Below are 57671 nucleotides of genomic sequence, written 5' to 3' on the forward strand. Positions count from 1 at the left end.
GCTCGCGGGCCGACGACGTGCCCGACGCACTCGACGTCGCGGTGGCCTCGGCCGACCTCGGGATGGAGCGCAAGCCGTTCTGGTGGCGGCTGGTCGGCGCGTTGCAGTGGCTCGGCGCCGTGGCCGCGCTCGCCGGCCTGGTCTGGCTCGCGGTCCGGGCGGTCTTCGCGTTCCTCGGCCTGCCGAACCTCGACGGCCCGCAGGTCGGCCGGCTGCCGCTGGCCACCGCGCTGCTGGGCGGCGGCCTGCTCTTCGGCCTGCTGCTCGCCGCCGTCGTCCGCCCGGCCGTCGGGATCGCCGCCCGGCGCGCACGGGCCCGCGCCGAGCGCCGGCTGCGCGCCGCGATCGCGGACGTCGCCACGACGCACATCGTCGCGCCGATCCGGGACGTGCTGCGCTCGTACGATGACGCGCGTGAAGCTCTCTCCGCCGCTCGCGATTAGCGCCGTCCGTCGGGCCGGATTCGGCGCGCTCGGCCTGGTCAACCTGGTATGGGGCTGCTGGGCGGTCGTCGCGCCGGAGTACTTCTTCGCCACGTTCCCGGGCCTCGGCCTGCACTGGACGTCGGCCTACCCGCCGTACAACCAACATCTCATCGTCGACCTGGGCGCCACGATGCTGACGCTGGCGGTGCTGTTCATCGGCGCGATGATCGTGGACCGGCCGCCGGTGAGCTGGCTCGCCGGGATCGCGGCCGCCGTGTTCGGCACCCTGCACTTCGGCTACCACGCGCTGCACGCCGGCCACATGGGCACCTCCGACCGGGTGCTGAGCCTGTTGAGCCTGGTCGGCGGGGCGCTCCTGCCGCCCGCCCTGGCCGCGACCCACCACCTGCGAACGGGACCCCGCTGATGGACCTCGACTATCTGAAGGCGCATCCGGAGCAGCTTCCGGTCTTCCTCAAGCACCAGCGGATCCGGGAGACCCCGGTGCCGGGCGGGTCCATCTGCACCGCGCAGCGGCTGACCCTCGACGACGGGGGATCGCTGTTCGCCAAATCCCTCGCCGACCCGCCGCCGTCGTTCTTCGCCAGCGAGGCCGCCGGGCTGCGCTGGCTGCGGGAGGCGGACGCGGTGCCCGTGCCGGAGGTGATCGCGGAGCTGCCGGACATGCTGGCACTGTCGTGGATCGACCACGGTGAGGCGTCGCCCGCCGGCGCGGAGCTGCTCGGACGGCGGCTCGCGGAGCTGCACCGGGCGGGCGCGCCCTCGTTCGGGGCACCCTGGCGCGGGTACATCGGGACGGCCCCGCTACCGAACGACGAGTCCGCCGGACCGTGGGGTGCGTGGTTCGGTACGCACCGGCTGCTGCCCTTCCTCCAGGCGTCGGTCGAAAACGGCGCACTGACGCCAGAGGACGCACATGGCATAGAGCGCATCATTTCCGGCATTTCCGAGTATGGCGGCGACGAGCCGCCGGCGCGCATCCACGGCGACCTCTGGCCGGGCAACGTCGTCTGGGACCGCGACGGCAACGGCTGGCTGGTCGACCCGGCGGCGCACGGCGGGCACCGGGAGACCGACCTGGCGCTGCTCGGCCTCTGGGGAGGTGTCCCCCACCACGACCGGCTGCTGGCGGCCTATCAGGAGGCGTGGCCGCTGCCGGACGGCTGGCGGGAACGGGTGCCGCTGCACAGGCTCCATCTGCTGCTGGTGCACACCGCGTTGTTCGGCGCGTCGTATCGGGAGTCGGTCCGGTCCGCCCGGCGGTCGCTCTGAGGATGTGTCGATACCCGGCCGCACCGTCCGACGCCTTCGGCGCCTGACCTCCGACGGTTCGGGTACCGTTCGAGCATGACCTATTCGGAGCCCCCGCACGCCGGTCTCGCCGACCGGCACGGGCGCGTGGCGACCGATCTGCGGGTCTCGCTGACCGATCGGTGCAACCTGCGCTGCACCTACTGCATGCCCGCCGAGGGCCTCGACTGGCTGCCCAGCCCGACGCTGCTCACCGACGCCGAGGTCGTGCGGCTCATCGGGGTCGCGGTCGGCCTGCTGGGCGTGACCGAGGTGCGGTTCACCGGCGGTGAGCCCCTGCTGCGCCGCGGCCTGGTCGACATCGTGCGGGCCGTCGCCGAGCTCGAGCCCCGGCCGCAGACGATGCTCACCACCAACGGCATCGGGTTGACCCGGCTGGCGGCGCCGCTCGCGGAGGCGGGCCTCGACCGGGTCAACGTCTCGCTCGACACCACCGACCCGGCGCAGTTCAAGGAGCTGACCCGGCGCGACCGGCACGCCGACGTGGTCGCCGGGCTCGCCGCGGCGGCCGACGCCGGGCTCACGCCCGTGAAGATGAATGCGGTGCTGCTGCGCGGGGTCAACGACGACGAGGCGGTGCCGTTGCTGCGGTTCGCCCTCGAGCGCGGCTATGAGCTGCGGTTCATCGAGCAGATGCCGCTCGATGCCGGCCACACGTGGCGGCGCTCGGAGATGGTCACCGGCGCGGAGATCCTGGCACAGTTGCGAAGCACGTTCACGCTGGAGCCCGATCCGGTCCGGCGGGGCGGCGCACCGGCGGAGACCTGGCTGGTCGGCGGCCACACCGGGATCGGCGGGCGGCCGGCACGTGTCGGGGTGATCGCGAGCGTGTCCAGCCCGTTCTGCGGTGCGTGCGACCGCACCCGGCTCACCGCCGACGGCGCCGTGCGGTCGTGCCTGTTCAGCCAGGAGGAGACCGACCTGCGTGGCGCGATGCGGTCCGGCGCGAGCGACGACGAGCTGGCCGATCTCTGGCGCAAGGCGATGTGGGCGAAGCCGGCCGGGCACGGCATCGACGATCCGCGGTTCCTGCAGCCGGCGCGCCCGATGTCGGCGATCGGAGGCTGAGCGCGTGCTGCTGGTGCGCTACTTCGCCGGGGCCCGCGCGGCCGCCGGCGTGCCCGAGGAGAAGGTCGAGGCGGCGACGCTCGGTGACCTCGTCGGCGCCATCACCACCGGCCGTCCCCGGCTGACGGCGGTGCTGACCGCCTGCTCGTTCCTCGTCGACGGGGTGGCGTGGCGCGACCGCGACGCCCCGCTGCCGGCGACAGCGACCGTCGACGTCCTGCCGCCGTTCGCGGGCGGCTGAGCCGGTGATCGCCGTCCTGCTGGCGGTGGTGCTCCTCGTCGTCGGATCCATCCACTGGTATCTCTGGAAGAGGCTCGTCAAGGACACCACGTCGACGAGGCGCGGCCGGCGCATCGGCACCGCGCTCGTGGTGGCGCTGGCCCTGCTCATCCCGGTGACGCTGGTCGCCTCGCGGGCGTTGCCGCACTCACGGCAGGCGATCCTCGCCTGGCCCGGGTTCCTGTGGCTGGCGCTGATGTTCTACCTGCTCGTGACGCTGGCGATCCTGGAGGTGCCGCGGCTGGCGCTGCGCTTCTGGACCCGGCGTGGCCCCGCCGCGGCCGAGCCCGCCAATTCGGAGCCCGCCGATTCGGAGCTCGCCGGGTTCGCGATGAGTCCGCCGGCCGGCACCCCGGCGGGAGTCGCCGCGACCACCGCCGAGCCCCCGCCGGCACCGCCACGGGGCTTCGATCCGGGGCGGCGGCTACTGCTCGGGCGGTCCATGGCCGTCGCGGCCGGCGCCCTGTCCGTCGCGGCCGTCGGCATCGGCACCGCGCAGGCGCTCGGCCCGCCCGACCTCAAGCGGGTGCCGATCCGGCTGCCCAAGCTGCCGTCCAGCATGACCGGGTTCCGGATCGCGCTGGTCTCCGACATCCACCTCGGGCCCCTGCTGGGCCGGTCGCACACCGAGCGCATCGTGCGGATGATCAACTCGGTGGAGGCCGACCTCGTCGCCGTGGTCGGCGACCTGGTCGACGGCAGCGTGGCCGAGCTGGGCCCGGCCGCCGAACCGTTGCAGGACCTGCGGGCCCGGCACGGCAGCTTCTTCGTGACCGGCAACCACGAGTATTTCTCCGGATACCAGGAGTGGATCAACGAGATCAACTCGCTCGGCGTGCGGGTGCTGCGCAACGAGCGGGTCGACATCCTGGGGCTGGACCTCGCCGGGGTCAACGACGTCAACGGGCAGGACGTCGGCGACGGGCCCGACTTCGCCAAGGCCCTCGGCGGGCGCGACACGGCGCGGCCCGTGGTGCTGCTGGCGCACCAGCCGGTGCAGGCGCGCGACGCGGCCGAGCACGGCGTCGACCTCCAGCTCTCCGGGCACACCCACGGCGGCCAGATGGCGCCGTTCAACCTGCTCGTGAGCCTGGAGTCACCCGTGGTCGCCGGGCTGGGCGACGTCGACGGCACACAGGTCTACGTCACGCGCGGTGCCGGCTTCTGGGGGCCACCGGTACGATTCGGAGCACCGCCCGACATCTCGGTCATCGAGTTGCACGGCGCGTAACAGGTATTGGCTCGAATAGCTGTGACAGGATGCAGCGTGCCTTCGAACGCCGCTACCGACTCGTTCGTCGTGGATCTCCACATCCACTCGAAATATTCCCGAGCGTGCAGCCGCGACCTCAGCATCGAGACGCTCACCTGGTGGGCTCGGCGCAAGGGCATCACCTTGCTCGGCACCGGCGACTTCACCCACCCGGCCTGGCACGACCACCTGCGCGAGGCGCTGGTGCCGGCCGAGCCGGGCCTGTTCAAGCTCGACCCGGAGCGTGACGCCGACATCCGCCGCCGGCTGCCGGCGCGGCTGGCCGAGTCGACCGTGCGCTTCATGCTGTCGGTCGAGATCTCCACGATCTACAAGCGCGCCGACCGCACCCGCAAGGTTCACCACCTGATCTACCAGCCCGATTTCGACGCGGTGGCCCGCTTCAACACCGCGCTCGGCCGGATCGGCAACCTCGGCTCTGACGGCCGCCCGATTCTCGGCCTGGACTCGCGCGACCTGCTGGAGATCACGCTCGAGGCCAGCCCCGACGGCTTCCTGGTGCCGGCCCACATCTGGACGCCGTGGTTCTCCGCGCTCGGCTCGAAGTCCGGCTTCGACGCGATCGCCGACTGCTACGCCGACCTGGCCGACCACATCTTCGCGGTGGAGACGGGGCTGTCCAGCGACCCGGAGATGAACTGGCGGGTCTCTTCCCTCGATCAATACCGGCTGGTCTCGAACTCCGACGCGCACTCGGCGCCCGCGCTGGCACGTGAGGCGACGGTGCTGTCCTCGGCGCTGGACTACTACGCGGTGCGCGACGCGCTGCGGACCGGCGACGGACTGGCCGGCACGCTCGAGTTCTTCCCCGAAGAGGGCAAGTACCACGCCGACGGGCACCGCGCCTGCGACGTCAACTGGCCGCCGGCCCGCACGCGGGAGGCGCAGGGTCGCTGCCCGGAATGCGGCAAACCGCTGACCGTCGGGGTCCTGCACCGGGTCGAGGAGCTCGCCGACCGGCCCGACGGCTACACGCCGCCCGGCGCGCCGGGCGTGACGCACCTGATCCAGCTCCACGAGATCCTCGGTGAGATCCACGGCGTCGGCCCGAAGTCGAAGACGGTCGACGAGAAGCTCACCGCGCTCGTCGCCGAGCTGGGGTCGGAGCTGTCGATCCTGCGCGAGGTGCCGATCGGCGAGATCACCCGGGTGGGCGGTGAGCTGCTCGGCGAGGGCATCGAGCGGCTGCGGCGCGGCCAGGTGCACCGCACCCCCGGCTACGACGGCGAATACGGCGTGATCCGGCTCTTCGAGCCCGCCGAGCTGGCGCCTGCCGTCCAGGCGGACGCGCTGTTCGACATTCCGGTCGTACCGAAGCAGCGGCAACCCGTCGTGAAGGCCGCACCCAAGCGGCGCGCGAAGGCGGCGCCGCCCATGGTCGAGGCGCCGCCGCCGATCGCACCGCCGCCCTCGCCGCACGAGCCGCTCGAGCCGATGCTGGCCGGGATGGAGGAGGTCGGCACCGGCCTGCTCGACCGGCTCGACGCGCTCCAGCGGGTCGCGGCCTCGGCGCCGGGCGGCCCGTTGCTCATCGTCGCCGGTCCGGGGACGGGCAAGACGCGGACGTTGACGCACCGGATCGCATACCTGTGCGCCGAGCTGGACGTCTTCCCCGAGGAGTGCCTGGCGATCACGTTCACCCGGCGGGCCGCGGAGGAGATGCGGGAGCGGCTGGAGGTCCTGCTCGGGCCGGTGACCGAGGCGGTCACGGTGTCGACGTTCCACGCCCTGGGCCTGTCGATCCTGCGGGAGCACGCGGCCGCGGTCGGGCTGACCCCGAGTTTCCGCATCGCCGAGGAGGCCGACCTGCTCGCGGCCCTCGAGCCGCTGCCGGAGCGGGAGGCGCGGCGCGCGCTGGCGGCGATGGAGCCCACGACCAGGGAGACGCTGGCCAAGGCGCTGCGCGCGCGTGACCTGGTGTCGCTGGACGAGCTGCTGTCGCTGACCGTGGAGCTGCTGTCCGAGTCGCCGGCGCTCGTCGACCGATACCGCGCGCGCTGGCAGTGGATCTTCGTCGACGAATACCAGGACGTCGACCCGGTGCAGTACGAGCTGCTGCGCCTGCTCTGCCCGCCCGGCGGCAACCTGTGCGCGATCGGCGACCCTGACCAGGCGATCTACTCGTTCCGGGGTGCCGAGGTGTCGTTCTTCCTGCGGTTCACCAACGACTTCTCCACGACCGAGGTCGACGCGCGGGTGGTCCGGCTGACCCGCAATTACCGCTCGTCGGCGCCGATCCTGGCCGCCGCGGTCCAGGCGATCGCACCGTCGACCCTGGTGCCCGGGCGGCGGCTCGACCCGGCCCGGCTCGATCTCGAGGCCCCGATGGTGGGGCTGTATCCGGCCGCGTCCGTCGCCGACGAGGCCGACTTCGTCGTGCGGACGATCGACGAGCTGGTCGGCGGGTTGTCCCACCGGTCGCACGACGGGCGGGTCGACTCCCGCGCGACCGTCGGCGCGATGTCGTTCTCCGACATCGCCGTGCTGTACCGCACCGACTCCCAGGCCGGCGCGATCGTCGACGCCCTGTCGCGAGCGGGCGTCCCGGTCCAGAAGCGCTCGCACGACCGGCTGCTCGACCGGCCCGGCATCGCGGCGATCGCCCGCGAGCTGCGGTTCGCCACCGGGCTGGGCGGCTCGATCGCGGCTCGGGTGCGACTGTCCGGGCAGGTCGTCGCGGGCCGGTGCGGCCAGCTCGACACCGACCTGATCGGATTGACCGAGGCCGACGTGTGGAACGCGGTCGACCTGATGACGCCGCTCGCACTGCGCTCGGGCAGCGACCTCGACGAGTTCCTGGGCGCGCTGGCGACCGGTGCGGAGGTCGACGGCTGGGATCCGCGCGCCGACCGGGTGACGCTGATGACACTGCACGCCTCGAAGGGCCTGGAGTTCCCCGTCGTGTTCCTGGTCGGGTGCGAGGACGGGCTGCTGCCGCTGCGCGCCTTCGCCGGGGGCCGCCAGTCGGAGGACGACATCGCCGAGGAGCGGCGGCTGTTCTTCGTCGGGCTGACCCGTGCGCAGGACCGGCTCTTCGTGTCGCACAGCCGCAGCCGCTTCCGGCACGGGTCGGAGCGGGAGATGTCACCGACGCCGTTCCTGTCGGCGATCGACCCCGGTCTCCTTGAGCGGCGCGGTCCGGCAGCGCCCCGGAAGCCGAAGGATCGGCAGCTCCGGCTGATCTGAGCAGGTATTGACACGGATCCGTCAGGTCATTCTGTCCGGGGGTGGCGCTACCGTAGCTGCGTCGGCGCCATTAGGCTCTCACCACTGAGGCGCGGGGGCCGCAGGACCAGGAGGGATCAACATGTCGGGTTACGGACCGCCGGGCGGACCGTACCAGGGTCAACCGCAGGATCCATGGCAGGGCGGACAGCAGGACCCTTATGGACAGCCGGATCCCTACGGTCCACCCCCCCAGCAACACGGCCAGGGCGGCGGCTACGACCAGGGCGGATATGGCCAGGGTGGCGGTGGGTACAGCCAGGGTGGTGGCTACGGCCAGGGTGGATACGGCCAGGGCGGCGGCTATGACCAGGGCGGATACGGCCAGCCCACCGGCACCTTCCAGCAGCCGGCCTACGGTGGTGGCGGCTACCCGCCGCCCGCACCCGGCTACGGTGAGCCGCAGTGGGGCCCGCCGTCCGGACCCCCGCCGAAGAAGAGCTCCGGCGGCCTGATCGCGGTTGTGGCGGTGCTCGTGCTCCTGATCTGCGGCGGTGGCGCGGCCGGCATCTACTACGTCATGAAGGACGACAAGACCGACCCGCCGGTCGCCAGCCCGTCGGCCAAGTCCAGCAGCGCGGGGCCTTCGGCCCGCCCGTCGGGCAGCGCCAGCAAATCGGGCTCCAGCGCCTCACCTACGGCCGGCGGTGTCCAGGCCGGCGACGCACGGACCGTCAAGGTCGGTGAGTGCCTGGTCAACAACGGCACGGACCAAGCGCCGAAGCTGGAGAAGGTCACCTGCGCAGCCGGCACCTACGAGGTGCTCAAGCGCATCCCCGGCACGACCGACAAGAACCAGTGCAAGAACGTCACCGGGTATACGCACGACTACTACTACGACAGCACGGTCAACTCGCAGGACTTCGTGCTCTGCCTGAAGCTGCGCACCTGACCGCCCTGATCGTCGGCGGCCCGGGCGTTCTCACGTCCGGGCCGCCCCATTTCGCTCGGCAACGCCCGCCTGGCCGGCTGCGATTCCTCGGACACGACCCCCCTTGTTTTGTGGCAGAGTAGGGTTGTAGTACATTCGTTCGATCGGAGGTGCGGTGTTCGCTGCCGCATTATTGGGCCTTCTTGCGCCTGCGCTAGAAAACGCTAGAAAGACCACGACACGCCGTAGAGGTTCTTCTACGCGGTTCTAGCTCCTGGGCTAGAAACGCCGATACTGTGCGATCGTGGATCCGGTTCGCAATCCGTATGCGCCCGGCGCCGGGCAGCGTCCGCCTGAGCTCGCCGGCCGTGACCGCGAGCTGCACGCCTTCGAAGTGGTCCTGGAGCGGATCGCCCGTGGGCGGCCGGAGCGGTCTCTCATGCTCACCGGCCTGCGTGGCGTCGGCAAGACAGTGCTGCTCAACACGCTGCGATCGCAGGCGATCTCCCGGCTCTGGGGCACCGGCAAGATCGAGGCCCGGCCCGACGAGTCCCTGCGCCGCCCCGTGTCGGCGGCCCTGCACATGGCGATCCGTGAGCTCGCGCCGCATCACCGGGCGCCGGACCGGATCGACGAGTTCCTCGGGGTGCTGAAAGCGTTCGCGATGCGCGAGGATCCGCGCAAGCCGCCGTCCAAGCTGCGGGACCGGTGGCAGCCGGGCATCGACGTGCCGCCGGCGACCGGGCGAGCCGACTCTGGCGACATCGAGATCGACCTGGTCGAGCTGTTCACGGACGCGGCGAGCGTGGCCATGGACGTCGGCACCGGCGTGGCGCTGTTCATCGACGAGATGCAGGATCTGACGGCCGACGACGTGTCGGCGCTGTGCGCCGCGTGCCACGAGTTGTCGCAGACGGGCGCGCCGCTGATCGTGGTCGGCGCCGGCCTGCCACACCTGCCGGCACTGTTGTCGGCCTCGAAGTCGTACTCGGAACGCCTCTTCCGGTACCAGCGGATCGACCGGCTGGACCGGCTCGCGGCGGACCTGGCGTTGACCGCGCCGGCGCAGCGGGAGGAGGTGGAATACGAGGAGAAGGCCCTCGACGCCTTGTACGACGCTTCGGGCGGCTACCCGTATTTCGTCCAGGCCTACGGCAAGGCGACCTGGGACCACGCGCCGCGCTCCCCGATCACCGCGGCCGACGTGCGGGTCGCGGCTCCCGAGGCGGAGGCCGAGCTGGCGGTCGGGTTCTTCGGCTCCCGTTACGAACGGGCGACCCCGGCCGAGCGCGAATACATGCGTACGATGGCGACCCTGCTCCCCGCCGTCGACGTCTCGGAAGCGGTGCCGACGGCTGAGATCGCCAAGACCCTGGGCCGCCGCCCGGCGAGCCTCTCCCCCGCGCGGGACGCGCTGATCAAGAAGGGCCTGATCTACTCGGGTGAACGCGGGACGGTGGCCTTCACGGTTCCCCACTTCGCCCGCTACCTGCGCACCCAGCCCTCGGAGTGACCCGCCGCACCGCACGGATCACGCGGCCGCATCACTCAAGACCTGGTGCGTTCGATGATCGAGCGCAGGTCGCGGCGTTCGATCGCCGCCGCCATCAGCTCGGGGAACACGTCCGGCGTGCAGGCGAACGCCGGGACGCCCAGGGCCGCCAGGGCCGCGGCGTTGTCGTGGTCGTAGTCCGGAGCGCCTTCGTCCGAGAGGGACAGCAGGGTGATGACCTGGACACCCGAGGCGGTCATGGCGGCCACGCGGCGCAGCATCTCGTCCCGTACACCTCCCTCGTAAAGATCACTGATCAGCACGAAGACGGTGTCCCGCGGTCGGGTGATGAGCTGCTGACCGTAGGCGATCGCGCGGTTGATGTCGGTGCCGCCACCGAGCTGCGTGCCGAACAGCACGTCGACCGGATCGGCGAGGCGGTCGGTCAGGTCGACGACCGCGGTGTCGAAGACGACGAGGGAGGTCTTCAGGGAGCGCATCGATGCCAGTACCGCCGCGAAGACTCCCGAATAGACGACCGATGCCGCCATCGAACCGGACTGGTCGACGCACAGCACGATGTCACGCTGCACCGACTGCGCTCTGCGGCCGTAGCCGATGAGCCGCTCCGGCACCACCGTGCGGTGCTCGACCTGGTAGTGCTTGAGGTTGGCGCGGATCGTCTTGTCCCAGTCGATGTCGTGGTGGCGCGGCCGGCTGGTCCGCGCGGCGCGGTTGAGCGCGCCGCTCAGCGCGGTGCGGGTCGGCTGCGCGACGCGCCGCTCCAGCTCGGCGACGACCTTCGCGACGACCTTGCGCGCGGCACGCTTGCTCTTGTCGGGCATGACCCGGTTGAGCGACAGCAGCGTGCCGACCAGGTGCACGTCGGGCTCGACCGCGTCGAGCATCTCGGGCTCGAGCAGCAGCCGGGTCAGGTTGAGCCGCTCGATGGCGTCGGCCTGCATGACCTGCACGACGGTCGAGGGGAAGTACTTGCGGATGTCGCCGAGCCAGCGCGCCACGCGCGGCGCCGACGCGCCGAGACCGGCGCCGCGCTGGACCGGCGTGCCGTCGCCGGTGCTGTCGTAGAGCGCGCCGAGTGCCGCGTCGACGGCGACGTCGTCGCCGCTCAGGCCATAGCCGGTGCCGTCCGCGTCGGGCGCGCCGCCGAGCGCGAGCCGCCAGCGGCGGAGGCGCTCGTCATCCGGTGACATGCAACTCCTTCCCGAGCAGCTTGGTGACCACGGGCAGCAGCAGCGCACCGCGATCGGGGTCGATCAGGTCTTCGGGCTCGCCGCGACGCCGGCCGCCGGTGGTGCCGATCGTGGCGGCGCGCTCACCGATCATGCGGCGCTGCGGGGCGGGATAGCCGCTGAAGGTCCGCCGCAACAGGGGCAGCACCTCGACGAACGCCTCCGCCGGGATGCCGGTGAGCCAGGTGTCGACGAGGCCCAGGAGGCGCTCGTCGTGGACCAGCAACAGCCCGTCGCCGGCGAGGAAGCCCTCGATCCAGGCGGCGGCGCGGGCGACGGGGACACCCACGGTCAGCACCAGCGCCATCCGGACGCCGATCTCCTCGGCGTCGACGGTGCCGGCGTCCAGCAGCAGGCGGCTCGTCCGGCCGGCGAGCAGGCCGTGCAGGTCGTCGCGGGTGGACAGGCCGCCGAGGACCGCCTGCCAGCGCGCGCCGGCGTCCGCGTCGTCGACCAGGGCCAGTGCGCCCTGCACGCCGTCGATACGGTCGCGCATCACCGCCGCGGCCGTGTCGTCGAGGCCGCCGACCACCGCCGGCAGGCCGACGCAGATGCGCGTGATCATGCCGAAGGTGACCGACCGCAAGGACGAGAGGTCGGTGCCACGCACGTCGCCGTAGCGCAGCGTGCGTGCGAGCGCCGGCAGCGCGTCCATCAAGTGCGCGACATCAGCGTCGAGCGCCATCCGCTCGTCGAGCGCGTCGAGCACGCCGGGCAGCGCGGCCGGCAGGTCGGCCAGCAGGCAGCGCTCCACCAGCGCGGTCACGTCGGCGAGGAGCTCCGCTGCGGCGGCCTGCTCGGCGACCCGGGCGGTCGCCGCCTCCAGCACGGTCGTGCCGTAGGCCCCCGCCTCGATCAGGTCGACCTCGAACTCGGGCTGCCAGGCGATCTCCCACTCTTCACGGAAGGTGCCCTTGCCCTTCGCCCCGGCCAGGACCTTGCCCCACTCGACCCCGAGCAGGCGCAGCCGATGCAGCAGCCGGCTGCGCTCCAGGTCGAAGGTCTGGCGAAGGTCGAGCCGGAGCTCGCGGCGCTCGACCTTCGGCGGCAGCCGCAGCCGGCGCTGGCTGCTCGCGACGTCGCGCGAGATCGGCACCGAGGGTGTCTTGTCCGGCACCCGTCCGAGCCGGTCACCGACGACGAGCCGCCGGTTGATCAGGCCGAGCCGCAGGTCGTCGCCCTCGCACAGCACGGCGTGGGCGGCATCGGTGACCTCGGCGAGCCCGGCCAGCGGCCGGCCGCGCATGGTGGCGAGCGCCTCGGCGAGCCGGGTGGCCTCGATGACGTGGGCGCTGGACACGGGCACGCCGTCCTTGCGCAGGACGCCGGCGGCCTTGACCAGCCACCGCTCGATGACGTGCCGGTCGACAGCGGTGAACAGATGGTGGTACCAGCCGGGGGAACGGACCCCGGCGCCGTATCCCTGCCAGGAGGCGAGCCGAGCGTGGGTCCACGGAACCCAGGTCATCGACACCTTGACCTTGGACAACCCTTTGAGCACGGCGGCGTCGGCCGAGGCGCTCGGCAGCGGTGCGGTCAGGGCGGGCACGTGCCAGGCACCACAGATGACGGCGACCCGCTCGTGTTCCTTGAGCGCCGCCCGCAGCGCGACGCGCATGTGGGCCTCGCGGCGCTCCTCGTCGACCCGCTCGGCCTCCGGCGGCTCCGGCGCGTGGGCCCGCACGACGGTCATGGCCTCGGCGATCGCGGCGAACGGCGCGGCCGCGGCACGCAGCTCGTCGACGTCGGGCGAGGCCTCATCCAGGCGGTGCTCGACGACGTCCTCCCACCAGCGCTCCGGGTCGTCGTAGCCGGCGGCCTCCGCCAGCGCGCCGATCGGGTCGACACGCACGGCGTCGTCCGCCGGTGTCGGGGCCGCCGGGGTGCGGACGGCCAGGCGCACGGCGGCCGGCAGGTCGATGAAGCGGACCGGCACCTCCCGGGCCACCGCCCAGCGGATCGCCTGCCACTCCGGGGAGAACTCGGCGAACGGCCAGAACGAGGCGCGCAGCTTCGGGTCGGGGTTGTCGGCGGGGTAGGCCAGCAGCGCCACCGGGGCGCGCATGTCCTCGTCACCGGCGATCGGCACCAGCGGATCGGCCTCCGGCGGGCCCTCGATGAGCACGATCCCGGGCTGGAACGCGGCCAGCGCCCGCCGCACGGCCCGGGCCGAGCCGGGGCCGTGGTGACGCACGCCGAGCAGCAGTGGCTCACTCACCGCGGCGGGCCGCCCGGTAGAAGTCGCGCCAACCCTCGCGCTCACGGATCACCGTTTCGAGGTATTCCTGCCAGACGACCTGGTCGGAGACCGGGTCCTTCACGACGGCGCCCAGGATGCCCGCGGCGACGTCGCCGGCGCGCAGGACCCCGTCGCCGAAGTGGGCGGCGAGCGCCATGCCGTTGGTGACCACCGAGATCGCCTCGGCCGTCGACAGGGTGCCGCTCGGCGACTTGAGCTTGGTGCGGCCGTCCTCGGTGACGCCGTTACGGAGCTCCCGGAAGACGGTGACCACACGGTGGATCTCGTCGACCGCCGGCGGCAGCTCGGGCAGTTCGAGGGCCTTGCCGAGGGCGGCGACACGGCGGGCGACGATGTCGACCTCCTCCTCGACCCCCGCGGGCACCGGCAGCACCACGGTGTTGAACCGGCGGCGCAGGGCGGAGGACAGCTCGTTGACGCCGCGGTCGCGGTCGTTGGCGGTGGCGATGACGTTGAACCCCTTGCGGGCCTGGACCTCCTCGCCCAACTCCGGCACCGGCAGCGTCTTTTCCGACAGGATCGTGATGAGCGTGTCCTGGACGTCGGACGGGACACGTGTCAGCTCTTCGACGCGGGCGATCCGCCCGTCGGCCATGGCCCGCAGGACCGGGCTCGGCACCAGCGCGGCGCGGGACGGGCCCTCGGCGAGCAGGCGGGCATAGTTCCACCCGTAGCGGATCGCCTCCTCGGGGGTGCCGGCGGTGCCCTGGACGAGCAGCGTCGAGTCGCCGCTGACCGCGGCGGCCAGGTGCTCCGAGACCCAGGTCTTCGCGGTGCCGGGCACGCCGAGCAGCAGCAGTGCGCGGTCGGTGGCGAGCGTGGCGACCGCGACCTCCATCAGGCGGCGCGGCCCGACGTACTTCGGCACGACCACGGTGCCGTCGGCCGCCTCGCCACCCAGCAGGTAGGTGACGACGGCGGCGGGGGAGAGCCGCCAGCCCGGCGGGCGGGGGCGGTCGTCACCGGCGGCCAGGGCGGCCAGCTCGGCGGCGAACTCGTCCTCGGCGTGCCGCCGCTGCACCGACTCGGCGACGGGCGCGCCGTCCACGTGTGCGGCAGTGACATCGACTGTGCTGGTCACGCGAGCTCCTCGAGCATGTCGTGGCGGAACCGGAGAGTGTCGGCGAAGCGGCCGACGATGGAGGACATCGGGTCGTCGGAGGGCAGGCCGGTGGCGAGCGCGGTGGCCCGCCCGGCGGTGTCGGCGGGCAGTCGCAGGGCAGCCAGCTCGCACAGCCCCGCGAGGCGCCAGCCGGCCGACCGCCGGCCGCCGAGATCGTCGAGGGCGGCGAACACGGCCTCGACGAGCGCCGGTGGCCACGGCCGGGGGCACAGCTCCAGCACGTGCTCGACACCGACCGCGGCGGCGCCGACGAGACCGCGGCGCAGCACCTCGACGGCGATCGTGGACAGCGCATCGGAGGGCAGCGCGTCATACAGCGCCTCGAGCAGCAGCCGGTCGTCGGGGTGCCCGCCGGCGGCGACCTCCTCGGTGAGCTGCCCGGTCAGCGCGGTCGCCCACCGCGGCTCGCGCTGTGCGGCGGCGGCCCGGGCCAGCCCGCGGCGCACGACAGCGGCCCACTCGTCGGTGACGGGCAGGCGCAGGAACTCCTCGGGCTCACCCCAGACCCGCAGCGGGGTGCGGGTGAGCAGCTCTTCCAGCCACCAGGCGCGCTCGCCGACCCCGGCGGGCGGGCGGGGCGCGATGCCGTCGCGGCGCATGCCCTTGTCGCAGGCGGTGGGCGGGGTGATCAGAATGTGGCCGCCGCTGACGCGCACGCAGGCGGTCGACCGCTCGGTCATCCGTTGCGCATAGGCACTGTCGGGCAGCAGGGCGAGCAACTCGACCGCCGCCACCCGGACCTCCTTGCGCCGGTCGTCGAGGCCCGTCTCCAGCAACGGCTCATCGTCGGTGGTCAGGCCGGTGGCGAGCGCGCCGAGCAACGCGGCCCGGTCCTCCGGCGTCTCGGCCTGCCACGCGGCGGCGAGCAGCTCGCGGGCCTTCCCGGGGTCGCGGCGACGCAGCGCGGTGAGATGACCGACGCGGCGCCCGATGGCGCCGAGCTCCCACACCGCGGCGTCGTCGGCCGGCGCGTCGACGGCGACGGCCGCGGCGAGGTGACTCCAGTCGGGCCGCTGCGCGGCCAGCCACGCGACACGCGGCCCACCGGCGGCGGCGATGAGCGGTCGGAGGGCACGGTGCCGGCGGCCGATCTCCAGCAGGGCGGGCAGCAGCTCGCCGGGCACCCGCCGGCCGTGGACGGCGCCGAGCCACTCGGCCAGCAGCTCGATGCGCCCGTCGGCGTCGCGGACCGGCACGGCGTTGCTGGTGCCGTAGCCGGCCGCATCGACGGCGAGCAGGTCGGCGGCCCGCGCGGCGGCCGGCCAGGACACGAGCGGGAGGTCGGAGTCGTCGGGTGCGGGCTCGGGCAGCGCCAGACCGCTGCGCGGGGCGACGCCCGCCCGCCGGTACAGCGTCAAGGCCCCGGCGGCGTCGAGCAGTGCCTCGGCCGGGTCGTCGGCGGTGGAGACGTCGGGCGGCAGCGTGCGCCGCTGGGTGCCGACCAGCGCTGTGGCCAGCACGTCGCTCCACGCGGGCAGGCGCGTCACAGCCGCACCAGCCGGTGGTCGGACCAGACACCCATGGGCCGGACGCCGCCCGCGGACCACTCGGCGGTGACGGTGGCGGGCCGGCCCGCGGTCACCGCGACGAGGCGCCAGGGCTCACCGGCGGCCGCGTCGAGCGGCAGCCCGTTGCCGTCGGCGTCGGCGAGGAGCCATGCGGCACCGTCGCGGACCGGGGTGACCGCGTCGAGGACCATCGGCCAGTAGTCGAGCCACGGGTCGCCGGCCAGCGCCTCGGCATGGGCGCGCAGGTTGGCCTCGATGCCCGCGGCACCCGCGACGGCGTGGATGCGCTCGGGTGGCGCGTGCCGCTTGGCGATGAGTGCCCGGGCCGGCTGGCCGCCGGGATAGAGGCACACGTCGGCGTCGATCTCGGTGCCGGGCAGCAGGTCGATCGGCAGTGACTGCCCGGCGACGGCGAACGACAGCACGAGCAGCGGGCGGCCGGACACGACGCCACGCAGCCAGGCGCGGCGGACGGTCAACTGATCTTCGATCTCGTCCCGGACGCCGTGCACCTGCCAGCGGTCGCGGACGGCCGGTCCGGCGAGCACGGTCTCGGTGGCGATCGGCAGCCCCACCCGCATGCGGATGCTGGCGGCGAGGTCTTCGGGCAGGTCGCCGAGGCGCCGGTAACCCCCGATCAGCAGCCGGAGCCGGGCGAGCTCGCCGAGCAGACGCTCGGGGGAACCGGTCACGGCGGAGGTGCGGCGCAGGATGCCGGCGGCGCCCGTGGCCTGGGCGTCGACCAGCCGGGCGGTCATGGTGTCCCAGTGGGCGTAGCCGTTCTTCGCGACCGTCGCCAGGCCGGCCCGTGCCTGGTCGGTGAGCCACCGGTCGAGCTCTTCGAGACCGGCCGAGATCCGGTCGGCACGTCGCGCCTGGGCCTTCTCGCTCGGCACCGCCCGGGTGCCGGATTCACGTGGAACATCGTCGGCTCGCTCGGCGACCCGCGTCGCCAGGGCGCTCCGGGCGGCGCGGGACGCCTGCCACTCCTGGGCCCAGGCGGGCGCCACGGCGTCGGCGACGCTGCCCGACGCCCAGCGCAGCAACAGCGCCAGGGCGTGCTTGCAGGGGAACTTGCGGCTGGGGCAGGTGCATTTGAACGCCGGCTCGGTGAGATCGACGGCGGTCTGGTAGGGCGTCGTGCCGCTGCCCTGGCAGAGCCCCCAGACGGTCGGGGGCAGGTCGTCGTTCGCACTGAGGCCGGTCTCCAGCCAGGCGCGGTCGCCGGCCAGCCCGCGCGCCGCCCGCTGCGCGGACGAATCGGGAGCCAGTGCCATCACCTGGTCGGTCGTCCAGACCGTGGTGACCGTCGTTGTTTCGGCCATGCTGCCAACCGTAGTGAGGGGGTACGACATTCCGGGGCTGGGTATGAACCGGTCATGAGACCCGTGCGCACCGTGGCCCGCTCGATGCTCGCCGCCCTTTTTGCCATCCAGGGCTGGCAGGCGGCCCGCCACCCGGCGAAACTCGCCGATCAGGCGCGGCCGGTCACCGATCGGCTGGAGCCGACGATCCGCGCGGTACACCCGAGACTACCCACCGACGCGGAAACCCTTGTGCGCCTGAACGGCGCCGCACAGCTCGCCGGCGGGTTGCTCCTGGCCACCGGGCGCGCGACCACGCCCGCGGCGCTGCTGCTGGCCGGATCGATGGTGCCGACGACGATCGCCGGACACCCGTTCTGGAAGGCCGAGGATCCTGCGCAACGGAGCGCGCAGCGCATCCAGTTCCTGAAGAACCTCGGCATCGTCGGCGGGCTGGTGTTCGCGGCGCTGGACAACGAAGGGCGCCCGGGGCTCGCCTGGCGGACTCGGCACACCGCCGGGCACGCCGCCCATCGGACTCGGCACACCGCGGAGCACGCCGGCCACCGGGCCGGCCACATCGGGCAGGCTGCGCGGCGGGCGCTGCGGACCACCAGGCGGGATGCCCGGATCGCGCTGCGGGCCGCCCAGATCGGGCGGCGGCTGCCCGCCTGACGGTCAGGGGCAGTTGACCCATTCCTCCGAGCCGTCGGTGAAGACCTGACGCTTCCAGACCGGCAGCCTGGCCTTGACCTCGTCGACGAGCCGTGCGCACAGTGCGAACGCCTCGGCCCGGTGCGCCGTCGACACCGCCGCCGCCAGGGCCACGTCGCCGATCTCGAGCCGCCCGACGCGGTGCGAGACCGCGAGAGCGCGCACAGCCGGGTCCGCACCGATCTCCGCGGCGATCTCCGCCAGGATCGCGCCGGCGCTCGGGTGCCCCTCGTACTCCAGCTCGAGCACCCCGCGCCCGCCGTCGTGATCACGCACCACACCGGCGAACGACACGACCGCTCCGGCCGAGCGGTGCTCGACGGCCCGCTCGTGCTCCGTCACGTCGAGCCGTTCCGTCGTGACAACCGCCGTGATCAAGGTCGCTCTCCATCCAGGATCGGTAACGGTACGACCAGTGCCTGCTCACCCGCGCGCCCCTGCGTCCCCGGCGGGATGACCGCGAAGCCGAACGAGCTCGCCAGCCCGCGCAGCATGGACGACCCCACGTGGGCGACGGGGTGGGCCCGGCCGTCCACCATCCGGACGAGTGCCAGGTGCGTGAAGTCGCCCCGGCCGGGCACGTCGGCGCCGAGTGTCACCGTGCCGGGCGCCGGCAGCGTCCGCCCGGTGAGACCCGCGAGCAGGGGTAGGACGAGCGAGACCAGCGCCACGAACGTCGACTGCGGGTTGCCCGGCAGCCCGGCGACGAACTGCCCGCCGGGCAGCTTCGCGACGAGCATCGGAAACCCGGGGCGGACCGCGACGGTGTTCACCACGTACCTCGCGCCGAGCGCCGCGAGCGCCGGGTGCAGGTGGTCGACCGGCCCGTGCATGGTCCCGCCGGTGGTGCAGACGACCTGCGCGCCGGCGTCGACGGCGCTCCGCAGGGCCGCGATGTGATCGTCGAGCGTGTCGGCGACCGGCCCGCGGACGTGCACCACCTCGGTGCCGGCGCGGCGCAGCCAGGAGGGCAGTGACGGGCCGAGGGCGTCGCGGACCCGCCCGTCACCGGGCGGGCCGGCGACGAGCAACTCGTCGCCGAAGACCAGCAGTGCCGCCTTCGGAGCGGGGCGGCAGGGCAGCGTGTCGTAGCCGCAGGACGCGGCGAGCCCGATGACGCCGGGGGTGACGGGGGTGCCGGCGGGCAGCAGTTCTTCGCCACGGGCCGCCTCCTCGCCCCGGCTGCGCCAGTCGGGCGTCTTGCGGGCGGTGCCCGCCAGCACCGTGTCGCCGTCGACCTTCGATTCCTCGATCCGGATGACCGCGTCGGTGCCGGGCGGGACCATGCCGCCGGTGGCGATCTCGACGCAGGTGCCCGGGGAGTCCAGCGGGATCGCGTGGTCACCGGCGAGGACACGCCCGACGATCCGCCAGGGTGCGTCACCGCGGACCGCCCAGCCGTCCACGCTGGACGTCGGGAAGGCAGGCAGGTCGGTCAGGGTGACCAGCGGCTCGGCGAGCGTCAGGCCGTCGGACTCGACGAGGGGGACGGGCGTGATGCCCGGCGCCGCCGCCGAGCCCGCCTCGAACACCGCCTGGCGGGCATCGGCCCACGTGATCGGTAACGTCACGCGTCGAGCCTAGCGCCTGGTCAGCTCCGGGTGATCACCCAGTGGGCCGCGCCGACGCCCGCACGCGACCCACGGGTTCGGACCTGCCCTCACGGACGTCGATCTTGTTGTCGGCCAGGTTGACCCGTATCCCTCAGTGGTCGCCGCCCTTGAGCTGGTCGACCGCGTGGGCGAGGACCGGGCCGAGCACGGCCAGGCCGTCCTTGGCGCCACCCTTCGAGCCGGGCAGGTTGACGATGAGCGTGCGGCCGGCCACCCCGGCGAGGCCGCGGGACAGGATCGCGGTCGGCACCTTCGCCGCGCCGGCCGCCCGGATCGCCTCGGCGATGCCGGGCACCTCGTAGTCGAGCACCCGCCGGGTCATCTCCGGCGTCGCGTCGGTGGGTGTGACACCGGTGCCGCCGCTGGTGACGACGACGTCGGCGCCGTCGGCGACGGCGGACCGCAGTGCGGCCTCGACCGGCGGCCCGTCGGGCACCACGACCGGGTCACCGACCTCGCAGCCGAGTGCCCGCAGGCCCGCGACGAGCAGCGGGCCACTGGTGTCGGCGTAGACGCCGGCCGCCGCACGGTTGGAGGCGACGACGACCACCGCTCTCACGAGCGTTCCCACAGTCCGGTCTTTCCGCCTTCCTTACGCAGGACCCGCACTGCCTCCAGGGAGGCGGCGGGATCCACGGCCTTGATCATGTCGATCAGGGCGAGCCCGGCGGCGGCGACCGCGGTCAGCGCCTCCATCTCCACCCCGGTCCGGTCGGCGGTCCGGGTGACGACCTCGATGTCGATGGCGTCATCACGGAGCGTCAACTCGACCGTGACGCCGTGCAGAGCAATCGGATGACACAGCGGGATCAGGTCGGGGGTGCGCTTGGCTCCCATGATCCCGGCGATGCGGGCCACGGCGAGCGCGTCACCCTTGGGCAGGGCACCGTCACGCAACAGCGCGACGACTTCGGCGGCGGTCCGGACGGATCCTGCGGCGACGGCCCGTCGGGTGGTCACGTCCTTGGCGGTGACGTCGACCATCCGGGCCGCGCCCGAAGCGTCCACATGGGTCAGCTCTTGGGCCACGAAGTGAGCTTATCCACTGCATCGGGAGCCCGACGGATCCCCTATTGATCATGCACGCTAAGGGAAAGCGCGCGCCGGCACACTTCAACGCAGCGTGACATCCTGAGTACCAAATCGTGACAATCACTGCCCTTCTTCGCAAACTATGAGGGTTGCGACAAATAGGCTTGAGCAAGTTGCGTTCTGCACCCTAGGCTTCGTTCAACGCACCAAACGTTGATGAATTTCAATGTCTTGTTGCGCACGGGGGTCGATTCCGCGAAGCGACCTTTGGGGGCAGAGATGAAGAACTGGGACTGGGCCTGAGCCCGCAGCCCGCACGGCGGGTTGACAACCGGGTGGCGCCATCGGACACGATGAGCGCAGACGCGATGCAGAACCAACCGCGAACCGACGACGCGACCAACCGGCGCCTGTGGCGCCTCGTTGGTCCCGTCGTCGTCGGCGGGGCGGTCGTCGGTCTCTGGTCGCTGTGGCACGTCGCCGACTACGGCAACGTCGCCTTCTACATGATCGCACCCATCGCGGCCATGGTGGCCAGCGGATTCGTCCTCATCGAGATTCGCGTCCGATCCATCGTGACCTCCGGCGCGCCCACCGCGGCAGTCAGCGCCGTGGCATCGGCATTCCTGCCGCCGCCGATGGTCGTCCTGTCCGCCCTGTGCGGCTGGTTCATCCATCAGCTCATGCAGCGGCGCACCGATCCCCTGAAGATCAGCTTCAACGTCGCCAAGGCGACGCTCTCCGCGGCGGCGACGACGTTCACCGCGACCGCCTGCGGTGTCCGGCCCATCCTGCTGCACGACGACGTCACGATCGGCAGCCTCATCCCCGGCATGGCCGCCGGATCGGTCGCGTTCGCACTGGTCGACGAGCTGATCGCCCGAGCGCTCGTCGCCATCATCACCCACACGTCGTACCGGCAGCGGCTGCTGGCCCACTGGAACGCGCTGACGATCAGCCGGCTCGGCCAACTCGGCGTGGCGATCGCGACCGTCGCCGCGTACCAGATCAGCGAATGGCTGCTCCTCGTCTTCCCGCCGCTCGTCTACGCCATCCACCTGACCTCGGCCAACCGGGTCCGCGCCCGGCAGGGCGACGAGGCCTGGCAGCGACTCGCCGAGGCGACCGACGAGTTCAACTCCGTCGACCAGACCGCGGTCCTCTACGCCGCCGTCCGCCGCGCCGCCGACCTGTTCTCCACGGACGAGGCCGAGGTGGAGATCCGGCCGCCCAGCGGTGAGGCGCGCCTGGTGCGCAGCAACGGCCGCGAGATCCTCTTCGACGGCGCCCCGCTCGACGCACCCACCGCAGACGGGTTCATGATCTCGATCGCGCTGGAGAGCTATCGCGGCGACGCCGATCTCGGCGAACTGCGCCTGCGCTTCCGCGGCCCGATCAAGCTGTCCGAGCGGGAGAACTACACACTGCGGACCTTCGCCGCCGCCCTGTGCACCGCCATCCGCAACGCCGCCACCCACGCCGAGACCCGACGTCTCGCCGAGAGCCACGCCCGCGCCGCCGCCCAGGACCCGCTGACCCACCTCGCCAACCGGCGGCGTCTCCAGCAGTACGGCGACGAGATCCTCTCCGCCGTGCCCGCCCCCGGCATCGTCGGCGTCATGCTCATCGACCTCAACCACTTCAAAGAGGTCAACGACACCCTCGGCCACTCCGCCGGGGACCGCGTGCTCACCGCCGTCGCCGAGCGGCTTTCCGCCGCCGCCCGCCCCGGCGACCTCGTGGCCCGGTTCGGCGGCGACGAGTTCGCCGTCATCCTCGTCGGCCTCAGCGCCCCCGCTCTCGCCGAGGTCCGCGCCCACGCGATCCTCGACGCGCTCGTCCCGCCGATCGAGCTCGACGACATGCGGATCGGTGTCGAGGCTAGCTGCGGCGTCACCACCGCCAGCGGCGGCAGCATCGGCGAGCTTTTGCGCCGTGCCGACGTGGCGATGTACCAGGCAAAACAGGAAGGCCAGCGGGTCGTCGTCTACGCACACGCCCGCGACACCGCCGACGTCGGCTCCCTCACCCTCGGCGGCGACCTCGCCCGCGCCGTCGCCGAGCGGCAGTTCACCGTCAACTTCCAGCCGATCGTCGACCTCGCCAGCGGTCAGGTCATCGCCGCCGAGGCACTGACCCGCTGGCACCATCCCGACCGCGGTGACCTCGCCCCCGACCGCTTCCTCGGCGCCATCGAACGCTCCGGCCAGCTCTCCGCCTTCGCCGACGCCGTCCTCGACCAGGCCTTGCTGGCCGTCTCCCTCTGGGCCGACCACGGCCACCCCATCCCGGTCGCCGTCAACGTCTCGCCCCGCAGCCTGCTCGACCCGTCCTTCCCCGACGCGGTGGCCCGCCGCCTCGGCGCACGCGGCGTCCCCGCCTCGTCACTGGTCATCGAACTCACCGAGTCGATCACGCTCAGCAAGCTCGAGGTCGTCGACGACGTCCTCGCCGCGCTGCGCGACCAGGGCATCCGGCTCGCCCTCGACGACTTCGGCACCGGGTTCTCCTCACTGGCCACCCTCGCCCGGGTCCCGGTCGACGAGCTGAAGATCGACCGGAGCTTCGTCGCCGCCATGAACGCGTCCGCCCCCGGCGCCGTGGTCCGCTCGACCATCGACCTCGGCCGCAGCCTCGACCTGGTGGTCGTCGCCGAAGGTGTCGAACGCGAAGAGCAACGCCAGCAACTGTGGGAGCTCGGCTGCCCGGCCGGGCAGGGCCACCTCTTCGCCCGCGCCATGCCGGCCGACCGGCTGCTCGCCGCGCTCCAGCGCGGCGACGGCGTCCTCGCCGCACCGCTGCACGACACCGGCGCCGTCATCCGAATGTCCCGGACCCGCCGATCCCGCCGCATGGGCCCCAGCGAGGCCGGGCAAGAATGGTCGACATAACCGTCGGCCACCGCACCCGCCTCCTCGACGTCGGCTTCTACGCGCTCTGTGCCGCGTTCGCCGGCGTCACCGCGCTGACGTCGACACTGATGCCGCACCGCGCGTGGGGCGCCATCGCCTGGATCGGCTACGCCGCCGCCGCACTGCTCGCGCTCACCGGCCTGATCCGGCGCACCTGGCTCGCCGGCGCCGTCTACGTCGCCGTGGCGCTCGTGCCCCTCGTCACGCAGGCCGTCCAGCGCGCCGGCGGGCGCACCGACCGCGCTCAGGAAGAGGTCCTCGTCGTCGAGCAGGCCGGAGAACGGCTGCTCGCCACCGGCACCCCCTACCTCGACCGCCCGTCGATCGCCGTCCTGCCCGCCGGCGAGCAACTGCTCGGCTACACCCCGTACCAGCCCGGCATGGCCGTCTTCGGCCTGCCGCGCGCCGCCTTCGGATCCGCCTGGTGGACCGACGCCAGGATCTGGTTCGCCCTCGTCACCACGGGATTGATCTGGTACGCGCTGAGCCTCCTCCGCCCACACTCCACCGTCCCGGTCGCGCAGGCCGTGCTCGCCCTCCCCCTGTGCACGCTGACGCTCGCGACCGGCGGCGACGACCTGCCCGTCCTGGCACTCGCCCTGCTGGCGATCGCGTTCGCGGCCCGCGGCCGACTCCTGGCCGCCGGGGTGGCGGCCGGCCTGGCCGGCACCCTGAAGCTCTTCGCCCTGCCCGTAGCCGTGGTACTGCTGGTGCTCGCCTGGCGGACCGGACGCCTCCCGGCCGCGTGGCGATTCGCTGCGGGCGCATTCGGCCTGCCCCTCCTGGCCCTGCTGCCGCCGCTGCTGGCCGGCTTCGACGCCTATGTCGAAAACGTCCTGCGGTTCCCCTCCGGACACGGCCTCGTGGCCAGCCCCGCGCAGTCGCCGCTGCCCGGGCACTTCATCGCCGAAGCGCTGCCCGCCGGGAGGTACATCTCGCTGGGCCTGCTCCTCCTGGCGGCCCTGGCGCTCGGCTGGTGGCTCCTGCGCCGCCCGCCCACCGGTGCCGGTGCCGCCGCGCTGGTCGTCGCCGTGGGGCTGACCTGCGCCATCATGCTCACGCCGACCACACGATTCGGATACCTGCTCTACCCCGCCGCGTTCCTCGCCCTGTGGGGGTCACTGCGCGCCCGCGCAGCGGACCCCGTCGCCGATGCGGAGGACCGGACCGGCGACAGCATGACGCCGACCGCCCCCACGGCGTAGACAGGAGGTATGAGCTACCGCAACCGGCTCGAGGCCGGCGCGGCACTCGCCGACCGGCTCACCCACTACACCGGCCGCACCGATGCCATCGTGCTGGGACTGGTGCGCGGCGGCGTGCCGGTCGCGGCCGAGGTGGCGCACCGCCTGCGCCTCCCGTTGGACGTCCTCGTCGTGCGCAAGCTGGGCGTGCCGTGGGCGCCGGAGGTGGCGTTCGGCGCCGTCGGCCCGGGTGGCGTGCAGGTCCTCAACGAGGAGATCTCGACCCGCCTGGAGCCCGACGAGATGGCGCCCGTGATCCGCCACGAGAACCACGAGCTCACCCGCCGCGAACGCCTCTTCCGCCTGGGCCGCGGCGAGCTGGACCTCACCGGCCTGGTCGCCATCGTCGTCGACGACGGCTTGGCGACCGGCGCCACCGCACAGGCAGCGGTGGCCGTGGCCCGGGCCATTGGCGCCACCAGCGTCGTGCTGGCCGCCCCGGTAGGCGCCGCGGCCGCGGTCGACCGCCTCCGCCACCTGGCCGACGAGGTGGTCTGCCCACTGACGGCGGTGGATTTCGGCTCGGTCAGCCGCTACTACGACGACTTCCGCCAGATCGGCGACGCCGAGGTCTCCCGTCTCCTGTCCGCGGCGTAGGCCACCGCCAGCTCCCGGCAGGCGCTGGGAGGGTCCGCTCAGATCGCCATGTCGACGAACCGGGACAGGTGCAACTGGGCCGCGACCGTCACCGTGTCGGTCGGGCCGTTTCGGTGCTTGGCGACGATGAAGTCCGCCTCACCGGCCCGCGGTGACTCCTTGTCGTAGTAGTCGTCCCGATGCAGCAAGATCACGACGTCGGCATCCTGCTCGATCGAGTTATGGGTGGCGATGCCGTTGGCCACGAAGTTGTGCACCCCGGTGACCGTCGCGTCGAACACCTCCATTTCACCAAGACTCTCGATCGACTTGATCTCGTCCCAGAAGACGTCGTTGGTCGCGTGAAGATCCAATTCGGCGCTGTTCAGAACCGCAGCGACCTGAGCGAGCCGGGAACGGCTCGGCGCGTGCTTCCACCTCGTGCTGCCACCGACCTGCGCTCCCATGGCCAGCGCGAACTCGCGGTGCGACATGTCGGCCTCGAGCAACACCTTGCGCACGGAGTTCCAGATCTCCTTGGGCACCGGGTCCACGTCGGTGTTGCTCTTGACCACTTCCAGCGCCGCACGCAGACGTTCGCATTGACGGGCCTGTTCCCCGTGGCCGCCGATCTCCCGAACGAACCGAAGCTGGTCGTCCCGGCCCGAGATGTCCAACGCGTACCGCGTCCGGCAGGGACCTGGCGTGACCGTCCGAACCCTGGCGGTGATCCCGAAGCGCAACAGCAGGCGGGAAATGCCCTGCAGCATCGCCTCACTCGTGGCGGCGAAGTCGATACGTCCCCCGCTCCCACCGTCGGCGCGGGTCGTCACCGACCCGTCCGTGGCCCACAGGTGGCGGAGGAAGACCTTGATCTGCTCCTTCGGCAGGGCGAACAAGCGCTCCGGCAGAAACCTCTCGTGTGGACGCAGCCCGAAGAGGCCGAGCTTGTCCAGCCACTCGGCAATCGGATGCTGTCGACCCGGGGCCGGCTTGACGGGGGCGGACAGGCGAAGCGTCGTGACTCCCCCGGCCGGGCAGTCGTCTCGAACAGCCGTGACACCGAAGTGCCTTGCGGCATCGGCGACGGCCCGAAGATTCGCCTCCTCGACACCGGCGTAGCGAATCGGCTGATGCTCGACGAAGGATCCGTCACCGAGAAGGTGCGCGAGGAGCACGACCTCTTCCTCGGGCCACGCCCGCACCCGCACCGGCGGCGGGACGTGCCGTGGCACGGCCAGACGGTGCCCCACCCCGAGTTCGTCGAGCGGCGTCCAGCCCGCAAACGTCAGGAACGGATGGTTTGCGGTCGCGTCGATGACCTTGCCCGACGCGAGGCGCATCCGGAAGACCTCCTTGCGCCCACTGGGGAACACATGGGTCATGGTCTGTGCGGTGTACTGCAGTTTGTCGTTCAGCGCCCACACCGGAACGTCGCGAGCACCGGTGCTGAGCAGCTCACCGAGTGAAACCTCGGCATTGGTGTCGGCCCGCATGACCCGCGTGTCCGCCGTGAGACAACCCGACTCCCGGAGGTCGGATAGCTGGGGCCGCTTGTCCGTGCGCTGCTCCGGACCGCGGTTGAGCTGGCTGACCGCCACCACCGGGCACTCGACCTCCTTGGCCAGCAGCTTCAAGCCACGGGACAGGTCGGCGACCTCCTGCTGCCGGCTCTCGGTGCGCTTCGGACTCGTCATGAGCTGCAGATAGTCGACCACGATCAACTTGAGGTCGTGCCGCTGCTTGAGCCGGCGCGCCTTGGCCCGGATCTCCATGAGGTTCATGTTGGGCGTGTCGTCGACGAACAGCGGCGCCTCGCTGATCTCACCCATCCGCCGCGCGAGCTTGGTCCAGTCGTCGTCGGACAACTGCCCCGACCGCAGCACGTGCAGCGGAACCCGTGCCTCGGCCGAGAGCAGTCGCATGACGATCTCGACCTTCGACATCTCCAGGCTGAAGATCGCCGACGCCATGTTGTGCTTGACCGACGCCGCCCGGCTGAAGTCCATGGCCGCGGTCGAGTTGTGGGTGGGGATCATCGCTCGGCCGGCCAGATACATGTGGTCGGCGTTATCCACCTGGATGCAGCGCACCGGCACGCTCGGCACCCGGCGCACACCCTTGATGTGGCGACTGCCGGTCGTCGAGAAGTCGATCGTGCACGCCATCGTGCCGTTCGCCGTCTCGCGGCTCACGGTCGCGCGGTACCCCAGACTCACCGCCAGTTCGTAGACACCATCGGCCAGCCGCGCGGAGGTCGTGGTGTACCGAACGCTGCCGGTCGGCGCCACCGTGCCGCCGGTGTCCAGCAGACCGGCGAGCAGCGCGCGCCGCTGCCGCTCGGAGGCGCGGAGGTATGCGTCGGGGATGTGCCCGTCGCCGAGCCAGGCTCCGGGTGTGAGCGGCGGAACCGGCAGGTCGGACCGGTCGGGCAACTGGAGCGGCCGGGTGTTGACGACCGCGTGGTTGAGCCGGCCGTCGACAGGGTGCCGGAGCGAGGCGGCGATCTCGGCGGTCGTGACGATCGGCTCGTGCACGGTTGCCGTCTCGGCGTTCATGTGCCGGTGGTGGCTCAGCGTGGCCACCGCACCGACCGCACCGACCGCACCGACCGCTCCGGCGGCGACCGGCGGCACGTGAGCGAATCGCCGGTGCTGGGACCGGCCGGCGGTGATGCGAGTCTTCCACAGATGCTCCGCGTCGGCGACGATCACGCTGCCGTCGGAGAACTCCACCTCGTAGCACGGACGGTCGTGCAGCACGTCGAAGGCGTTGACGATCGTGGTGGGCCGGCCGTCGGCGCCGAAGACCTGGTCGCCGACCGTGACCTCGCCCATCGTCGTCCAGCCGCCGGGGGTGGCCAGCGGTGTGTCGAGCGCCAGCGCCTTCCCGAGGCCGGGGCGTCCGGCGACGATGATCAACTGGCCGGCGTGGAGACCGTTGAGCAGGCGGTCGAGGTCGCTGAAGCCGGTCGGGACGCCGGTCATCATGCCGCCCTGGGCACCGACCGCCTCGATCTCGTCGAGGGTCGGCTGGAGCATCTCGGCGAGGACGGCGAAGTCTTCGCTGACGCGCTTCTCGGTGACGTCGTAGATCGCCTGCTGGGCGAGGTCGACGACGTCGTCGACGTCGCGGCCGCCCTGGCCGCCGGCGCCGTAACCGAGCTGGACGATGCGCGTGCCGGCCTCGATGACCCGGCGCAGGACGGCGCGCTCGGCGACGATCCGTGCGTAGTACGACGCGTTGGCGGCCGTCGGCACGGCGGCCATGAGGGTGTGCAGGTAGGCCGCGCCGCCGACCTTGCTGATGGCGCCCGAGTCGCTCAGGGCCGCGGCGACGGTGACCGCGTCCGCGGGCTCGCCGCGGCCGTAGAGGTCGAGGATCGCGTCGTAGATGATCGAGTGGCTGGGTTTGTAGAAGTCGTGCGTCTTGAGGATCTCGACGACGTCGGCGACGGCGTCCTTGGACAGCAGCATGCCGCCCAGCACGCTCTGCTCGGCGGCGACGTCCTGTGGCGGGGTGCGCTCGAAGGCCTGGGCGCCGCCGTTCGGGCGGCCGTCAGCCCCGTCGCGCCCCGGCTCTGCCGGTGCCGCCTCGTCCCAAGGATCCGTCCGCCTGTCGTCGGTGATCGACACTTCGCCCCCCTCGTCATCCCCCCGAGGCCAGTAGACCTCACGGGTATGACAAAAACCGCGCGGCGCGTGGAGCGCCCCGCGCAACGGTATGGAGCGACTGGCGTTCGGCAAAGTTAGCCGGTGGACAAGCCTCTGGACAACCTGTGGAGAGCGGGCCTCAGAGGGTGGGAAACCTTGTGGACAGACCTGTGGACAACGAGGTTCGCCCGGCCCGCAAATCGGCTTTGACCTGGGATTTCGTGATCCACAGCCTGTGTGCGGAAAAAAGTCGCCGAAGTTTTTCCGACTGTACGGCCGATGGCGTCCGGGTCACGAACGGGTGACGCTCCGGCCGTGGCATACCCGGATTGGGAAAGATCACGGGACGGCGGTCATCGGCGGTCGCCGGAGACCGGGCGATGGGATCCCCGCCATGAGCGCTGGATCCCGCAGCAGCGTGTGCCCGAGGGCGACGCCTACGGCATCGAGCCGTTTCACGCCCGTGCCGATCCCGATGACCCCCGGCCGGGCCAGGGGCGGGTCCTGGACCACGACCACCGCACCGGGGAGTGGACGACCGGCCGCCGCCAGCACCGGCCGAGACCGCCGGGTGAGGATCACCACGCGGTCCGTCCTCGTCGCCGCCCGGCCCCGGCGCGGCAGGCCGACGGCGAGGACGACGAGGTGGACGAGCGCGGCAACTACATCGGCTCGTTCATCGCGACCGCCGGGTGGTACGTGGTGCCGATCCTCGCGTACACCGTCTGGGCCTGCACGTTGTCCGGTGATCCGCGGGAGGGGTGCGTCGATCCCTTCGGTATGCCGTGTCCGGCGCCGCGGACGGAGGCGTTGACGAGTCTGCTCGACAACGGGCCGCGGCTCGCGGTCTCGCTGGCGTTGAGCATCTCGGTGGCGATGTTCCTGGGGTGGGCGACGTCGGGGTGGCGGGCGACGGCGATCGGTTTCGCGAGTGCCGTCCTGGGTGCCGGTGTCGCCACGATGCTGTTCGCGGTGCTGGCGCCCCGGTTCTGACCGGCGGCGAGCGGTCCGGCGACGCAGCGTGGGCCGCCGTGGTTCCCATTGGCCGGTCACGACATGCTCTCGGAACGATCACCGTCGCTCACGGCTTCGTCACCGTCCGATCACGCCCGGATCCGTCCCGGAACGGTCGCCGTCCGACCGGCCAAACACCTTCCAGGGAGGCTTCGATGGTCAGTCGGAAACGCTTGGGTGTCCTCGCCGTCGTGGCGGTCGCGGCGCTGGGTCTTTCGGCGTGCAGTGCGGGAAGCGACAGCGCCGAGAGCAGTTCGGCGAAGGCACCGCAGCACGGGTACGGTCCGCCGGGCACGCCGGCGCCGCAGGCCGACACGGCCGGTGAGGAGTCCGCCGCTGCCGTCGCCGGCGAGCGTTCGGTGACCGATCAGCCGATCTCGACGTTCGCGGTCGACGTCGACACGGCGTCGTACGGCTTCGCGAAGCGGCAGTTGCTCGACGGGCGTCGGCCGTCGCCGAGCACGATCCGGCCGGAGGAGTTCGTCAACGCGTTCAACCAGGGCTACCGGCAGCCGACCGGGAACGGGTTCGCGATCACGGCGGACGGCACGCGCCTGCCGCGGACACACCGCGATGCCGATGACGCGGCGCGCCTGCTGCGGGTCGGGCTGCAGACCCGGGACGAGCCCGCCGGCGAGCGGCGCGACGCGGCGTTGACGATCGTCGTCGACGTGTCCGGGTCGATGGCCGAGCCGGGCAAGCTCGACCTGGTCCGGCACGGCCTGCACACACTCGCCGACGAGCTGCGCTCGTCCGACTCGGTCGCGCTCGTCGCGTACTCGAACGAGGCCGAGGTGCTGCGCCCGATGACGGGGTTGCGTGATCGCGACGCGCTGCACTCGGCGATCGGCCGGCTGCGGGTGGCCGGCAGCACGAACCTGGAGGCCGGCCTGCGGCTGGGCTACGACACGGCGCGCAAGAGCTTCCGCGACGGCGCGACGAACCGGGTCATCCTGCTGTCCGACGGCCTCCCCAACGCCGGTACGACCGACGCGGCGGCACTGGTCCGCGAGGTGCGGGAGGCGGCGGCGAAGCAGATCACGCTGCTCGGCGTGGGGGTGGGCAGCGACTACGGCGACCGCTTCATGGAGCAGTTGGCCGACAAGGGCGACGGTTACGTCGTCTACGTGAGCGAGCGGGAGGAGGCGGCCCGGGTGTTCGTCCAGCAGTTACCGGCGACGTTGGCGGTCCGGGCGCTGGACGCGAAGGCACAGGTGGAGTTCGATCCGAAGACCGTGATCTCGTACCGCCTGATCGGCTACGACAACCGCGCGCTGTCGGCGTCGGCGTTCCGCAACGACAAGGTCGACGGCGGTGAGGTGGGGCCGGGCCACGCGGTGACGGCGCTGTACGCGCTGCACCTGCGCCCGGGCGCCGAGGGCCACCTGGCGGACGTGCGGGTGCGCTGGCAGGACCCGCGGACGCGGGAGGCGAGCGAGCAGACGCAGCCGGTGACGGTGGCGGCGCTGGACGAACAGTTCGCCGAGGCGGCGGTGCCCGTGCGGGTCTGCTACGCGACGGCGTATTTCGCGGAGGTCCTCCGCGGCAGCCGGTTCGCCCGGGAGGTGCGGCTCGGGGACCTGCTGGAGATCACGTCCGCGGCGCGCCGGGCGACCGACGACCCACGGCTCGCCGAGCTCTCCGAGGCCATCTCCGCGGCCGTGAAGCTCTACGACTGACCCCGGAACGCAGCAAAGGGGGCCCGGGGTCGGATGGGCCCCCTTTGCTGTCGGACTACTTGGCCGCGGTCACCTTGACGGTGAAGACGGCGGCGACGTCGGGGTGCAGCTTGATCTGCACCTTGTAGTCACCGACCGCCTTGATGTGGCCGGGCAGCTCGAGGCGGCGACGGTCGATGGCCGGACCGCCGGCCCGCTGGACGGCCTCGGCGATCTCGGCCGGCGTGACCGAGCCGTAGAGCCGGCCACCCTCGCCGGCCCGGACGGCCAGCTTGACCGAGAGGCCTTCGAGCTGACCCTTGACCTCGTTGGCGTGGCCGAGGTCGCGGATCTCCCGGGCCGAGCGGGCCCGCTTGATCGTCACGATCTGCTTCTCCGCGCCCCTGCTCCACGGGATCGCGAACCCCTGCGGCAGCAGGTAGTTGCGCCCGTAGCCGTCCTTCACCTCGACGACGTCGCCGGGGGTGCCGAGGCCGGAGACCTCTTGCTTGAGAATGATCTTCATGTCAGCCCTCCCCTAGCGCGCGGTCGCGGTGTAGGGGAGCAGCGCCATCTCGCGCGCGTTCTTGACGGCACGCGCGATCTGCCGCTGCTGCTGGGCGGTCACACCGGTCACCCGCCGGGCGCGGATCTTGCCCCGGTCGGAGATGAACTTGCGCAGCAGCGCGGTGTCCTTGTAGTCGATGTAGGCGATGCCCTCCTTGTCGAGAGGGTTCACCTTCTTCTTCGGTTTGCGCAGGGCCGCAGCCTTCGCCATTGCTCTTGCTCCTGATGCCTAGAACGGGGGCTCGTCGTCGAAGGATGAGCTCGACCTGCCGCCACCGCCGCCACCGGCCGGGGTCGCGCTGGCCCACGGGTCGTCGTTGAACCCGCCGCCGGCGTTTCCGCCGCCGCCGCCACCGCCACCGCCACCGCCGCCGAAGCCGCCGCCACCGCCGGAGCTGCGCGACATCTTCTGGACCTTGGCGGTCGCGTAGCGCAGCGAGGGGCCGATCTCGTCGACCTCCAGCTCGATGACGGTGCGCTTCTCACCCTCGCGAGTCTCGTAGGTCCGGGACTTGAGCCTTCCCGACACGATCACCCGGGCACCACGCTGCAGCGACTCGGCGACGTTCTCCGCCGCCTGACGCCACACCGTGCAGGACAGGAACAGCGGCTCGCCGTCCTTCCACTCGTTGCTCTGGCGGTCCATGAACCGGGGGGTGGAAGCCACCCGGAACTTGGCGACCGCGGCTCCTGATGGAGTGAAACGCAACTCAGGGTCGTCGGTCAGGTTGCCGATGACCGTGATCGTGGTGTCTCCCGCTGCCATATGAGTCAACTCCTCGCGCGCTGGTGTATGGCCACGATGTCACAGGGGTCTGACAATTTCCCTGGACACACGGCGAAGCAGATCGATCTCGCCCGGGTCCGCTTTAGCGGACTTCGGGCCGGATGACCTTGGTGCGCAGCACGGACTCGTTGAGTCGTAGCTGACGGTCCAGCTCCGCCACGGACTCCGGCGAGGCCTGGAGGTCGATGACGGCGTAGATGCCCTCGGTCTTCTTGTTGATCTCGTACGCGAGGCGCCGGCGGCCCCACACGTCGAGCTTCTCCACCGAGCCACCCGACGTCCGGATCACGTTGAGATACGTGTCGAGCGACGGGGCGACGGTGCGCTCCTCGAGACTGCCGTCGAGGATCACCATGATCTCGTAATGACGCAAGACGTTCTCACCTCCTACGGGCTGAGCGGCCGCGGTCCATCCGCGGCAGGAGGTCATGCGTCGTCGACCGCACCCAGGCGGTCGACCGAACCAGAGTACACACAGCGTGCGCATGGAAAGACCGCGGGGCGCGTCATCCGCTTCTCTGGGTGGGACCTGGGGAGGAACGACCACACCGGTGCGTTGGATGACGGGCCCCGCGGAGCTAGAAGGAATTGTACCTTAAGCGAAGCTCGCACGGGTTGACCGCTGAGCAATAATCGCCCGAATTGCGGCGATTCCTACGCCGACCGCGCAGACCGTCGCGACCAGAGCCAGCAGGCCGGTCGGAGCGTTGCGGACCGGGCCGGTCGCGGCCACCGGCTGCTCCACCATCACCCTGTCCTCGGTCGGCGCACTCGGCTCGGCACCGATCGCCGGCGCGGCGGTGGCGTCCGGCCCGAGCAGCGACGGGTCGGCCGGCTCCGTGCCGGTGGTCTCCGAGCCGTCCGCCGCGCCGGAGCCGCGCGTCGCGCCACCCTGCGTCCGGCTCGACCGGCCGGACGACCCGGCGCTCGTCTTACCGTTGATCGCGTTGCCCGCCGCCGAGGCGGCGGCGCCCGCGGGACCGGTCGGCGTGGCCGGCTTGGCCGATGGCGCGGCCGCCGCGGGCGCGCCGGTCACGCCCACGGCGACCGGCTTGAACTGCTCGACGATGCCGACACCGCAGGAGAAGGTCATCGCGACCTCGACCGCCGGGCCGTTCCGGAACACGACGGGCACCGCCTGGTTCGGCTGTACCGCCGAGACGGCCTTGCCGTCGATCTTGAGGGTCGCGTTCTGGCCGAGACGGTTGACGAAGTTCACCCGCGACTCCGCCGCCACGGTGACGGTGCCGGCGCTCGGCTCGGACTTGCAGACCAGGAGGCTCAGCACGCTGCCGCCGCTGAACTCCACGGTCGGCGTCGCTGGTGCGGCGCTCGCCGGGCCCGCGCCGGTGGTGAGGGCTGCGGCGACGAGCGCCGCGGCGGCCGCGACGATGCGCTTCCCGGCCTTCGGCGCACGGCGACTCGAGCGGACTGCCGAACGGTGTCCAGACAAGGTAGCCATCCAAGGTTGGGGATCGACTGGGGGTCATTCCATCGAGCCGCACGATCACCGTGGGGATCACGAGCGGCTACGTGCGTAACGACGCGACAGACAGGACGGTGACGGAAGCACCGCATTCCGGACGCTTCGGTCGTTACCCTCCCGCCCGGGTCGCGCGAAGTGCCAGCCCCACGTCGTAGGCTCTGCGGCATGCGAATCGGTGCTCACGTCGACCCCGCTGAGCCACTGGCCGAGGCCGACGCGCGTGGTGCGGACCTCGTCCAGTTCTTCCTGACCGACCCGCAGGCCTGGACCGATCCGAAGGACCGTGCCGACGCGGAGGCGCTGCGGTCGTCGGAGGTCGACGTCTACATCCACGCGCCATATCGGATCAACGTCGCCTCCTCCAACAACCGGATCCGCATTCCCAGCCGCAAGCTGCTGTTCAGCCATGCGCAGGGTGCGGCGAAGGTGGGTGCCAAGGGCCTGATCGTGCACGGCGGCCACGTCGAGAAGGCCGACGGCCTCGCGGCCGGCTTCGACAACTGGCGCAAGACCTTCGCCTACGCGGCCGAGCAGGGCGGATTCGCCACCCCGGTGCTGATCGAGAACACCGCCGGCGGCGACAACGCGTGCGCACGCCGGTTCGACTCGCTCGCGCGCCTGTGGGACGCGGTGGGTGACTACGAGGTGGGTTTCTGCCTCGACACCTGCCACGCCCACGCCGGTGGGGAAGCCCTCCTCGACATCGTCGACCGGGTCAAGGCGATCACCGGCCGGATCGACCTGATCCACGCCAACAACTCCCGCGACGGGTTCGACTCCGGCCGCGACCGGCACGACAACCTGACCGCCGGCGAGATCGACCCGGAGCTGATCGTGGCGGTCATCCGGGCCGCCGGTGCGCCGGCCCTGGTCGAGACGCCGGGCGGCACGGAGGGCCAGGGAGCCGACATCACCTATCTGCGGGAGCGGTTGGCGTGACCAACGTTTCGTCGGAGCCAACGGTGTCGGAACCATCGGACGAGGAAGCGTCGGCGACCACCGGGGACGAGGAGCCCGGGAAGCCAGGCGAGCCGGAGAAGCCCGATCCGGCGACCGCCACCGGCAAGAGCGAGGCGGGGGAGCAGAAGCCGGACAGCGACCCGTTCGAGGCGTTCGCCCCGGTGCCCGAGACGGTCCCCGGCCGCGTCCGGCGTATCTCCACGCGGGCCGCCACCGGTGCCGGCCGGTTCCTCGGGCACGAGTGGACCCTGGCCGCGATCGGCTCGGTCCTGTTGGCCGCGCTCATGACCTGGCCGACGCTGAAGCACCCGGCCTCGACCATCCCGCAGGACATCTGGGATCCGACGCTGCAGGCCTGGCAGATGTCCTGGGCGGGGCATGTTCTCACCACCGACCCGGCCCAGTTGTGGAACGCCAACGCGTTCTACCCGAACAAGTACAGCTACGCGTTCTCCGACACCCTGCTCGGCTACGCGCCGGCCGGCATGATCGGCAGCGGCCCGGTGGCCGCCGTGGTCCGGTACAACATCATCTTCGTCCTGATCTTCGCACTCGCATTCTTCGGCGCCTACGCGCTGGCCCGCCAGCTCGGCGCCGGGCGCATCGGCGCGGCGGTGGCGGGCGCGGCCTTCGCCTACGCGCCCTGGCGGCTCGGCCAGGCCGGCCACCTGCATGTGCTCTCGATCGGCGGCATCGCACTGGCCCTGGCCATGCTGGCCCGTGGGCACGGATTCTCGCTCACCAAGGGCTATGAGCCCGACAAGCGGCGCTGGGGCTGGGTCGTCGCCGGCTGGCTGGTGGCCGCCTGGCAGATCAGCCTCGGCTTCGGCATCGGCATCCCGTTCGCATACGTGCTGCTCGGCATCGTGCTCATCACGGCGGTGCTGTGGGGCTACCGGCACGTCCGGGTGTGGGCGGTCACCAGGCCGTTCGGCTGGAAGCTCTTGCTGGCCAACCTCGGCGGCGGGCTCGCGTTCGCCGCCGTCGGCGCGCTGATGGCCTATCCCTATCTCCAGGTCCTCGAGCAACACCCCTATGCGCGGCGCAGCGAGGAGATCCTGTCGCTGTTCTCGCCGCCGATCCAGGGCTTCTTCATCTCACCGCCGGAGTCGTGGCTGTGGGGCGACGCGTATGCGAGCGCCCGCCAGTCGCTCACCTGGGCACCCGAGATGGCGCTGCTGCCCGGCTTCTTCCTCTACGGCCTCGCGTTCGCCGGCCTGTTCGTCTCGACATGGCGGATCCGGCACCGGGTCTACCTCGGCATCGGCGTCGTCGTGTCGATCATGCTGGCGATGGGCACCCATGGTCCCGGCGACGGCGAGTTCGGCTACCTGGCGCTCTACCGCGCACTGCCGGGCTTTGACGGCATCCGTACCTCCGGCCGCCTCATGGTCTGGACGACGCTGTTCCTGGCGCTACTCGCGGCGGGGGCCGTCAGCGCGTTCGCCCGCCAGGCCGTCGAGCTGTTCGCCGATCGCACCCAGACCGACATCGGCACGCGGGCCGGCTTCTGGCCCCGATTCGCCACGCTGATCCCGCTGGTCCTGGTGCTGATCGAGGGCCTGCACATCCCCTACCCGACCAATCCGGCGGTGCCGAAGGCGCCGATCGCCATGAGCACGCTGCAGGGCCCACTCATGGTCCTGCCGACCGACGAGCTCACCGACATGAACATCATGCTGTGGAGCACCGACGGCTTCCCGAAGATGATCAACGGGGGTAGCGGCTTCACCCCGCGCAACCAGGAGGAGCTGCGGCTGGCCATGCAGCAGTTCCCCGACGAGGCCAGCGTCACGGCGCTGCGCGACCTGAAGGTCCGCACCGTGGTGGTGATCCGCAGCCGCGCGGTGGGCAGCCCCTACGAGCGCGCCATCGACGCCCCGATCGACGGTCTGGGGCTGGACCGCACCGAGCAGGGCGACGTGGTTCTGTACAAGCTCACCGACTGATGACCCGGCCGCTGGAGGATCGCGGCCGTGGACCAGACAACTTGACCTTGGCGGAAGTCCGTGCCGCTGGCCACGGACTTCCGCCAAGGTCAACGTTCGCCGACCACGGCCGGTCTCCGGGAGCTCAGCCGACCCTGACGAGCGCGCCGGGTCTGTCCTCCTCGGCGGGTGCTCGGTCGTTGTAGACGCCGCCGTCCGGGTCTTTGCCCTCGTAGGTCGTCCGGACCACGTCCCGCTCCGGGTTGCGGATGTCGCGGATCACGAAGCCGACCAGCACGCACAGCGTGACCAGCCGCAGGATCGAGGCGAGCACGAAGACCCCCTCGGGGAACACCTGCCGGCCGGACGCTCCCATGAGTTCGCCGTAGAAGGACACGAAGTAGAGGACCTCCGCGGCCTGCCAGGCGAGAAACGCCCCCCAACGCGGCCGGGCGAGGATCGCCAGCGGGAGGAGCCACAGCACGTACTGCTGCGACCACACCTTCCCGGTGATGAGGAAGGCCGCCACGATCAGGAACGCCAACTGGGCGAGGCGCGGCTCGTGACGCGCCGTCAGGCCCAGGATCAGGATGCCGACGCAGGAGATCACGAAGAGCCCGAGATAGAGGATGTTGAGCGTGGAGTGCTCGGGATCCTGGTCGAGCTGTTGGAAGAAGGGGAAGCCGTACTGGCCTGAGCCGCGCGGGAAGTGCGCCCCGATGTACCACAGCGTGCCCCAGTCGATGCCGCGCTCCGAGTTGAACTCGAAGAACCGCAGCCAGGAGTCGCGGTAGAGCACGGCGATCGGCACGTTGATCGCAAGCCAGGCGAGGAGGCCGGTGCCCACGGTGACGAAGAAGTCGCGCCACTTGCCCGTGCGCAGGCTGAGCACCAGAAACGCGCCCAGGATGAGCATCGGATAGAACTTCGCCGCGGTCGCCAGTCCGAGGAACAGGCCGGCGAGCACGGGTTTTCGCTTGGCCCAGTAGGTCATCGCGATGGCCGCGAGCCCGACGGTGAAGAGGTCCCAGTTGACGGTCGCCGACACGAAGAGCGCCGGCGCCAGCGCGAACATGGCGGCGTCCCAGGGCCGGCGGCGCCGCACGGCGAGGATCGCGCCGACGGCCGCGACGCCGAAGGCGCCGAGCACGATCGCGTTGAGGTCGTAGAAGGTCTGGCCCTCGTTGCTGACCACGCCCTGCTGGCCGAGGCTGTGCACCGGCAGGCCGAGGACACCCATGAGCGCGCCGGTCAGGGCCGGGTATTCGACGGGGTGGTCGGCGTAGGGGACCTTGCCCTCATTGAGGCCCTCCGCGTAGTACAGCGCGAGGACGTCGGTGTAGCAGAAGTACTTGTACTGCTTCATGTCCGCCCAGGCGGCGTCACGGCAGGGGGACTTCTGCATCCAGTGGAAGCTCAGCATGGCACAGATGAGCAGCAGCACCACGCGGGCCGGCGTCCAGAACCGGCCACCACCGGGCATGCGGACCGGCTGTCGCACGGCGTGGTCGCCGAGGGGACCGCCGATCGATTCGGACAGGCCACCGACGAAGCGGTCGGAGTTGGCGGGCTCGTCGCTCAGACGCTCGGGGCGCACAATCGGCGGCATCGGATCACCGTACCGTCGCCGGCTCTGAAGCGGAGGCATGCCCGGCCCGGTCGCGGGCCGTGGACCGGATCGGCAGGACGAACAGCAGGGCCACGAACAGCAGCAGATACCAGTTCTTGATCAGGAAACCCGGCACGCCGTCACCCCACGGGTGGACGGGCAGGCCCTGCTCGAACCACGACACCATTCCGAGCCCGACGGTGACCGCGATGACCACGGCGAACGCCAGGTGTTTCCGCGTGGTCGTCACCAGCACGACCAGGGCGGGGACGAACCAGTACAGGTGGTGGGCCCAGGTGATCGGGCTGGCCAGGCAACCGACGATGCCGGCCAGGGTCAGGCCGACGACCTCGTCGCCCACCAGGGCCGCCTTGCGGGCGCGCCACAGACCGTAGCCGGCGGTCGCGAGCACCAGCAGCACCCAGGCGATCCGGTTCGGCGGCGAGTCGATGCGGGCGAGCATGCCGAAGAGGGACTGGTTGAAGGTGTAGGCGGCGTTGCCGATGCCTTCGCCCTTCCACAGCACCGACGTCCAGAAGTCCCAGGAGGCGCGCGGCGCGATCGCCGCCGTCAGCAGAGTGGCGCTGGACGCGCTGGCGATCGCGGTCAGGCCGGCGCGATACCGGCGGCTGACCAGCAAGTACACGATGAAGATCGCCGGAGTCAGCTTGATGGCGGCGGCCAGGCCGATCAGCACGCCCGCCCACCGGCTGCCGCGAGGCAGCAGGATCAGCAGGTCGGCGAGGATCAGCACGACGAGCACCATGTTGATCTGGCCGAACGTATACGTTTCACGGATCGGCTCCAGTGCGCTCACCACGGTCAGCGCCAGCACCATCGCGAAGATCTTGTCCCGGGCGACCGGCGCGACCAGCCAGTAGGTCGTGAGGACAACGGCGGCGACGGTGAGCACGGCGTAGAGGGTGACGGCGCCGCCCCACGGCAGCACGCCGAACGGCACTAGGACAAGGGCACCGAACGGTGGATAGGTGAAGCCGAGGGCACCCTGCGTGTCGTCCGGTTTGGTGAAGTCGTAGAGATCGTGACCGTCCAGCCACCAGTTGACGGCCTGCCGGTAGATACCGAGGTCGAAGAACTGGTGCCGATTGCCGTACCACCAGTGCCCGTAGGCGACGAGTGCCACAAGCGATGCGAGCAGCACCCATCGGACGGCCTTCAGCCTGCCCGCCTCCAAAACGCCCACCCCCAACGACGGCGGCCACGGTCCCGGCGAACATACCGCCGGCGCCGTGGCCGCTCATCTTCGACCCTCGATCAGCGTCTTCGGGTGGGGCTGGTCGTCGGGATGATCCCGCCGCCGTTACCGCCCTGGCCAGGGCTGGGATTACCCGGGCTTCCGGGAATGCCCCCGTTTCCGTCGCCGCGGTTGTTCGGCTCGCCGGACGTTCCCGGCAGCGGGATGGTCGGCTGCGGCGAGATACCCGTGCCGACATCCTTGTGACCGACGTTCTTCGCCGACGGGAAGTTGACCTTCGGCATCTTCATCGCGGTGAGTGCGCCGTCGAGGAAGTCGCGCCAGATCGGGCCGGGCAGGTTACCGCCGATGATCGGGTCGCCGTTCTTCTTGACGATCTTCTGTTCCTCGGCCTTGTTGCCCACCCAGACCGCCGCCGCCAGACCCGGCGACTTCTTGCCCGGGTCGGAGGCACTGTAGCCGACCATCCACGCGTGCGCGTTGTTGTTGGTCTGGCCGAGCTGCCACGTTCCGGTCTTGCCCGCGATCTGGCGGCCGTCCTTGGTCTTCAGGTTGTAGTGCTTCGGCACGTCCTGGAGCACCGTGTTGAGGTCATCGGCCATCTGGTCCGTGAAGCCCGGGATCCGGGTCGGCTTGATCACCTCGCCGTAGGTCTTCTTGCCGTTGGTCCACACCTCCTTGAGGAAGTGCGTCTTCGCCGCGAGCCCCCGTGCGGCGAAGGTGGCGATACCACCGGCGTGCTCCACGACGGTGACCGGGTACTGGCCGAAGGCGACCTCGGTGTTGAAGTAGGTCGGGAACACCTCGGAACCCTTTTTCTTCACCAGGTCGATCTTCTCCGACTTGAGGTTGCCGGTCTGCGGGTCCTTGACGGTCGCCCACATCTCGGTGATGCCGGCGGCACGTGCGGTGTCGATCACCCTCGCTTCACCGACGTCGATGGCGAGGGCGAAGAACGGCACGTTGAGCGACATGACGGTGACCTCCTCCAAGGTGCACCACTTCCCGGAGCCCGACTTGCACTTCGGTGAGGTGGCATTGCCCTCACCGGCGTTCTTGACCGGGTTCTTGGGGCCTCGACCGCGCTCCTTGAACTCCTGCGGTGAGTCGCCGTTCCACTTGGATTCGATCGAGTAGCCGGCCATCAGGCCGGTGGCCAGTGTGTACACCTTGAACGTCGAGCCCGGCGGGTGGGCACCGAAGCAGCCGTCCCCACCGTCGCCGAGCACCGGGTCTTTGTAGCAGCCGGCGTAGTCGACGCCGGTGCCCTTGTCCCCGCCGTAGTAGGCCTTGACCGCGCCGGTGCCCGGCTCGACCGCGACGAGTGCGGCCTGCAGGTTGTCGGGCTGCCCGTTCATGTTCGACTCTTTGTTGCGGCTGGCCTCGCGCACGGCGATCTGCTGGACGGTCGGGTCGACCGTGGTGACGATCTTGAGGCCGCCATTGCGGATCTTGTCGAAGTTCTTCTTGCCGTCGGGGTCGGTGTCCTCGTAGAGCAACTGCCCGGTCGTCGGGTTGGTCAGTGCGGCCACCTCGTCGAGCACGTGGTGCACGATGAGTCCCTCGGGCTTGTCCATGCTGCCCTGGGTCTTCTTCGCGTTCTCACGGGCCTGGGCGGGGGTCAGGACCTTACCTTCGGGATAGGCCATCTTCGAGTCCGCTTCCGCGGCCGGCACGAAATTGAGCTTGACCATCTGCCCCTTGATGTAGTTGAACCGCTCGAGGGCCTGCTGCTTGTCGATGTTGGGGTCGAAGGGGCTGCCCTTGGTGCCCTCGGGGTTCTTGATGATGCCGGCGAGGACCATGCCCTCCGCGACCGTGAGGTCCTTGGCCGGCTTGCCGAAATACGCCTGCGCGGCCGCCTGGATCCCGTAGGCGCCTCGCCCGAAGTAGACGACGTTGAGGTACATCTCCATGATCTTGGACTTGTCGTACTGCTTGTTGAGCTTGAGCGCGATGACGGCCTCGCGCAGCTTCCGGGCGTAGGTGACGCCTTCGAGCTCGGCCCACCGCCGCGCATACTGCTGGCTGATCGTCGACGCACCCTGCCGGTCGCCACCGGTGACGTTGTTCCAGGCGGCGCGGATGACGCCTTTGTAGTCGACGCCGTCGTTGGTGTAGAAGGTGTTGTCCTCGGCCGCGACGACCGCCTGCTCCACGTGCTTGGGGATCTCGGTGATCGGGATGACCGTGCGGTTCTCGTCGCCGATCTTGGCCATCGGGGTGACCCCGTCGGCGTAGTAGATCGTGGTCGACTGCTTCATCGTGAGGTCTTCGGGCAGCGCGACCTGGTCGAAGTAGTAGGTGCCGCTCACCAGGCCGATGCCGGCGAGCATAATGAACGCGGCGATCGAGGCGATGAGGATGTTACGCCGGCGCCGCTTCTTGGCCTTGGCACTGGTGCTCGCGGCACTCTTGCCCTTGCCGCCGGGTCCGTTGGAGATGATGTCGCCGGGCGGGTCGGCGATCCCTTCGGCAGGTGCGCCGACCCGCACCGAGGCACGCGCGACCGCGGCGCGGCCGGAGGAACCCGCGGCGCCGGCGACCGGCACTGAAGCGGAGGCGCGAGCGGTGGCCGGCTCACTGCTGGGCGGGGACACGCTTGCGCGGCCCACCTGCGCGCGCCCGACGGTGGCCCGGCCGGCCGAGCCTATCGGCGGTGGCTCGGCACGCTTGATGGAATCATCTGGTCCCGGCGCGGAACCGGGGACCTGCGCGCGGCCCGAAGGGGGGTTGTCCGGGTCACCGTAGTTCATTCGTCCCACCTTGCCGGTTGCGTCGTTGTCGCATGCTCCGTCGCCACCATGTCTGTGAGCTGAGCCACTTGTCGGTCGGCCGGCGCGGGGTGGCCTCCTTGCCGCGCGCCGGCGGGATGGTCAGGACGTCGAAGGGAAAGACCCTGTCGAAGTGACAACGCTCTGCCACGACGATCAGGTTCACTCGGCCGCCCCTCCTCGGACCCGGCTCGACCGGCCGTCGGCCCCGTCGTCCGGATCCGCCAGGCCGTCGCGGCCCAACAGGTATTGCTCCACGAGGTGGTTCCAGCCGCAGTCCCGGCACACTTCGACGACGTAGACGTGAAACTCACTCAGCGTCATCGCCAGCAGTGGCAGCTCGGCCAGGCGGCGGGCCTGACCGGACGACTGCCGGAGCTCATCCCCGTAGATGTAATGCACGTGGGTGAGGTTTTCCCGGCGGCATACCGGGCACAGCTCCTCGGTCGGCTCACCGTGGAATTTCGCTGCGCTCTTCAGGTATGGCGATGCGTCGCACACCTCATAGGTGCCGACGCGGCCTGAGTGCACCTCACGCAGCAGGGCGCGTCTCCGCAAGGAGAAGTCGACGACCTGACGCTGCGTTCGCATGGGGCCGAGGGTACGCGGTCAGGCCTCGCACGGCGACCTCGGTCACGATAGGTAACCGTCCGATAGACGACCAGCGGTGTGAGCTAGGCCACTCGGATACTCACGTTGCATCCGTTCGGTCAGCGGCCTACCGTTCGATGTATCGGACCGATACATCGGGCCGGCTTACCGGGAGGAGGCCAGGAATGCTCGAGTTGGCGATCCTCGGTCTTCTCCACGAGTCCCCCATGCATGGGTACGAGCTCCGCAAGCAGCTCACCACCAAGCTGGGCGCGTTCCGTTTCGCGATCAGCTACGGCTCCCTCTACCCGACGCTGCGCCGGCTACAGGCGAGCGGCTGGATCACCGAAGGTGCCCCGGCGACGGGCATGCCGACGTCCACCGAAGACGTGCCCCTGCTCACCGGCAAGCGGGGCCGCGTGGTCTACACGATCACCGCGGACGGCAAGGAGCGCTTCCAGGAGCTGCTCGGCGCCGCCGGTCCCGAGACCTACGAAAGTGAGGCCGGTTTCGGGGTGCATTTCGCGTTCTTCGCCCGCACCGACCCCGCGACCAGGCTGCGGATCCTCGAGGGCCGTCGCCGTCGCGTCGAGGAACGCCGGGAGGGTCTGCGCGACGTGCTCAATCGGGCCGCCGAACGGCTCGACGCCTACACCCTCGAGCTGCAGCGTCACGGGCTCGATGCGTGTGAACGTGAGGTTCGCTGGCTCGAAGAGCTCATCGCGAACGAACGCAGTGGCAAATCTCCTCAACCGCCTTCGGCAGAAGGTCCGGAGCGGTCATCGTGAACAACAAGAAGGGGGCATCCGCGATGAGCTCCGTCCGCGTTGCCATCGTCGGTGTCGGTAACTGCGCCTCGTCCCTGATCCAGGGCGTGGAGTATTACCGCGACGCCGACCCGAACGACCGGGTACCGGGTCTCATGCACGTCAAGTTCGGCGACTACCACGTCGGTGACGTGCAGTTCGTCGCCGCGTTCGACGTCGACGCGAAAAAGGTCGGTCAGGATCTGGCGGCGGCGATCAGCGCCAGCGAGAACAACACGATCAAGTTCTGCGATGTGCCGCCCACCGGCGTGACCGTCCAGCGTGGCCCGACCCTCGACGGCATGGGCCAGTACTACCGCGAGATCATCGAAGAGTCGGACGAGCAGCCGGTCGACGTCGCCGCCGCGCTCCGCGAGGCGCGGGTCGACGTCGTCGTCTCCTACCTGCCGGTCGGCTCCGAGGAGGCGGACAAGTTCTACGCCCAGGCCGCGATCGACGCGGGCTGCGCCTTCGTCAACGCCCTGCCGGTCTTCATCGCCTCCGACCCGGTGTGGGCCAAGAAGTTCGAGGACGCCGGCCTGCCGATCGTCGGCGACGACATCAAGAGCCAGGTGGGTGCCACGATCGTCCACCGCGCCCTGGCGAAGCTGTTCGAGGACCGCGGCGTCGAACTGCTCCGCACGTACCAGCTCAACTTCGGCGGCAACATGGACTTCATGAACATGCTGGAGCGCACCCGCTTGGTCTCGAAGAAGATCTCGAAGACCCAGTCGGTGACGTCCCAGATCCCGCACGAGATGACCAAGTCGGACGTCCACATCGGCCCGTCGGACCACGTGCCGTGGCTCGACGACCGCAAGTGGGCCTACATCCGCCTCGAGGGCAAGTCCTTCGGCGACACGCCGCTCAACGCGGAGCTCAAGCTCGAGGTCTGGGACTCCCCGAACTCGGCCGGCGTGATCATCGACGCCCTCCGCGCCGCGAAGATCGCCAAGGACCGCGGCATCGGCGGCCCGATCCTGTCGGCGTCGAGCTACTTCATGAAGTCCCCGCCGGTCCAGTACAACGACCACGACGCACACGAGTCGGTCGAGAAGTTCATCAAAGGTGAGGTCGAGCGCTGAGACTCACCCTTTCCGCACGCGGGCGCCCCTTCCGTCTTCGACGTGGGAGGGGCGTTCTGCTGTGGTCCGCCGCTTTTCATGGCTCGGGTCCGTGCAACTGACGACCGTCGCCCTCCCGCCAGACACCGGCGCTGGGGCCGCTGCGCGGCCCGGACGCCTGCCATCGCCGTCGTGCCAAGCCCCCACCCCTGCCGATATTGCGACCGTGGCGTCCGACCGTGGCGTCCGACCGCATGATCGAGCAAGGCCGCGAAGTTCAGCCCGACAGTCCCTGCCAACCAGGCCAAGACCGACAATTCAAGCACGGCGCGTCGCCCCGACGCGTCCCGGCACAATCCGCCGTCGCGCCGCTCGACCTCATGATCATGGGAAAGATGTGGCTGCCCCGATAGCCAGATCTTTCCCATGATCTGAAGTGGAGCGGCGCGGCGGCGGATCCCGGGCGGAACGCGCGCCGGCCGGCACACCTCGTCACCATTCCGAAGCGCAACGTCGGAGTGGACAGGCGACCACACACGTCTCGACCTCGCGGCCCTGCGTCATGGTCACCTACAGCGGTCAGGAGAAGCCGAACTCCAGCTCGATGCGGACCCTCGCCTCGAGCTCCAGCAGCACCTTCTTGCGCCACAGGCCGCCGCCGAAGCCGACCAGCTTGCCGTCCGCGCCGACCACGCGGTGGCACGGGATGATGACCGGGATCGGGTTGCGGTTGCACGCCACGCCGACCGCCCGGGCCGCGTCCGGCTCACCCACCGCTGACGCTATCTGGCCGTAGGTGCGCATCTCGCCGTAAGGAATGGCGTAGAGCTCGCGCCACACCGCACGCTCGAAGTCGGATCCGCCGGGCACCGACAGGGGCACTGTGAACCGCAGCGGCTCGCCCCCGAAGTATCGGGCCAGCTCGTCCGCCGCCCGCTCCAGCAGGCCCTCCAGCGACACCTTCGCGGCCGGCGCGCCGCCGAACCGGACGCCACACACGCCGACGTCGTCGACCGCCACCCCGAGGGCGTCGATCGGCGCGGGAACCTCACCCCATCGCACGGCGCCAATTGTGCCTCTTTGCCGGACGGACCAGGTGGCGCGCCGGGGTTACCCTCCAGTTGGTATGTGGGAGGGGGACCGTGGGGTGGCGACGACGTTCCTGGTGATCGGCGGCATCGGTGTCGTCGTGCTGGCGGTGTCGGTGCTGATCGGCGACCTCTTCCACGTCGGCCACCCCGACGCCGCCGGTCCGTTCTCGCTGCCCGCGGTGGCCGGGTTCATCGGCGCGTTCGGGTTCGCCGCCGCGATCGTCGCAGCGGTCACCGACTCGAAGGTCGCGCCCGTCGCCGTCGGCGCCGTGGCCGCGGTCCCGACCGCCTGGCTGGCCACAAGGCTGGCCCGGATGGCCATGAACATGCGGACCGACGCCACCCCGACCCAGCGGGACATGATCGGCACCACCGGGGTGGTCGTCACCCCCATCACCGCGAACGGGTTCGGCGAGATCCGCATCTCGCTGGGCGGCCAGCCGGTCAAGCTCAGCGCCCGCGCCGACAAGCCGATCCCGCTGGGCGCCCGGGTCTTCGTCATCGAGGCGACCAGTTCCACCAGCGTAATCGTCGAGGAAACCCCCCTCTGAGTCGGCGCAACGCCTGACCAAGACGTCGAAGTAACGCCTACATACAAAGGAAGCAGATGGACACTGTTCTGCTCGTCGCGATCGGCGGCGCCGTGCTGCTGGTCCTGTTCCTCGTGCTGTTCATCGTGTCGCGGATCAAGGTGGCCGGGCCCAACGAGGCGTTCATCATCACCGGCCGCAAGGGCAAGTCGGTGCAGGGTCTCGACGGCACCCGGTCGACCGATCTCTCCGGGCAGAAGGTCGTCATGGGTGCGTCGGTGTTCGTCGTGCCGATCGTGCAGAAGCTGCAGGTCCTCGACCTGTCCAGCCGCCGCATCCACGTCGAGATCACCGGTGCGGTGAGCAAGCAGGGCATCCGGGCCAACCTGCAAGGTGTCGCGATCGTCAAGGTCGGCGGCACCGAGGACGCGATCCGGGCCGCCGCCCAGCGGTTCCTCAACCAGCAGCAGGGCATCGACCTGTTCACCAGCGAGGTGCTCGCCGGTGCGCTGCGCTCGATCGTCGGCCGGCTCACCATCGAGGAGATCATCCGCGACCGCACCGCGTTTGCCGGAGCCGTGGCCGAGGAGGCCGAGCACTCGCTGACCAACCAGGGTCTCGTGCTCGACACCTTCCAGTTGCAGGACATCTTCGCCGAGGGCTCGTACCTCGCCGACCTCGGCCGCCCCGAGGCCGCCCGCGTGCTGCGCGACGCCGCGATCGCCGAGGCGCACGCCCGGCAGGCCGCCGAGTCGGAGCGGTTGAAGTCGGAGGAGGCGATCGCCGAGGCGAACCGGAACCTTGCGCTGAAGCAGGCCGGCATCCAGGCCGAGATCGACGCGGCCAAGGCGAAGTCGGCCGCGGCCGGCCCGCTCGCCCAGGCGGAGCGCGACCAGGCGATCCTCGCCGAGCAGCAGAAGGTCGCCGAGCGCAACGCCGAGCTCAAGCAGCGCCAGCTCGACACCGAGGTCCGCAAGCCGGCCGACGCCGAGCGGTACCGCGTCGAGCAGGAGGCCGAGGCCGCCAAGAACGCGGCGATCGCCAAGGCCGAGGCGCAGCGGCAGGCGACGATCGCGGCCGCGCAGGCGTCCGCCGAGCAGGCGCGCCTCACCGGTGAGGGTGAGCGGTCCCGCCGCGCCGCGCTCGCCGAGGCCAACGCGATCGAAGGTGCCAAGGAGGGTGAGGCGGAGCAGCGGCGCCGTGTCGCCATCGCCGAGGCGCTCGAGCGCGAGGGTTCCGCCGAGGCGTCCGCGATCCTGGCCCGCGGCCAGGCCGAGGCGGAGGCGATGCGGCTCAAGGCCGACGCCTTCGCGACGTACGGCGAGGCGGCCATCCTCGACCTGCTCGTCCGTGTCATGCCGGACGTGGTGAAGGCCGCCAGCGACCCGATGGCCAACATCGACAAGATGACGGTCATCTCGACCGACGGCGCGTCGTCGCTGACGAAGTCGGTGGCCAACAACGTGGCCCAGGGCTTGCAGTTGGGCACCGACCTCACCGGCATCGACCTCGCCAAGCTGCTCAGCAAGCTGGGCGGCCTGGCCGCCGACGAGCCGGTGAACGGGCGGCCGGCGGTCGAGGCGCCGAAGTCCTGACGGCTTCCGCGAAGAAGGCCCGCCCCATCTGTCGGTGCGGGCCTTCTCCATGTGCGCCGCGCGTGGAGCACCGTAGGCTTTTGCCGTGTCCACCGCCGCAGCACCCGCACCTGTTCAGTCTCAGTTCGTGCGGTCGGTCCTGCGGCAGCAAGGGTTCCGCCGGCTGCTGGCGGTGCGGGTGATCGCCCAGGTCGGTGACGGGCTGTTCCAGGGCGCGCTCGCCGGCAGCGTGTTGTTCAACCCCGAGCAGCGGGCCGGCGCCATGGCGATCGCGGCCGGCTTCGCGGTGCTGCTGCTGCCGTATTCACTGATCGGGCCGTATGTCGGAGTGTTCCTGGACCGCTGGCGCCGCCGCTCCATCATCGCCGTCGCCAACTCGACTCGCGCGCTGCTGGTGCTGCCGATCGCGCTCTACATCTGGCACGGCGACGAGTCGCTCGTGGCGTTCCTGCTGGCCCTCGTCGTCATCGGCCTCAGCCGGTTCTTCCTGGCCGGCCTGTCCGCGGCCACGCCGCACGTGGTCGACGACTCCATGCTGGTGACCGCGAACTCGTTCTCCGCGACGCTCGGGTCGCTGAGCTTCTCGGTCGGCATCGGCACCGGCGCCGCGCTCATCAAGAACGTGCTGGGCACGTCGTTCCACGGCTACGCGCTGGTCGCCGCCCTCGCCGCGGTGTTCTACGTGACGTCGGCGCTGACCGGACGGATCTCGTTCGGCCCCGAAGATCTCGGCCCCGACGCGGCGGACCGGGACGGGCAGCCGGTCCGGGAGGCCGTGCGGGAGGTGAACCACGGGACGATCGCCGGGGTGCGGCACCTGGCGGTCAAACGCGGCGCGGCCTACCTGGTCCTCGTGCAGGCCGCGTTCCGGCTGTTCTACGGCGTCGTGCTGCTCGCGAGCCTGCTGCTGTTCCGGACCGTGTTCAATCCCGGCGACAACGTCAGCGACTCGTTCGGTACCATCGCCAACGCTTTTCTCGCGGGTGGCGTGGGGATGCTGATCGCGTCGTTCGTGACGCCGCCGATCGCCCGCCGGATCGGTGGCTGGCGCTGGGTGACGATCGGGGTGACCGCGACCGGGCTCGCGATCCTGGGCTTCGGCCTGCCCTTCGACCCGGTCCTCCTGCTCGGCGCGGTCTTCGTGACCGGCCTGGCCGCACAGGGCCTCAAGATCGTGACCGACACGGCGCTGCAGCACGAGTGTGCCGACGACTTCCGCGGCCGGGTCTTCAGCATCAACGACACGGCGTTCAACCTGACGCTCGTCGCCGGGATGTACCTCGGTGCGCTCGCCCTGCCCGACAACGGCCGGTCGCCTGCCGTGCTGACCGCGGTCGCGATCGGATACGTGCTGGTGGCTGCCGGCTACGCCGTGCTGGGTGGCCGGTGGGCCCGCCGGGTCGGCGACGACATCGCCGGGCCCGACAGGGCCACAACCGCACTGGTCAGGCGCTAGCTAGCGCCGGGTCAGCGTCGACTGGATCCGGGCGGTGCTGAGCGTCAGCGTGTCGCCGGAGCAGGTGTACTTCGACGGGTCGTCTCCCGGGCTGAAGGGCTCGGTCTCGTTGACGCCGAGGCTCGGCGCGCTGACGGTGCCGCTGCCGTCGCTCTTGAGGTTGGTGTAGGCGATGCTGCCGCCGGCGGTGTGGACGTCGGCGGTCACGTTGGCGTTGACCGTCAGGACGACGTGGGCCTTCGTGCCCTGGACCGTGGGGTCGCCGGAGAACCGCGTGTCCTTGAAGGTCTGGGTGTGCTTGCCGTCGGCCGTGAACGTCAGGACCGCACCGTTCGCGTCCAGCTTGAACGGCACGTCACCGATGCCCTGCATGGAGACCTGCTCGGTGTAGGTCTTGGTCTGCCAGCTACCGACCAGGCACTCGTCGATGATCGCGCTCGGCTTGGCGCTCGCGCCCTTGCTCGGGCCGTTCGTCGTCTGGCCCGGCTGCGCGACCGGGGTGTCCTTCGGGTCGTCGCCGCCCTTCATCGCCGCGACCACGACGATCGCGACGACCAGCAGCACCAGCACTCCGGAGAGGGCGAGGACCGGCACGAGGAAGTTGTTCTTCTTCGGCGGGGTCGGCGAGGCGCCGTACTGCCCGCCGTAGGTGGTCGGCGGGTACGAGGGCGGGCCGCTGACCTGCCCCGGATACCCCGGGCCGCTGACCTGCCCCGGATACCCCGGGCCGCTGACCTGATCCGGGAACGAGGGGTCCTGGCTGGGGTAACCGGCATAGGCCCCGCCGCTGTACGGCGCGCCGCTGTACGGCGATCCGCTCGTCGGCGGTTGCGGCGCCTGCGGGACGCCTCGATAGGTGCGGCACTGCGTGCAGTAGCCGTTCGCATCAATGCCCATGCCGCCGCAGGTTGGACACGGCTGCATGTCTGCCTCCAAGAATCGGGATGTCACTCAACGAGGGGGATCGTGTAGCGACGGTAGCTGACCGGGTCTACGCGCAGAACCGACCGAATCGCCACATGCACGACGCAACCGGGGTCAGAGTTCTGACAGCGGCGAACAGGCGTCTCGGCCGTCCGGGAAGAATGCTCGGCGTGATCGTCGTATTCGCCGGGACCTCCTGGGACGGTGTGGCCGGCTCGGATCGCCTGCTCGCCACCGAGCTCGCCGCCCACACCGACGTGCTCTGGGTCGACCCGCCGATCTCGGCGGCGACCCCGGACCGGTACCGCTACGGCGCCTCCCGGCTCGGGATGACACCGCTGCTGCGGCGGGTGTCGCCTTCTTCGCACCGGTTGACCCCGCGGGCGCTGCCGATGCACACGCGGCCCTACGTGAAGGTGAGCACGGCGGCGCTGCTGCGCTCGCAGGCGCGGCGGGCGCTGCGCCGGCTCGGTCGCCGCCCGGCCGCGGTGATGGCCTGCAACCTCGTCGACGTCCTGCGCGGCTGGGAGCCCGGCGTGACGAAGGTGCTCTACGGCACCGACGACTTCGTCGCGGGTGCCGCGTTGATGGGGCACGACGCGGACCGGGTCGCCGCCGACGAGCGGCGCCAACTGGCGAACGCCGATCTGGTGGTGGCGATTTCGACGGTACTGGCTGAGCGTTGGACGTCGATGGGCGCTCGCCGCGTGGAACTGATCCCCAACGGCGTGCAGACGTCCGCCTACCGTGATTTGTCGCTTTTGTCGCCAGCGCCGGAGGCCGGCGGCCTCGCCTCGCCCGTCGCCGGCGTCATCGGGCAGTTCTCCGACCGCACCGACTTCGACCTGCTGGCAGCCCTCGCCGACGACGGCATCTCCCTGCTGCTCGTCGGCCCGCACGACGCACGGTGGGAGCCCGAGCGCTTTCCCCGGCTGGTGGCTCGACCCAACGTGGTGTGGGTCGGCCGGCAGCCGTTCGAGAAGGTGCCGTCGTTCCTGCGGGCCGTGGACGTGGGGGTCACGCCGTACCGGGACACGCCGTTCAACCGGGCCTCGTTCCCGCTCAAGACGCTGGAGTACCTCGGCGCGGGCAAGCCGGCCGTGAGCACCGATCTTCCTGCCGTCCACTGGCTCGACTCCCCGCTGGTCCGTGTCGCGAACACCCCGAAGGAACTGGTCGCCGCGGTGCGCGAGGCCGCCGCCGAGTCCAGCGTGCCGGAGCTGGTCGCCGCTCGCCGCGAGTTCGCCGAGCAGCACTCGTGGACCCAGCGCGCGGCGACCCTGGCATCGGTGCTGGGTCTGTCCCACCGACATCACAACACGTTGTAATCGTAGAATTACTTGGTGTCGTCATCTGAGCAGTTTGAGCCGCCCGCACCCGGGGCGCCGTTGCCGCACGAACTGGCCGAACCCCTGCCGCCGCCAGCACCCGATCCCGGGGCGCCGGGTGCACTGCCGGCGTCGGCACTGCGATCGTCGGCACCACGCGACACCGACGAGGCCGAGGAGCAGTTCCCGCCGCCGCACACCGGCGACGAGGCCGCGCCGGCCCGGCGGCGGCGCTGGGTCGCGCCGGTCGTGACCGGGCTCGGTGCCCTGCTCGTGCTCTGCGGGATCGGCACCGTGCTCGTCTATGTCGCGGCCGGGGAGGAGACGCGTCGCGTCGCCGCACCGTTGAACTCGCATACTGTCTCACCGGGCGGAAATGCCGGCGCGCCGGTCGGCGAGGCGCCGATCACCTCGCCGGGCGCCGGAACGAGCCGCGGGCCGACCGCCGGGCCGACCGCCGCCGCACCGCCACCGGCCACCGGCGTGCCCTGCGCGTACGCCTCGGCCGGCCGGGGCAACGGCGAGGTGCGGCTGGCCACGACCCCGGCGCCACGCGCGACGCTCACCGGCAAGCCCACGGCGACGATGGAGACCAACCTCGGCGCGATCGGCCTGCGACTCTTCGCCGACCGCGCGCCGTGCACCGTGAACTCCTTCGTCCACCTGGCCCGCGACGACTTCTACACCGACACGCCCTGTCACCGGCTGACCACCGATGGCCTGTGGGTGCTGCAATGCGGCGACCCGGGCGGGACCGGAACCGGAACCCCGGGGTACCAGTTCGGCGACGAGAACCTGCCGACCACCCTGCCGCCCTACCCGCGGGGCACCCTGGCCATGGCCAACGCCGGGCCGGGGACCAACGGCTCGCAGTTCTTCATCGTCTACAAGGACAGCGACATCCCGCCGGACTACACCGTCTTCGGCGAGGTGACCAGCGGCCTCGACCTGCTGGACCGGATCGCCGCGGAGGGCACGGCCACCGGCACCGCCGACGGGCCGCCGAAACTCGCCGTGCAGATCACCGAGATCAGGGCGTCTTGATGCCCTCGGACGCCGCCCAGCGCAGCAGCTCGGCCTCGGCCTCGTCGCGGTCCAGCGGGCCACGCTCCAGGCGCAGCTCCTTGAGGTGGCGCCACGCCTTGCCGACGATCGGCCCCGGCGGCACCCCGAGCAACTCCATGATCGCGTTGCCGTCGAGGTCGGGCCGGACCCGCGCCAGGTCCTCCTCGGCCGCGATCCGGGCGATACGCGCCTCGAGCGCGTCGTAGTCGGCCGCGAGCTGGGCCGCCTTGCGGCGGTTGCGGGTGGTCACGTCCGACCGGGTGAGGCTGTGCAGCCTGGGCAGCAGCGGGCCGGCGTCGGTGACGTAACGCCGGACGGCCGAGTCGGTCCACTCGCCTCGGCCGTAGCCGTAGAAGCGCAGGTGCAGGGCGACGAGCTCGGCGACGTCGGCGATGACGTCCTTGGGGAACTTCAGCGCCTTCATCCGCTGCTTGGTCAGCCGGGCGCCGACGACCTCGTGGTGGTGGAAGCTCACGCCGCCGTCGGGCGCGACCGCCTTGGTGGCCGGCTTGCCGATGTCGTGCATCAGCGCGGCCATGCGCAGGACGAAGTCGGGGCCGTCCTTCTCGTGGCCGATGGCGTTGCGCACCACGATCAGCGTGTGCTCGTACACGTCCTTGTGCTGTGCGTGCTCGTCGATCTCCAACTTGAGGCCGGACAGCTCGGGCAGGAACTGCTCCGCGAGGCCCGTGTCGACCAGCAGGCGCAGGCCGGTGATCGGGTCGGCGCCGCACACGAGCTTGACGAACTCGTCGCGGATCCGCTCGGCCGTGATGCGGGACAGGTCGCCCGCCATCTCCAGCATGGCCGTGTAGACCTCGGGCGCGACCTCGAACCGCAACTGGGAGGCGAACCGGGCGGCGCGCAGCATGCGCAACGGGTCGTCGGCGAACGACTCCTCCGGCGCGCCCGGGGTGCGCAGCACACGCTGGGCGAGATCGGTCAGCCCGCCATACGGATCCGTGAACTCGTGACCGGGCACGGACACCGCCATGGCGTTGACGGCGAAGTCACGGCGACGCAGGTCGTCGATGAGGCTGTCGCCGTATTGCACGATGGGGTTGCGGCTGACCCGGTCATACGCGTCCGCGCGGAACGTCGTGATCTCGATCCGCAGGCCGCGCCGGGCGATGCCGATGGTGCCGAACTCCGCCCCGGTCGTCCACACCGACTCGGCCCAGCCCTTGACGACCCGCAACGTCTCGTCCGGCCGGGCGTCGGTGGTGAAGTCGAGGTCGTCGCCGAGACGCCCGAGCAGGGCGTCGCGGACCGAACCGCCGACGAGGTGCAGTTCGTGGCCGGCCGCGACGAACCGGCGGCCGAGCTCGTCGGCGACGGGGGAGACGCGGAGCAGCTCGTGCACGGCACGGCGCTGCGCCTCGGTGAGGGCACGTGAGGTTTCGGACATCGGTCGGACAGCCTATCGCTACGGTCGGGGCAGGCACCGAGGGTAGCTGTCCGGTGTGGATCGGGTCGCGTGAAATCCGCAGGGCACCGGAAGTGTCGGCGGGTGCCACTATGGTCTGTGCTTGCGAGCGGAAGTACGGCCGAGTTGGGGTGTAGCGGATGGACCCGGCACAAGACGGGCGCTGGAGCAACGAGCCGACGGTCGCCCTGAACCCTGTCGGGCAGCACCGCGCCCCGGAGGCGCCCACGGTGCCACTGACCCACGTGGACCCGGCCAACGCGCCGACCGTGCGGATGCCACTGGTCACGCCGCCGCCACAGGTGGTCGCCGACGCACCCGTGGTCGAGGAGAGCGCACCCCCGCCGGCGCCCGGTGAGGGCGAGAGCACCGGCACCGTCGTGCGCAACAGCAGCACGATGGCGGTTCTGAGCCTGATCAGCCGGGGCACCGGGTTCATCCGGGCAGCGGCGATCTCGGCCGCGATCGGCGGCGCGGTCGTCGGTGACGACTACACGCTCGCCAACAACCTGCCCAACCAGATCTACGAGCTGCTGCTCGGTGGCGTCCTGGCCAGCGTGCTCATCCCGACCCTGGTGCGGGCGCGCAAGGAGGAGCCGGACCGCGGCGAGGCCTATGCACAGCGCCTGCTCACCCTGGCGGTGGTCGCGCTCGGCGCGGCGACCCTGATCGTGGTGCTGGCGGCGCCGCTGATCACCGCCGTCTACACACTCGGCAACGACCGGGTGACCACGGCCGACCGCGACCTGATCACGTTTCTGGCCTATCTCCTGCTGCCCGAGATCTTCTTCTACGGGTTGGCCGGCATCTTCGCCGCGATCCTCAACGTGCGCGGCCACTTCGCCGCGCCGATGTGGACGCCGATCCTCAACAACATCGTCATCATCGCCACGGCCGGCGCGTTCATGCTGGTCCGGGGGAAGGGCCTGCCCACCCCCGAGACGATCACCATGCCGCAGGTGCTGGTGCTGGGCATCGGCACGACGCTCGGCATCGTGATCCAGGCGCTGGGGCTGTGGCCGGCGATGCGCAAGACCGGGTTCCGCTGGAAGTGGCGCTTCGACTTCCGCAAGCTCCACCTGCGCGAGCTGGGCAAGCTCGGTGCCTGGATGCTGCTCTACGTCGCGGTCAACCAGCTCGGCATCACGGTCGTGATGATGCTGGCGAAGAGCAACCAGCTCCGCGGCGGTGACGGGCCGATCATCTTCAACAACGCGTTCCTGATCTTCATGATGGCGCACGGCATCGTGGCGGTCTCGGTGATCACCGCCATGATGCCGCGGATCTCCTCGGCGGCGGCCGACGGCCGGTTCGGCGACGTGACCGAGCAGCTTTCGCAGGGCACCCGGCTGGCGTCGGTGATCCTGATCCCGGCGGCCGCGATCTACCTGGTCCTCGGCCAGCCCCTGGCGGTGACGCTGTTCGACTGGGGCGCATACGGATACGACGCGGCCCTCGCCACCGGCTGGGTGGTCAGTGCCGCCGGCCTCGGGCTCGTGCCGTACGCGCTGAGTCAGATGCAGACCAGCGTCTTCTACGCGCTGCGCGACACCCGGACACCCGCCCTGGTCAACATCGGCGGTGTGGCGATCCGCCTCCTGCTCGACGTCGTCTTCTACTTCGTCCTTCCGGTCGCCGCCGTGACGGCGTCGCTGATGGTCGGCACCGCGCTGTCGTTCGTCGCCGCGCTCCTGTTGGGATACTGGCTGCTGCGCACCCGGCTGGGCCGGCTCGGCCTGGCCCGCGTCGCGGACACATTGACCCGCCTGGCCGGTGCCGCGGCCGTGGGCGGCGCGCTGGCGTTCGCCGTCTCATGGAGCATCGGCCGGGTGATGGACCCGGGCAAGGTCATGGGCGTGGTGCAACTGATCGTGGGCGGCGCGGTGCTGCTGGTGGCCTACGTCGCGACGGCGGTGGTCCTGCGGGTGCCCGAGGTCCGCCAGTTCGGCAACCTGATCAAGGCTAAGTTGGGCCGATGACGACCGCCCCGGGCGACCCGCCGCAGGCCGCGTACGTGGCGCAACCGCCGACCGTGTCGCGGCGTCCATTTCTGGGCGGCACGCCCCCGACGGGCGACCGCCGGGCAGCGGCCGCCGGCGGGCCGGTGGCGGCGCTCCCAGAGGTGACGGTGAAGCTGGTCACGGTGGTTGACGCGGCGCATCGCGGACGCGGTCGTGGCCGGTGGGCGGAGGCATCGAAAGGCCAGCTCCGACCCGCCGGACGGTCCGATGAAATGTGGATGAACCGTAAATGACGGTGATGTCCGGCATGGGTGATCAATTGGCATCGTGCAGGGTGGTCCGGAGATGATGACGTGTCAGAACCCGGGGAGCCGACCGGTAAGGTCAACCTCGACGCCTCGCCGGAGCGCTTAGGCTTAGTGACTGCGACTCGCGTTACGACGGACGCCACAGATGGGCACACGGATCGGAAGGGAGGACGGGTGGCTGAGCTCGACGAAGGGCTGGAGACTCCGGGTGGCATCCCGCAGGTCCTGACCTTCGGCACCCCATCCGTCGGTGAAATCCTTGCCGAGCGATACCGGCTCGAAGACCACATCGGCAACGACTCGTTGGGCCGTCAGTTGTACCGCGGCATCGACGTCATCCTGCGCCGCCCCGTGGCGGTGGTTTTGCGG

48 protein-coding genes (2 of these 48 only partly in view) are annotated in these 57671 nt (G+C 71.0%); 26 read left to right on the forward strand and 22 right to left on the reverse strand.

The window, feature by feature from the left end:
• The 9 genes from Drose_RS38360 to Drose_RS38400 all read left to right on the forward strand — a co-directional run.
• Positions 1-443 carry the 3' portion of a GTPase gene (locus Drose_RS38360; RefSeq protein ID WP_260726078.1) on the forward strand. It extends 1222 nt beyond the left edge of the window, so only the last 443 of its 1665 coding nucleotides appear in the window; its start codon lies off the left edge, out of view; the stop codon is at positions 441-443.
• Positions 415-852, forward strand: a complete 438-nt coding sequence (locus Drose_RS38365; RefSeq protein ID WP_260726079.1) for a hypothetical protein — start codon at positions 415-417, stop codon at positions 850-852. Before Drose_RS38360 ends, Drose_RS38365 begins: the two co-directional genes overlap by 29 nt.
• Positions 852-1718, forward strand: coding sequence for a fructosamine kinase family protein (locus tag Drose_RS38370; RefSeq protein WP_260726080.1), 867 nt, complete (start codon positions 852-854; stop codon positions 1716-1718). Before Drose_RS38365 ends, Drose_RS38370 begins: the two co-directional genes overlap by 1 nt.
• A 75-nt stretch (positions 1719-1793) precedes the next feature.
• Positions 1794-2825 (forward strand): GTP 3',8-cyclase MoaA, encoded by a 1032-nt coding sequence (gene moaA, locus Drose_RS38375; protein WP_260726081.1) that lies wholly within the window; start codon positions 1794-1796, stop codon positions 2823-2825.
• Between the two features lie 4 nt (positions 2826-2829).
• The gene (locus Drose_RS38380) at positions 2830-3066 is read left to right on the forward strand and encodes a MoaD/ThiS family protein (protein WP_260726082.1); all 237 of its coding nucleotides are present in this window, start codon (positions 2830-2832) and stop codon (positions 3064-3066) included.
• A gap of 4 nt (positions 3067-3070) precedes the next feature.
• Positions 3071-4336 (forward strand): metallophosphoesterase, encoded by a 1266-nt coding sequence (locus Drose_RS38385; protein WP_260726083.1) that lies wholly within the window; start codon positions 3071-3073, stop codon positions 4334-4336.
• 36 nt (positions 4337-4372) lie between these two features.
• Positions 4373-7564: a UvrD-helicase domain-containing protein gene (locus Drose_RS38390; RefSeq protein WP_260726084.1), complete on the forward strand. Its 3192-nt coding sequence runs from the start codon at positions 4373-4375 to the stop codon at positions 7562-7564.
• Between the two features lie 121 nt (positions 7565-7685).
• A complete protein-coding gene (locus Drose_RS38395; RefSeq protein ID WP_260726085.1) occupies positions 7686-8495 on the forward strand; it encodes an LppU/SCO3897 family protein in 810 nt (269 codons plus the stop codon).
• A gap of 283 nt (positions 8496-8778) precedes the next feature.
• Positions 8779-9987, forward strand: coding sequence for an ATP-binding protein (locus Drose_RS38400; protein WP_260726086.1), 1209 nt, complete (start codon positions 8779-8781; stop codon positions 9985-9987).
• A 35-nt stretch (positions 9988-10022) separates the two neighbouring features.
• Here Drose_RS38400 and Drose_RS38405 read toward each other — a convergent pair whose 3' ends face one another.
• The 5 genes from Drose_RS38405 to Drose_RS38425 are packed head-to-tail and all read right to left on the reverse strand — an operon-like array spanning position 10023 to position 17435.
• A complete protein-coding gene (locus tag Drose_RS38405) occupies positions 10023-11180 on the reverse strand; it encodes a VWA domain-containing protein (protein ID WP_260726087.1) in 1158 nt (385 codons plus the stop codon).
• A complete protein-coding gene (locus tag Drose_RS38410) occupies positions 11167-13437 on the reverse strand; it encodes a DUF5682 family protein (RefSeq protein ID WP_260726088.1) in 2271 nt (756 codons plus the stop codon). Before Drose_RS38410 ends, Drose_RS38405 begins: the two co-directional genes overlap by 14 nt.
• Positions 13430-14560, reverse strand: coding sequence for an ATP-binding protein (locus tag Drose_RS38415; protein ID WP_260726089.1), 1131 nt, complete (start codon positions 14558-14560; stop codon positions 13430-13432). The genes Drose_RS38410 and Drose_RS38415 overlap by 8 nt, the downstream gene beginning before the upstream one ends.
• Positions 14557-16089, reverse strand: a complete 1533-nt coding sequence (locus Drose_RS38420; protein ID WP_260726090.1) for a DUF5691 domain-containing protein — start codon at positions 16087-16089, stop codon at positions 14557-14559. Before Drose_RS38420 ends, Drose_RS38415 begins: the two co-directional genes overlap by 4 nt.
• Positions 16086-17435, reverse strand: coding sequence for an SWIM zinc finger family protein (locus Drose_RS38425; protein WP_260726091.1), 1350 nt, complete (start codon positions 17433-17435; stop codon positions 16086-16088). The genes Drose_RS38420 and Drose_RS38425 overlap by 4 nt, the downstream gene beginning before the upstream one ends.
• An 84-nt stretch (positions 17436-17519) precedes the next feature.
• Between Drose_RS38425 and Drose_RS38430 the strand changes: the two genes are divergently transcribed.
• Entirely contained in the window at positions 17520-18089 is a 570-nt protein-coding gene (locus tag Drose_RS38430) for a DoxX family protein (RefSeq protein WP_390891480.1), read from the forward strand.
• 3 nt (positions 18090-18092) lie between these two features.
• On the opposite strand, the gene Drose_RS38435 is transcribed toward Drose_RS38430, so the two are convergent.
• From Drose_RS38435 to moaC, 4 genes are all read right to left on the reverse strand, one after another.
• On the reverse strand, positions 18093-18506 hold the full coding sequence (locus Drose_RS38435; protein ID WP_260726093.1) for a molybdenum cofactor biosynthesis protein MoaE: 414 nt from the start codon (positions 18504-18506) through the stop codon (positions 18093-18095).
• Entirely contained in the window at positions 18503-19699 is a 1197-nt protein-coding gene (locus Drose_RS38440) for a molybdopterin molybdotransferase MoeA (RefSeq protein WP_343870776.1), read from the reverse strand. The genes Drose_RS38435 and Drose_RS38440 overlap by 4 nt, the downstream gene beginning before the upstream one ends.
• A 133-nt stretch (positions 19700-19832) precedes the next feature.
• Entirely contained in the window at positions 19833-20312 is a 480-nt protein-coding gene (locus tag Drose_RS38445; protein ID WP_260726094.1) for a MogA/MoaB family molybdenum cofactor biosynthesis protein, read from the reverse strand.
• On the reverse strand, positions 20297-20725 hold the full coding sequence (gene moaC / locus Drose_RS38450) for a cyclic pyranopterin monophosphate synthase MoaC (RefSeq protein WP_260729961.1): 429 nt from the start codon (positions 20723-20725) through the stop codon (positions 20297-20299). Before moaC ends, Drose_RS38445 begins: the two co-directional genes overlap by 16 nt.
• 416 nt (positions 20726-21141) lie before the next feature.
• Between moaC and Drose_RS38455 the strand changes: the two genes are divergently transcribed.
• From Drose_RS38455 to Drose_RS38465, 3 genes are read left to right on the forward strand one after another with little or no spacing between them, the layout of a single operon-like run.
• Entirely contained in the window at positions 21142-23664 is a 2523-nt protein-coding gene (locus Drose_RS38455) for a putative bifunctional diguanylate cyclase/phosphodiesterase (RefSeq protein WP_260726095.1), read from the forward strand.
• Positions 23652-24890 (forward strand): glycosyltransferase 87 family protein, encoded by a 1239-nt coding sequence (locus Drose_RS38460; protein WP_260726096.1) that lies wholly within the window; start codon positions 23652-23654, stop codon positions 24888-24890. The genes Drose_RS38455 and Drose_RS38460 overlap by 13 nt, the downstream gene beginning before the upstream one ends.
• A gap of 9 nt (positions 24891-24899) precedes the next feature.
• On the forward strand, positions 24900-25526 hold the full coding sequence (locus Drose_RS38465; RefSeq protein WP_260726097.1) for a phosphoribosyltransferase: 627 nt from the start codon (positions 24900-24902) through the stop codon (positions 25524-25526).
• Between the two features lie 38 nt (positions 25527-25564).
• On the opposite strand, the gene Drose_RS38470 is transcribed toward Drose_RS38465, so the two are convergent.
• A complete protein-coding gene (locus Drose_RS38470) occupies positions 25565-28981 on the reverse strand; it encodes a replicative DNA helicase (protein ID WP_313900061.1) in 3417 nt (1138 codons plus the stop codon).
• Positions 28982-29473: 492 nt separating this feature from the next.
• Here Drose_RS38470 and Drose_RS38475 point away from each other — a divergent pair, with 492 nt between their 5' ends.
• The gene (locus tag Drose_RS38475) at positions 29474-30151 is read left to right on the forward strand and encodes a DUF1616 domain-containing protein (protein WP_260726099.1); all 678 of its coding nucleotides are present in this window, start codon (positions 29474-29476) and stop codon (positions 30149-30151) included.
• A gap of 176 nt (positions 30152-30327) precedes the next feature.
• A complete protein-coding gene (locus Drose_RS38480) occupies positions 30328-31851 on the forward strand; it encodes a vWA domain-containing protein (protein WP_260726100.1) in 1524 nt (507 codons plus the stop codon).
• Between the two features lie 55 nt (positions 31852-31906).
• On the opposite strand, the gene rplI is transcribed toward Drose_RS38480, so the two are convergent.
• The 5 genes from rplI to Drose_RS38505 all read right to left on the reverse strand — a co-directional run bounded on the left by rplI (position 31907) and on the right by Drose_RS38505 (position 34637).
• A complete protein-coding gene (rplI, locus tag Drose_RS38485; protein ID WP_260726101.1) occupies positions 31907-32356 on the reverse strand; it encodes a 50S ribosomal protein L9 in 450 nt (149 codons plus the stop codon).
• Positions 32357-32368: 12 nt separating this feature from the next.
• Entirely contained in the window at positions 32369-32608 is a 240-nt protein-coding gene (rpsR, locus tag Drose_RS38490; RefSeq protein WP_033359945.1) for a 30S ribosomal protein S18, read from the reverse strand.
• 18 nt (positions 32609-32626) lie between these two features.
• Complete coding sequence (locus Drose_RS38495) at positions 32627-33163, reverse strand: single-stranded DNA-binding protein (RefSeq protein ID WP_260726102.1); 537 nt, start codon at positions 33161-33163, stop codon at positions 32627-32629.
• A 103-nt stretch (positions 33164-33266) separates the two neighbouring features.
• Positions 33267-33557 (reverse strand): 30S ribosomal protein S6, encoded by a 291-nt coding sequence (rpsF, locus tag Drose_RS38500; protein WP_259860495.1) that lies wholly within the window; start codon positions 33555-33557, stop codon positions 33267-33269.
• Positions 33558-33779: 222 nt separating this feature from the next.
• Positions 33780-34637, reverse strand: a complete 858-nt coding sequence (locus Drose_RS38505) for a hypothetical protein (protein WP_260726103.1) — start codon at positions 34635-34637, stop codon at positions 33780-33782.
• Positions 34638-34835: 198 nt separating this feature from the next.
• Between Drose_RS38505 and Drose_RS38510 the strand changes: the two genes are divergently transcribed.
• On the forward strand, positions 34836-35609 hold the full coding sequence (locus Drose_RS38510; protein WP_260726104.1) for a deoxyribonuclease IV: 774 nt from the start codon (positions 34836-34838) through the stop codon (positions 35607-35609).
• Positions 35610-35632: 23 nt separating this feature from the next.
• Complete coding sequence (locus Drose_RS38515) at positions 35633-37579, forward strand: hypothetical protein (protein ID WP_260726105.1); 1947 nt, start codon at positions 35633-35635, stop codon at positions 37577-37579.
• Between the two features lie 124 nt (positions 37580-37703).
• Here Drose_RS38515 and Drose_RS38520 read toward each other — a convergent pair whose 3' ends face one another.
• From Drose_RS38520 to Drose_RS38535, 4 genes are all read right to left on the reverse strand, one after another.
• On the reverse strand, positions 37704-39167 hold the full coding sequence (locus Drose_RS38520) for a glycosyltransferase family 87 protein (RefSeq protein WP_260726106.1): 1464 nt from the start codon (positions 39165-39167) through the stop codon (positions 37704-37706).
• 4 nt (positions 39168-39171) lie between these two features.
• A complete protein-coding gene (locus tag Drose_RS38525; protein ID WP_260726107.1) occupies positions 39172-40329 on the reverse strand; it encodes a glycosyltransferase 87 family protein in 1158 nt (385 codons plus the stop codon).
• A gap of 113 nt (positions 40330-40442) precedes the next feature.
• A complete protein-coding gene (locus tag Drose_RS38530) occupies positions 40443-42983 on the reverse strand; it encodes a transglycosylase domain-containing protein (protein ID WP_260726108.1) in 2541 nt (846 codons plus the stop codon).
• Between the two features lie 336 nt (positions 42984-43319).
• Positions 43320-43748, reverse strand: coding sequence for a DUF5318 domain-containing protein (locus Drose_RS38535; protein WP_260726109.1), 429 nt, complete (start codon positions 43746-43748; stop codon positions 43320-43322).
• A 185-nt stretch (positions 43749-43933) separates the two neighbouring features.
• Here Drose_RS38535 and Drose_RS38540 point away from each other — a divergent pair, with 185 nt between their 5' ends.
• Together Drose_RS38540 and Drose_RS38545 are read left to right on the forward strand one after the other, a co-directional pair.
• Positions 43934-44536, forward strand: a complete 603-nt coding sequence (locus Drose_RS38540; protein ID WP_260726110.1) for a PadR family transcriptional regulator — start codon at positions 43934-43936, stop codon at positions 44534-44536.
• A 23-nt stretch (positions 44537-44559) separates the two neighbouring features.
• Positions 44560-45639 carry an inositol-3-phosphate synthase gene (locus Drose_RS38545; RefSeq protein WP_260729962.1) on the forward strand — a complete coding sequence of 360 codons (1080 nt, stop codon included), beginning with the start codon at positions 44560-44562 and terminating at the stop codon, positions 45637-45639.
• 558 nt (positions 45640-46197) lie between these two features.
• On the opposite strand, the gene Drose_RS38550 is transcribed toward Drose_RS38545, so the two are convergent.
• Positions 46198-46680 carry a methylated-DNA--[protein]-cysteine S-methyltransferase gene (locus tag Drose_RS38550; RefSeq protein ID WP_260726111.1) on the reverse strand — a complete coding sequence of 161 codons (483 nt, stop codon included), beginning with the start codon at positions 46678-46680 and terminating at the stop codon, positions 46198-46200.
• Between the two features lie 64 nt (positions 46681-46744).
• On the opposite strand from Drose_RS38550, the gene Drose_RS38555 reads away from it, so the two are divergent.
• The 3 genes from Drose_RS38555 (at position 46745) to Drose_RS38565 (ending at position 50290) form a co-directional block, all read left to right on the forward strand.
• Positions 46745-47260 (forward strand): NfeD family protein, encoded by a 516-nt coding sequence (locus tag Drose_RS38555; RefSeq protein ID WP_260726112.1) that lies wholly within the window; start codon positions 46745-46747, stop codon positions 47258-47260.
• Positions 47261-47316: 56 nt separating this feature from the next.
• Complete coding sequence (locus tag Drose_RS38560) at positions 47317-48834, forward strand: SPFH domain-containing protein (protein WP_260726113.1); 1518 nt, start codon at positions 47317-47319, stop codon at positions 48832-48834.
• Between the two features lie 127 nt (positions 48835-48961).
• Positions 48962-50290 (forward strand): MFS transporter, encoded by a 1329-nt coding sequence (locus Drose_RS38565; RefSeq protein ID WP_260726114.1) that lies wholly within the window; start codon positions 48962-48964, stop codon positions 50288-50290.
• Here Drose_RS38565 and Drose_RS38570 read toward each other — a convergent pair whose 3' ends face one another.
• Positions 50291-51187: a hypothetical protein gene (locus Drose_RS38570; RefSeq protein ID WP_260726115.1), complete on the reverse strand. Its 897-nt coding sequence runs from the start codon at positions 51185-51187 to the stop codon at positions 50291-50293. It lies immediately after the preceding gene.
• 197 nt (positions 51188-51384) lie between these two features.
• Here Drose_RS38570 and Drose_RS38575 point away from each other — a divergent pair, with 197 nt between their 5' ends.
• Positions 51385-52542: a glycosyltransferase gene (locus Drose_RS38575; protein WP_260726116.1), complete on the forward strand. Its 1158-nt coding sequence runs from the start codon at positions 51385-51387 to the stop codon at positions 52540-52542.
• 15 nt (positions 52543-52557) lie between these two features.
• Entirely contained in the window at positions 52558-53586 is a 1029-nt protein-coding gene (locus Drose_RS38915) for a peptidylprolyl isomerase (RefSeq protein ID WP_313899982.1), read from the forward strand.
• On the opposite strand, the gene Drose_RS38585 is transcribed toward Drose_RS38915, so the two are convergent.
• Entirely contained in the window at positions 53573-55015 is a 1443-nt protein-coding gene (locus Drose_RS38585; RefSeq protein ID WP_260726117.1) for a CCA tRNA nucleotidyltransferase, read from the reverse strand. The genes Drose_RS38915 and Drose_RS38585 overlap by 14 nt on opposite strands.
• Positions 55016-55173: 158 nt before the next feature.
• Between Drose_RS38585 and murJ the strand changes: the two genes are divergently transcribed.
• On the forward strand, positions 55174-57012 hold the full coding sequence (murJ, locus tag Drose_RS38590; RefSeq protein WP_260726118.1) for a murein biosynthesis integral membrane protein MurJ: 1839 nt from the start codon (positions 55174-55176) through the stop codon (positions 57010-57012).
• Positions 57013-57476: 464 nt separating this feature from the next.
• Positions 57477-57671, forward strand: the 5' end (the start) of a protein-coding gene (locus Drose_RS38595) for a protein kinase family protein (protein WP_260726119.1). 1326 nt of this gene lie beyond the right edge of the window; only the first 195 of its 1521 coding nucleotides appear in the window; its start codon is at positions 57477-57479; its stop codon lies off the right edge, out of view.

Origin of the sequence: Dactylosporangium roseum (assembly GCF_025264685.1) — a bacterium.
Classification (GTDB): domain Bacteria; phylum Actinomycetota; class Actinomycetes; order Mycobacteriales; family Micromonosporaceae; genus Dactylosporangium; species Dactylosporangium roseum.

Excerpts from the sequence above, each read along its gene's own strand:
- Drose_RS38370 (WP_260726080.1), top strand. The coding sequence starts at position 852 with ATGGACCTCGACTATCTGAAGGCGCATCCGGAGCAGCTTCCGGTCTTC.
- moaA (WP_260726081.1), top strand. The coding sequence starts at position 1,794 with ATGACCTATTCGGAGCCCCCGCACGCCGGTCTCGCCGACCGGCACGGG.
- Drose_RS38395 (WP_260726085.1), top strand. The coding sequence starts at position 7,686 with ATGTCGGGTTACGGACCGCCGGGCGGACCGTACCAGGGTCAACCGCAG.
- Drose_RS38405 (WP_260726087.1), bottom strand. The coding sequence starts at position 11,180 with ATGTCACCGGATGACGAGCGCCTCCGCCGCTGGCGGCTCGCGCTCGGC.
- Drose_RS38425 (WP_260726091.1), bottom strand. The coding sequence starts at position 17,435 with ATGGCCGAAACAACGACGGTCACCACGGTCTGGACGACCGACCAGGTG.
- Drose_RS38430 (WP_390891480.1), top strand. The coding sequence starts at position 17,520 with ATGCTCGCCGCCCTTTTTGCCATCCAGGGCTGGCAGGCGGCCCGCCAC.
- moaC (WP_260729961.1), bottom strand. The coding sequence starts at position 20,725 with ATGGTCGACGTCACCGCCAAGGACGTGACCACCCGACGGGCCGTCGCC.
- Drose_RS38455 (WP_260726095.1), top strand. The coding sequence starts at position 21,142 with ATGCAGAACCAACCGCGAACCGACGACGCGACCAACCGGCGCCTGTGG.
- Drose_RS38460 (WP_260726096.1), top strand. The coding sequence starts at position 23,652 with ATGGTCGACATAACCGTCGGCCACCGCACCCGCCTCCTCGACGTCGGC.
- Drose_RS38465 (WP_260726097.1), top strand. The coding sequence starts at position 24,900 with ATGAGCTACCGCAACCGGCTCGAGGCCGGCGCGGCACTCGCCGACCGG.
- Drose_RS38470 (WP_313900061.1), bottom strand. The coding sequence starts at position 28,981 with ATGCTGCTGTCCAAGGACGCCGTCGCCGACGTCGTCGAGATCCTCAAG.
- Drose_RS38480 (WP_260726100.1), top strand. The coding sequence starts at position 30,328 with ATGGTCAGTCGGAAACGCTTGGGTGTCCTCGCCGTCGTGGCGGTCGCG.
- rplI (WP_260726101.1), bottom strand. The coding sequence starts at position 32,356 with ATGAAGATCATTCTCAAGCAAGAGGTCTCCGGCCTCGGCACCCCCGGC.
- rpsR (WP_033359945.1), bottom strand. The coding sequence starts at position 32,608 with ATGGCGAAGGCTGCGGCCCTGCGCAAACCGAAGAAGAAGGTGAACCCT.
- Drose_RS38495 (WP_260726102.1), bottom strand. The coding sequence starts at position 33,163 with ATGGCAGCGGGAGACACCACGATCACGGTCATCGGCAACCTGACCGAC.
- Drose_RS38510 (WP_260726104.1), top strand. The coding sequence starts at position 34,836 with ATGCGAATCGGTGCTCACGTCGACCCCGCTGAGCCACTGGCCGAGGCC.
- Drose_RS38520 (WP_260726106.1), bottom strand. The coding sequence starts at position 39,167 with ATGCCGCCGATTGTGCGCCCCGAGCGTCTGAGCGACGAGCCCGCCAAC.
- Drose_RS38535 (WP_260726109.1), bottom strand. The coding sequence starts at position 43,748 with ATGCGAACGCAGCGTCAGGTCGTCGACTTCTCCTTGCGGAGACGCGCC.
- Drose_RS38540 (WP_260726110.1), top strand. The coding sequence starts at position 43,934 with ATGCTCGAGTTGGCGATCCTCGGTCTTCTCCACGAGTCCCCCATGCAT.
- Drose_RS38545 (WP_260729962.1), top strand. The coding sequence starts at position 44,560 with ATGAGCTCCGTCCGCGTTGCCATCGTCGGTGTCGGTAACTGCGCCTCG.
- Drose_RS38555 (WP_260726112.1), top strand. The coding sequence starts at position 46,745 with ATGTGGGAGGGGGACCGTGGGGTGGCGACGACGTTCCTGGTGATCGGC.
- Drose_RS38560 (WP_260726113.1), top strand. The coding sequence starts at position 47,317 with ATGGACACTGTTCTGCTCGTCGCGATCGGCGGCGCCGTGCTGCTGGTC.
- Drose_RS38570 (WP_260726115.1), bottom strand. The coding sequence starts at position 51,187 with ATGGGCATTGATGCGAACGGCTACTGCACGCAGTGCCGCACCTATCGA.
- Drose_RS38585 (WP_260726117.1), bottom strand. The coding sequence starts at position 55,015 with ATGTCCGAAACCTCACGTGCCCTCACCGAGGCGCAGCGCCGTGCCGTG.
- murJ (WP_260726118.1), top strand. The coding sequence starts at position 55,174 with ATGGACCCGGCACAAGACGGGCGCTGGAGCAACGAGCCGACGGTCGCC.